This is a genomic window from Pseudomonas sp. D8002 (genome assembly GCF_013385695.1).
GTDB lineage: Bacteria > Pseudomonadota > Gammaproteobacteria > Pseudomonadales > Pseudomonadaceae > Aquipseudomonas.
This window is the reverse complement of the sequence record NZ_JACAPM010000049.1, coordinates 150,074-192,907: the sequence shown is the minus strand read 5'-3', so window position 1 is coordinate 192,907 and position 42,834 is coordinate 150,074. Positions and strand designations below refer to the sequence as shown.

Genomic DNA, 42,834 nt, shown 5'->3' with positions numbered 1-42,834 from the left:
CAAGCCCGCTCCCACATTGATAGTCGTTGTTTTCCAGACGTGTTCCCGCAGCGAGAACCCCATGTCTCAAACCCCACCCACCGGCCAACCCGCCTACGTCTTGCACAGCCGCGCCTACCGCGAGACCAGCGCCCTGGTGGACTTCCTCACGCCCCAAGGCCGCCTGCGCGCGGTCTTGCGCAGTGCACGCGGCAAGGCCGGCACCCTGGCGCGGCCCTTCGTGGCCCTGGAAGTGGAGTTTCGTGGACGCGGCGAGCTGAAGAACGTCGGCCGCATGGAAGCTGCCGGCGCCTCCAACTGGCTCAACGGTGAGGCGCTGTTCAGCGGCCTCTACCTCAACGAATTGCTGATCCGCCTGCTCCCCGCCGAAGACCCGCACCCCGGCGTCTTCGATCATTATGCCGCCACCTTGCTCGCCCTCGCCGAAGGCCGTCCCCTGGAACCGCTGCTGCGCGCATTCGAATGGCGCCTGCTGGATGACTTGGGCTACGGCTTCGAACTGAGCAACGACCTGCACGGCGAGCCCATCGCCGCCGACGGCATGTATCGCCTGCAAGTGGACGCAGGCCTGGAGCGGGTCTACCTGCTGCAACCCGGCCTGTTCCAGGGCACCGAATTGCTCGCCATGAGCGAAGCCGACTGGACCGCCCCCGGCGCCCTGTCCGCCGCCAAGCGCCTGATGCGCCAAGCCCTGGCCGTGCATCTGGGCGGTCGGCCACTGGTCAGCCGCGAGTTGTTTCGAAAGCCCTGACATCCCCGTGTATGCTGTGCAGCGATTCCTTCCCTCTTCAGGAGCGCTTTTCGTGACCACCAGCAATCGCATTCTTCTCGGCGTGAACATCGACCACGTAGCCACCCTGCGCCAGGCCCGGGGCACCCGTTACCCGGACCCGGTCAAGGCCGCGCTGGACGCCGAAGAAGCGGGCGCCGACGGCATCACCGTGCACCTGCGCGAAGACCGGCGCCACATCCAGGAGCGCGACGTGCTGCTGCTCAAGGACGTGCTGCAAACCCGCATGAACTTCGAAATGGGCGTCACCGAGGAAATGATGGCGTTCGCCGAGCGCATTCGCCCGGCGCATATCTGCCTGGTGCCGGAAACCCGCCAGGAACTGACCACCGAAGGCGGCCTCGATGTGGCTGGCCAGGAAGCGCGGATCAAGGCTGCCGTGGAGCGCCTGTCGAAGATCGGAAGTGAAGTCTCGCTGTTCATTGATGCCGACGAGCGCCAGATCGAAGCTTCGCGCCGTGTCGGTGCCCCGGCCATCGAACTGCACACGGGCCGTTATGCCGACGCGACCACGCCGACCGAAGTTGCCGACGAATTACAGCGCATCATCGACGGCGTCAACTGCGGCCTGGGCGAAGGCCTGATCGTCAACGCCGGCCACGGCCTGCACTACCATAACGTCGAAGCCGTGGCTGCGATCAAGGGCATCAACGAGCTGAACATCGGCCACGCACTGGTGGCTCATGCGCTGTTCGTCGGCTTCAAAGGCGCCGTCGCCGAGATGAAAGCCTTGATTCTGGCCGCCGCCAAACATTAAAAGAGCGCTGAAGATCCAATGTGGGAGCGGGCTTGCTCGCGAAGGCGGTGGGTCTGTTACTCATGCATCGTCTGACACGCCGCTTTCGCGAGCAAGCCCGCTCCCACACAAGCCCGCTCCCACATGTGGCAATGCGAACCCTTACTGTTTAGGTGATGCCGGTGTATGGTATCTGCCCTTTGCGGGTCTCGGACCCGCGGCAGATACGTGAGGTTGTTGTGTCCCAATCGTTTTCCCGTCGACAAATCCTGGGTGGTCTTGCCGGTCTCGCGGTGGTGGGCGTCGGTGCCGGTGGCGCCTATCGCTACTGGCTCGGGAAGGTGGCCGAGGCCGAGGCGGGGCACGATTACGAGCTGATCGCCGCGCCGCTGGACGTGGAGCTGGTGCCGGGGCACAAGACCCAGGCCTGGGCCTTCGGCCCTTCGGCGCCGGGCACCGAGTTGCGGGTGCGCCAGGGTGAATGGCTGCGTGTGCGCTTTATCAACCACCTGCCGGTCGCCACCACCATCCACTGGCATGGCATACGCCTGCCGCTGGAAATGGACGGCGTGCCGTATGTCTCGCAATTGCCGGTACTGCCGGGCGAATACTTCGACTACAAATTCCGCGTGCCCGATGCCGGCAGCTATTGGTATCACCCCCACGTGAACAGCAGCGAAGAACTGGGCCGTGGCCTGGTGGGCCCGCTGATCATCGAGGAGCGCGAACCCACCGGTTTCAAGCACGAACGCACCCTGAGCCTGAAAAGCTGGCACGTGGACGAAGAGGGCGCTTTTGTCGCCTTCAGCATTCCCCGCGAAGCGGCCCGGGGCGGCACCGCCGGACGCCTGTCGACCATCAATGGCGTGTCCCAGGCGGTGATCGATTTGCCGGCCGGGCAGATCACCCGTGTGCGCCTGCTCAACCTCGATAACACCCTGACCTATCGCATCAACATCCCCGACGTTGAAGCGCAGATCTATGCCCTGGACGGCAACCCCATCGAACCGCGCCCGCTGGGCAAGGAATACTGGCTCGGCCCTGGCATGCGCATCTGCCTGGCGATCAAGGCGCCGCCCGCTGGTGAAGAATTGTCGATCCGCAACGGCCCGGTACGCCTGGGCACCTTCCGCTCGGTGGCCAGCACCGACACGGCGACCGAATGGCCGCCTGCGTTGCCGGCGAACCCGATTGCCGAGCCGGACCTGGCCAATGCCGAGAAACTCAACTTCAATTTCGAATGGGTTGGATCGGTCTCGGTGAACGTGGACAATAAGCCACCGAGCCTGTGGCAGATCAACGGCCAGGCCTGGGACATCACCGACAAGACCTGCGCCGACCGCCCGATTGCCAAGCTTGCAAAGGGCAAGAGCTACATTTTCGAATTGAAGAACATGACCCAGTACCAACACCCGATCCACCTGCACGGCATGAGTTTCAAGGTGATCGCCTCGAACCGCCACAAGGTGATTCCGTACTTCACCGACACCTACCTGCTGGGCAAGAACGAGCGTGCCCGCGTGGCGCTGGTGGCGGATAACCCGGGTGTCTGGATGTTCCACTGCCATGTGATCGACCACATGGAAACCGGCCTGATGGCCGCCATCGAGGTGGCGTGATGCGCCAGTTTCGCCCCACGGCGATTATCGACCGCAGCCGCGACCAGGACTTCATGCGTGAAGCGCTGGCCCTGGCTGCCCAGGGTGCCGCGCTGGGCGAAGTGCCGGTGGGCGCGGTGCTGGTGCAGGATGGCGAAGTAATCGGGCGCGGCTTCAACTGCCCCATCAGCGGCAACGACCCCAGTGCGCATGCCGAGATGGTCGCGATTCGGGCCGCTGCTCAGGCTGTCAGTAATTATCGACTGCCGGGCAGTACGCTCTACGTCACGCTGGAGCCGTGCAGCATGTGCGCCGGGCTGATCGTGCATTCACGGATTGCCCGGGTGGTGTACGGCGCGCTGGAGCCGAAAGCCGGGATTGTGCAAAGCCAAGGGCAGTTTTTTACCCAGGGCTTTCTCAACCATCGGGTGCTGTATGAGGGCGGGGTGTTGGCCGAGGAGTGCGGGACGGTGTTGAGCGAGTTCTTCAAGGCGCGAAGAGCCAAAGGCTGACGCGATACCCTGTGGCGAGGGAGCTTGCTCCCGCTGGAGTGCGCAGCGCTCCCCAGATTTTGGGGCCGCTACGCAGCCCAGCGGGAGCAAGCTCCCTCGCCACAACAGCAGTCTTATTTCTTCAACACAACAGCAGTCTTATTTCTTCGCGACAATCACCGCCCGCATCGGCGCCGGCAGCCCTTCGATGGTCTTGCTGTGATCTTCAGGGTCCAGGAAGTCGCTGAGGGACTGATACTTCATCCACGCCGTGCCGCGCTGTTCCTCGACCGTGGTCACGCTCACGTCCACACAGCGTACCTCACTGAAGCCCGCACGCCGCAGCCACAGCATCAGCGCCGGCACCGACGGCAGGAACCAAACGTTGCGCATCTGCGCGTAGCGGTCTTCCGGCACCAGCACTTGCTGCTGATCGCCTTCAACCACCAGCGTCTCCAGCACCAGCTCCCCACCCTTGACCAGGCAATCCTTCAGCGCCAGCAAATGCTCGATGGGCGAGCGGCGATGGTAGAACACACCCATGGAAAATACCGTGTCGAAGCCTTCCATGTTCGACGGCAGGTCTTCAAACGGGAACGGCAGGTGCCAGGCCTTGGGCGTCGGCAGATAACGCTGCACCGCCTGGAACTGGCAGAAGAACAACCAGTTCGGGTCGACGCCAATCACACTGTCGGCGCCGGCGCCGAGCATGCGCCACATGTAATAGCCGTTGCCGCAGCCCACATCGAGGATGCGTTTGCCCTTGAGGTCCAGGTGCGGCGCGACCCGCGACCATTTCCAGTCCGAGCGCCATTCGGTGTCCACGTGCACGCCGAACAGATCGAACGGGCCCTTGCGCCACGGGCAAAGGCCCATCAGCGCAGTACGCATTTGCGCACGGGTGTCGTCGTCGCAATCGGTATCCAGCACCAGGCCGTTCAGCAGGTCGATTTCACTGGGCATGATCTTCGGCAGCGCATCCAGCGCGCTCTGCCAGCGTTCCAGGTCGCCATGGCCTTTTTCCATCTTCGCATCGAGTTGCGCTTGCAGGCCCTGGGCCCAGACGGCCAGGGGAGTGCCGACCAGGTGGCGGGCGAGGGGAGACAGATCAATCATGGCAAGGCAATCAACGAGGCAAAGTTAAGACACTGGAACCACGGCACGACTTTCGAGAACCCGGCCGCCAGCAGGCGTTCGCGGTGTTCTTCGAGGCTGTCGGGCTTCATGACGTTTTCGATGGCGCTGCGCTTCTGGGCGATTTCCAGTTCGCTGTAGCCGTTGGCACGCTTGAAGGCGATGTGCAAATCGGTGAGCAGCGCATGTTCTTCCGGGTCATTGAAGCGCAGCTTTTCCGAAAGGATCAGCGCGCCGCCCGGTAGCAGCGATTGGCGAATGCGCGAGAGCAAGGCCAGGCGTTGTTCGGGGGCGATAAATTGCAGGGTGAAGTTCAGCGCCACTACCGAAGCCGGCTGGAATTGCAGGGCGAGGATATCGCCCTCGATCACCTCCACCGGCAGCAACTCCTGGAACATCGAGTCCTGGCCGTTGAGGTATTCGCGGCAACGCTCGACCATCGCCGCCGAGTTATCCACCGCGATCACCCGGCAACCGTCGGTGCGCACGTGACGGCGCAAGGCCTGGGTCACGGCGCCGAGGGACGAACCGAGGTCGTAGAGCACGCTATTGGGCTGGGCGAACTGCGCCGCGAGTACGCCAAGGTTCTCGACGATGGTCGGGTAGCCGGGCACCGAGCGCTTGATCATGTCCGGGAAAACCCGCACCACGTCTTCGTTGAAGGCGAAGTCCGGCACCTGGGGCAGGGGCTGGGCGAATAGGCGATCGGGTTCTTTGCTCACGGCTGTTCCGGCGACGAAGGGGGAAAGCCGGGCATTTTAGCGTAGGAGCTGGCTTGCCGGCGATGTTCGTTAACGATGACGCGGACTTTCTGGATGAACGCGGCAACTGTGGGTTTTTTCGCTGGCAAGCCAGCTCCTACAGGTTGACGGTTTTTTTCTGAGGAAAGGAAGAGGCCGTAATGCCCCACTGCCCCAGCCAGTAGCTGACAATCAGCAAATACGGCGCCGCTTCAAACGCCACCACAAACCGATTGATCCCGATCAGCGTGTCGGAAAACACGAACGACGCCGCACCTGCGGCCGCCAGGTATGCCGAGCGCTTGGGCACTTCGCTGCCCAAGCGCGCCAACGCTCGCCACAGCATCGCGCTGATCACCAGCGCATACACCACCACCGGCACCAGCAATGGGCCCAGGCCATGGGAAATCAGAATGCTCAGCAAGATCGCGCCCACCACCAGCGCCAGTACCAGCGGCAAAATCGCCGGGCGGCGGCAGTCGCTCAAGTAGGCTTTCAGGTACGCCAGGTGTGCGAACAAAAACGCACCGAGGCCGAAGATGAACAGGTCGCCGGGCCAGGCCAGCAGCACGTCGCCCACCAGGGAAAAAATCAGCCCCAGGCTGATCCAGCGTCGATAGTCGGTGGGCGGCGCATCATGCAGCCAGCCCAGCAGCGCCAGTACCGGCAATGGCTTTACCAACAGGCAGAGCAGGGTGGCGTGGGTGCTCAGGCCGTAGATAAAGGTTACCGCCCCCATCAACGCAAGGATCATCCATGGCATATCAGTTCACCGTAATGGCGCAGTCGAAGGTTTCGGCCGGTTCAGCTTCCGGCTCCCAGGGTTGTTGTGAGGTGAGGCGCAAACGGCCCTGGCCGGCGTTGAAGGCCTGGAAGCGCCAGGTGGATTGGCCGCCACTGCCGACCACGCCGGTGTCGTCGGTGTTGCTGTAGACCTCGGGGCTCAGGCTGCGCAGCACGCCGCCGGCCGAGTCCTGGATGGCCCAGCGGTAACCGGTGGTGGGATTGCTGGGCAGGGTCAGGATCAGGTTTTGCCCGGTCTTGAGTTGCAGCGGGCAGGCGCTCTGTTTTTCCACGGTGACGTTTTGCTTCGGCGCACTGGCGCAGGCGGCGAGCAGGCAAAGGCTCAGGGGGAGAAGCAGGCGGGCAGCGGTCATGGGGGCTCCGTTGTTTGACGACGAAGGGCGAGCATAACCGAAGATGAGACAAGGTGTGACAGATGGCGTTGTGTTGGCTGCACCGGCCTCTTCGCGAGCAAGCCCGCTCCCACATTCGACCGCATTCCAAAGCATGGACTCGGTCAAGTGTGGGAGCGGGCTTGCTCGCGAAGAGGCCAGCTCAGGCGCTACATAACTATCAGAACAACACCTTCGCCACATCCGCAAAGCGCTTGGCAAAGTGCACCGTCATCCCTTCCTTCAGGTACTCCGGCAGCTCTTCAAAGCTCCCCCGGTTAGGCTCCGGCAAGATCAACTCGTGAATCTTCTGGCGCCGCGCCGCAATCACCTTCTCGCGCACCCCGCCAATCGGCAGCACATGCCCGGTCAGCGTCAGTTCACCGGTCATGGCCACGCCTTTTTTCGGCGGCTGGTTACGCGCCAGCGACAGCAGCGCACTGGCCATGGTCACGCCCGCGCTCGGGCCGTCTTTCGGTGTGGCGCCTTCCGGCACGTGCAGGTGCACGAAGGCTTCATCGAAGAACTTCGGGTCACCGCCAAACGACTTCAGGTTTGAGCTGATGTAGCTGTAGGCAATCTCGGCCGACTCCTTCATCACTTCACCCAGTTGCCCGGTGAGCTTGAAGCCACGGTTCAGCGTGTGGATGCGCGTCGCCTCGATCGGCAGGGTCGCGCCGCCCATGCTGGTCCAGGCCAGGCCGGTGATCACACCGGTGCCCGACAGCACTTGCTCGTTACGGAACACCGGCATGCCCAGGGAGGCTTCCAGGTCCTTGTTGCCGATCTTGATCACCGAGTCCGGCTCATCCAGCAGCTTGACCACCGCCTTGCGCACCAGTTTGCCCAGCTGTTTCTCCAGCTGGCGCACCCCGGCTTCGCGAGCGTAACCATCGATCAGGGCGCGCAGGGCGCCGTCGCTGATGGACAGGCTGTTTTTCGACACGCCGGCTTTTTCCAGCTGCTTGGGCCACAGATGACGCTTGGCAATCGCGACCTTTTCTTCGGTGATGTAGCCCGACAGGCGAATCACTTCCATCCGGTCCAGCAACGGGCTGGGGATCGAATCCAGGGTGTTGGCGGTGCACACGAACAGCACTTTGGACAGGTCCAGGCGCAGGTCCAGGTAGTGGTCGAGGAATTCGACGTTCTGTTCCGGGTCGAGGGTTTCGAGCAGGGCCGAGGCCGGGTCGCCCTGGTAGCTCTGGCCCATCTTGTCGATCTCGTCGAGCATGATCACCGGGTTCATCACTTCCACATCTTTGAGGGCTTGCACGAGCTTGCCCGGCATCGCACCGATGTAGGTGCGGCGATGGCCCTTGATCTCGGCCTCGTCGCGCATGCCGCCGACGCTGAAGCGGTAGAACGGCCGGCCGAGGGATTCGGCAATTGATTTGCCGACACTGGTCTTGCCCACGCCCGGCGGGCCCACCAGCAACACGATGGAGCCGGCGACTTCGCCCTTATAGGCGCCCACGGCGAGGAACTCGAGGATGCGACTCTTGATGTCGTCCAGGCCGGCGTGGTGTTTGTCGAGCACCTTGCGGGCGTGCTTGAGGTCAAGTTTGTCCTCGCCATACACGCCCCACGGCACCGAGGTGGCCCAGTCCAGGTAGTTGCGGGTGACCGCGTACTCCGGCGAACCGGTTTCCAGGATCGACAGCTTGTTCATTTCTTCGCTGATGCGCTTCTGCGCCTGGGTCGGCAGGACCTTGTCCACCAGGCGTTGTTCGAATTGCTCGACGTCGGCGCTGCGATCGTCCTTGGTCAGCCCCAGCTCTTGCTGGATGACCTTGAGTTGTTCCTTGAGGAAGAACTCGCGCTGGTGTTCGCCGATCTTGCGGTTCACTTCGGCGGAGATTTCTTTTTGCAGGCGCGCGACTTCGACTTCCTTGCGCAGCATCGGCAGGACTTTTTCCATGCGCTTGAGCATGGGCACGCAGTCCAGCACTTGCTGCAGTTCAGTGCCGGTGGCCGAGGTGAGGGCGGCGGCGAAGTCGGTCAGCGGCGACGGGTCGTTGGGGCTGAAGCGGTTGAGGTAGTTCTTCAGTTCTTCGCTGTACAGCGGGTTGAGCGGCAGCAGTTCCTTGATCGCATTGATCAGCGCCATGCCGTAGGCCTTGACCTCGTCGGTCGGCTGGGTCGGCTGGTGCGGGTATTCGACTTCCACCAGGTACGGTGGGCGGTGGTGCTTGAGCCAGGTCTTGATCCGCACGCGGGTCAGACCCTGGGCGACGAATTGCAGCTTGCCGTTTTCGCGGCTGGCGTGGTGCACCTTCACCAGGGTGCCGTACAGCGGCAGGCTGGAGGTGTCGAAGTGGCGCGGATCTTCGGGCGGGGTTTCCATGAAGAACAGGGCAAGGGAGTGGTGGTCGGACTTGCTCACCAGCTCCAGGGTTTCGGCCCACGGCTCTTCATTGACGATCACCGGCAACACTTGCGCCGGGAAGAAAGGCCGGTTGTGGATCGGGATGATGTAGACCTTGTCGGGCAGGTTTTGCCCTGGGAGGGCCAAGCCAGTGTTGGCGGAAGTGTGTTCAGCGTTTTCCGGGTCGGCGTAGTCGTTGAGGTCGATGTCCGGGAATTCTTGCTGGTCGCTCATGGGGCACCTGCATAAGGAAGTATGCAAGTTAGATGGGGCGGGTCGGCAGTGGTTTCAATGGGTGGGGTGAGATAGCAACATATTGCACAATATTTTCAAAAGCACCGCTGAACAAATGTGGGAGCGGGCTTGCTCGCGAAGGCGGTCTGTCAGTCGATGCATCTGTGACTGATGCGCCGCCTTCGCGAGCAAGCCCGCTCCCACATTTTCGATTGCATTTCGTCAGCTGAGTTTGTGCAAGTAGGCCGGTAAAGGTTGTTCAGGCAGCACCGACAGCACCTTCAAACGCTGCAACATCCGCTGCCGGGCCCGTTGCAGGTGCTCGCGCAGGTTCAGTGCGGCGGCGTCGAAGGCGCCATGCAGCAACAGCTCAAGGATCAGCCGGTGCTCGGCCAGCATCGCCGGATCGGCACCAATGCCCAGCAGCCGGTAGAAAATCCGGCTGATGATCATCGGGCTCTGCCCCTGGCGAATCAGCGCGGCGATCTTGCGATTTTGCAGGCCGGCGAGGCAGTGCTGGTGCAGGTCTTCCTCGATCTGCTCGATCTCTTCCAGGCTGCAATGGGCGCTGTTTTGCGCATCGAGCACGCGCTGCAACATGGCGTGCAGCAGGTCGCGGTCGAGGTTCGGCGCGCTCTGGCGCAGGGCTTCGGGCTCCAGGCAGGCGCGCAGTTCGTAGTCTTCGGTGACTTCCCGGGCGGTCAGTGGCCCGGCCAGCCATTGGGAATAGGGTTCCTTTTCCACCAGGCCACGGTCCCGCAGGCGCATCAGCGCTTCACGCACCACCGCGCGGCTGACGTTGTAGTGCTCGGCGGCGGCCTGTTCATCGAGGCGATAATGCCCGAAGGCGATACAGGTCGAGAGCGCTGCGCCGATTTCCTCGACGATGCGCTCCCCCAGTGGCCGGGTGTCCACCAATTCATCTTCACCGTTGAGGCCCAGGTGCGCATGGCTCAGGGGCAGGCGCAGCGGCTCCATGTCCAGGCCGTCGGGGTTGATCAGGTAACCCCGGCCATCAAAGCGGCAGATCAGTCCTTCGTCATGCAACAGGTTCAGCGCCTTGCGCACCGGCACCCGGCTGGTGCCGAACAATTCGGCCAGCGGCGCTTCCAGCAACACCAGGCCATGGCGGGCGGTGCCGTGGGTGATGGCGTCGCGCAGAACCTGGTGAATCATCGCGTAACGGGAAGCCGAGGCTGACACTGCTTTCATCGGGCTCTCTGGAGCAAACGGGTCGGTGGCCGGGGATTCTCTCATAGTTGCGCCTGTCACTCTGCGCCACGTCGGTGGCACTTTTTTGGGGCCTTCAGAGGGCTGATGTTACTTTTCTGCACCAAAATGTATTTATTAATAAAAGATACATTATTTCATTCCAGGCGAGCCTTAAACTCCAGCCGATATTTCTTTTAATGCCTGAAACCCATCTAGCCCGTGGATCTGCTCCAAAGTGCCAGGTGTGGCAACCGAGCTGTCCACAAGACTGGCACGAAAGCTGCCTTTGTAAAATGTACATTTTATTAATATGTACATTTTTCAAAGGTCATTCCTATGTCAGACGCCACTTCAATGGCCGAGGATTTCGCCAGCGGTCGCAGCGACCCGGTGCAGGTCCTGGAACAGGCACTTGCCCACGCGAGCATGGCCCCCGGCGTGTTCATCTCCCTGACCGCCGAGCGCGCCCGCCGTGAGGCCGAAGCGTCGGCTGCCCGTTGGCGTGCCGGCCAGCCGTTGAGCGTGTTCGACGGGGTGCCACTGGCCTGGAAAGATCTGTTCGATGTGGCCGGCAGCATTACCACGGCGGGCGCGGCCTATCGCCGCAATGCGCCGGCTGTCTTGCTGGACGCACCAAGTGTGGGCCTGTTGTGCCGCGCCGGAATGGTCAGCGTCGGCAAGACCAACCTCAGCGAGCTGGCCTATTCCGGCCTGGGCCTGAACCCGCATTTCGGCACGCCGCACAACCCGGCCAGCGTCGATCAACCGCGGATTCCCGGCGGCTCGTCGTCGGGCTCGGCGGTCGCCGTGGCAGCCGGCATCGTGCCGATCGCCATGGGTACCGACACCGCCGGCTCCATCCGTATTCCGGCTGCGCTGAATGGCGTGGTCGGTTATCGCAGCAGTTGCCGGCGCTACAGCCGCGACGGCGTTTTCCCGCTGGCTCACACCCTCGACAGCCTCGGCCCGCTGACCCGCAGCGTGCGCGATGCACTGGCCATCGACGACCTGCTCAATGGTCGCGAGCAGCGCCCGCCACGCCCGCCCCGCAGCCTCAATGGCCAGCGGTTCTGGGTCGAGCAAAGTGTGCTGGAAGACGCACGGGTTGAACCTGCGGTGCGCGACAACCTGCAACGTTGTGTGGACCGATTGAAGGCAGATGGCGCGCTGATTGACGTGCGCCCCTCGAAGACCTTCCAGGCCACCCTCGACCTGATCCTGCACCAGGGCTGGCTCGGCGCCTTCGAAGCCTTCGCCCTCCACGAAGCCCTGCTCGACAGCCCTGATGCCGAGCAACTCGACCCCCGCGTTCGCCGTCGCCTTGAAGCGGCCCGCACACTGCCGGCCAGCCAACTGCTGGCGCTGTACGACGCCCGTCGCCGCCTGCAACAGCAGCTTGTCGACGAACTCGACGGCGCGATCCTCATCACCCCCACCGTGGCCCATGTGGCCCCGGCCCTGGCGCCGTTGGAAGCCGACTTTGAGCTGTTCGTCAGCACCAATCTCGCCACCCTGCGCCTGACCATGCCCGGCAGCCTGCTGGACATGCCCGGCGTCAGCCTGCCCAGCGGCCGCGATGCCCTGGGCCTGCCCACCGGCCTGCTGCTCAGCGCCCCCAGCGGCGAAGACGCGCGCCTGCTTCGGGCCGCGCTGTCAGTAGAAACCGCACTCACTTTTTAAGGAGACACATCATGGCTAAAGACATCCTCTGTGCATTTGGCGTCGACGTCGACGCGGTCGCCGGCTGGCTCGGTTCCTATGGCGGCGAAGATTCCCCGGACGACATTTCCCGCGGCCTGTTCGCCGGTGAAATCGGTGCGCCACGCCTGCTCAAATTGTTCGAGCGCTACGGCCTGCGCACCACCTGGTTTATTCCCGGCCACTCGATGGAAACCTTCCCCGAGCAGATGAAGGCGGTGGCCGACGCCGGTCACGAAATCGGTGTGCACGGCTACAGCCACGAAAACCCGATTGCGATGACGGCCGAGCAGGAAGAAATCGTCCTCGACAAGTCCATCGAGCTGATCACCCAGGTCACCGGCAAACGCCCCACCGGCTACGTCGCGCCGTGGTGGGAATTCAGCAAGGTCACCAACGAACTGCTGCTGAAAAAAGGCATCAAGTACGACCACAGCCTGATGCACAACGACTTCCACCCGTACTACGTGCGCAAGGGCGACACCTGGACCAAGATCGACTACAGCCAGCACCCCGACACCTGGATGAAACCCCTGGTGCGCGGCGAAGAAACCGACCTGGTGGAGATCCCGGCCAACTGGTACCTAGACGACCTGCCGCCGATGATGTTCATCAAGAAAGCCCCCAACAGCCATGGCTTCGTCAACCCGCGTCACCTCGAAGAAATGTGGCGCGACCAGTTCGACTGGGTCTACCGCGAGCACGAACACGCGGTGTTCACCATGACCATCCACCCCGACGTGTCCGGCCGCCCGCAAGTTCTGCTGATGCTTGAGCGGCTGATCGAACACATCCAGAGCCATGCCGGCGTGCGCTTCGTCACTTTCGACGAAATCGCCGATGACTTTATCCGCCGCCAACCGCGTACCTGACACCCGTACCTAAACCCTGGCCAACCTCCCGAGGCGCGATTCATGTCTATCTACAACAAGCTTGATCTGACTGGCTGGAAACCCCGGCAACTGACGCCCAAGGAAGTGCGTTTCGCCACCTGGATCGCGTTTTTCGCCTGGGTGTTTGCGGTGTATGACTTCATCCTTTTCGGCACCTTGCTGCCGGAAATCGGGCGGCACTTTAACTGGGGTGAAGTGGAGCAGGCGGAGATTGCGACATGGGTGGCGGTAGGCACCGCCGTGGTCGCGCTGGCCATCGGTCCGATCGTGGACAAACTGGGTCGGCGCAAAGGGATTATTTTCACCGTGGCCGGTTCGGCGATCTGCTCGGCGCTCACCGCCATTGGTGGTGCGTGGGGCAAGTCTTCGCTGATCCTGATCCGTTCGCTGGGCGGCCTGGGGTATGCCGAGGAAACCGTCAACGCGACTTACTTGAGCGAACTGTACGCGGCTTCCGATGATCCAAAACTGGCCAAGCGTCGCGGCTTTATCTACAGCCTGGTGCAGGGCGGCTGGCCGGTGGGCGCGTTGATCGCGGCGGGTTTGACCGCGCTGTTGCTGCCGGTGATTGGCTGGCAGGGGTGCTTCGTGTTTGCGGCGATCCCGGCGATTGTCATCGCGGTCATGGCGCGCAAGCTCAAGGAAAGCCCGCAGTTCCAGATTCACCAGCGCATCAGCGAGCTGCGTAAAAGCGGCGCGGTGAAAGAAGCGCAAAACGTCGCTGTGACCTACGGCGTGGACTATGACGAACACAGCAAGGCCGGCCTCAAGGCCGCATTCCGTGGCCCGGCCCGCCGTGCAACCCTGGTGATCGGTGCGGCGCTGCTGCTCAACTGGGCGGCGATCCAGGTGTTCAGCGTGCTGGGTACGTCGGTGATCGTCAGCGTGCACCACATCTCGTTCGAGAACTCGCTGATCATCCTCGTGCTGTCGAACCTGGTGGGTTACTGCGGCTACCTCAGCCACGGCTGGATGGGCGACAAGATCGGCCGGCGCAATGTCATCGGCCTGGGCTGGATGCTCGGCGGGCTGTCGTTTGCCGGGATGCTGTTTGGCCCGAGCAACATGGCGATGGTGGTGGGGCTGTACAGCCTGGGCCTGTTCTTCCTGATCGGGCCGTACTCGGCGGCGCTGTTTTTCATCAGTGAAAGTTTCCCCACCAGCATCCGTGCCACCGGCGGCGCGATCATCCATGCCATGGGGCCGATTGGTGCGGTGGTTGCCGGGTTCGGCGCGACCCAGGTGTTGTCGGCCGGGAGTGACTGGCAGACCGCTGCGCTGTGGTTTGGCGCAGTGCCGTGCTTCCTCTCCGGTGCGTTGATGTTTGCCGCGCGCCACGTGCGTCCGGAAACCGTCCAGTAAGGAGTTGATTCGATGAGTCGTAAAGTTGCATTGATTACCGGTGCCGCCAGCGGCATCGGCCAGGCTCTCGCGGTGGCGTATGCCCGCAGCGGCGTGGCGGTGGTGGGTGGGTATTACCCGGCCGATCCCCATGACCCGCATCACACGGTTGCGCTGGTGGAAGAGGCCGGCGGTGAATGCCTGATGTTGCCGCTTGACGTGGGCGATACAACCTCGGTGGATAACCTGGCGGCGCAGGCGGTCCAGCACTTCGGTCGCCTCGATTACGCGGTGGCCAACGCAGGATTGTTGCGCCGTGCGCCACTGCTGGAGATGACAGACGCGCTGTGGAACGAGATGCTCAACGTCGACCTGACCGGGGTGATGCGCACCTTCCGGGCGGCAACCCGGCACATGCATGAAGGCGGTGCGCTGGTGGCGATTTCGTCGATTGCCGGTGGCGTGTATGGCTGGCAGGAGCACGCGCACTACGCGGCGGCCAAGGCCGGCGTGCCAGGGTTGTGTCGGTCGCTGGCGGTGGAATTGGCGCCGTTGGGGATTCGTTGCAACGCGGTGATTCCGGGGTTGATCGAGACGCCCCAGTCGCTGGACGCGAAGAACTCCCTCGGGCCGGAAGGGCTGGCGAAAGCGGCGCGGGCGATTCCGCTGGGCCGGGTCGGGCGGGCGGATGAAGTGGCGTCCCTGGTGCGGTTTTTGACCAGTGAGGAGTCGAGCTACCTGACCGGGCAGAGCATTGTGATTGATGGTGGCTTGACCGTGCGCTGGCCGGACTAACCCCCAGTTTTAAGCCGGACTCGCTCCAAATGTGGGAGCGGGCTTGCTCGCGAAAGCGGAGTGCCAGCCAATACATGCGGAACTGATCCACCGCATTCGCGAGCAAGTCGAATCGTCGCACCGCCGCTCCCACATTTTTGACCGCGTTCGCCGTTTGATTATTTCAGGAGTTCACCATGCCCCAACTCGCTAACCGCCGTGCTGTGATCACCGGCGCCGGCAGCGGCATCGGCGCCGCCATCGCCCGTGCCTACGCCGTCGAAGGCGCGCACCTGTTGCTGGCCGACCGCGATGCCGCCACCCTCGCCGAAACCGCCATCACCTGCCGCAACCTCGGCGCCGAAGTCCTCGAATGCGTGGCCGATGTCGGCACCGTCGACGGCGCCCAGGCCAGCGTCGATGCCTGCGTCACCCACTACGGCGGCATCGACATCCTGGTCAACAACGCCGGCATGCTGACCCAGGCCCGTTGCGTCGACCTGACCCTGGACATGTGGAACGACATGCTGCGCGTCGACCTCACCAGCGTGTTCGTCGCCAGCCAGCGCGCCTTGCCTCACATGATCGCCCAGCGCTGGGGCCGGATCATCAACGTCGCCTCGCAACTGGGGATCAAGGGCGGCGCCGAGTTGACGCACTATGCGGCGGCCAAGGCCGGCGTGATCGGCTTCACTAAATCCCTGGCCCTGGAAGTGGCCAAGGACAACGTACTGGTCAACGCCATCGCACCCGGGCCCATCGAAACGCCATTGGTAGGCGGCATCAGCGACACCTGGAAACGCGCCAAGGCCGCCGAGTTGCCCCTGGGTCGTTTCGGCCTGGCGGACGAAGTCGCGCCGACTGCCGTGCTGCTGGCCAGCGAGCCGGGCGGCAATCTGTTCGTCGGCCAGACCCTTGGCCCGAACTCCGGCGACGTCATGCCATGAGCGGGTACTAAGCATGTGCGGACTTTGCGGCCTGCTGGGCGAAGACCTGCACTGGAGCGACCCTTTGGGCGATGAATTGCCGCGCCGACGCGAACGTCTGCGCCGAATCGCGGCGATCAACCAGGTGCTGGCGGTGTTCCGGCTCAAGGTCGAAGACTTCCAGGGCGCGTCCTATCTGCTGCTGGGCGCCACCGGCAAACAGGAACTGGCCAGCGGCCTGGATCAACTGTGGCAGGCGGCAGAGACCATGCTCGGTCGACCGCTGGACCCGTTGGACCCGCGCCTGCTCGATCATCTGGAACTGTAGGAGCCCGGCTTGTCGGCGATGGCGTCCTTGATATCGCCATCGCCGGCAAGCCGGACTCCTGCAGGGGCATCATTGAGGTAGAACTATGAGCATCGCGCTAAACGTCATCACCGGCTTCCTCGGCAGCGGCAAGACCACCTTGCTCAAGCGCCTGCTGCAAGGTGAAAGCCTGGGCGACACGGCGTTGCTGATCAATGAGTTCGGCGACGTCGGCATCGACCACCTGCTGGTGGAGGAAGTCGCGCCGGACACGGTGCTGCTGCCCAGCGGCTGCGTGTGCTGTTCGATTCGCGGCGAGTTGAAAGACGCCTTGCTCGGCCTGTTGCAGCGTCGTGAGCGGGGTGAGATTCCGGCTTTCAAGCGGGTGATCCTGGAAACCACCGGCCTGGCCGACCCGGCGCCAATCCTCGCGACCTTGAACAACGACGTGCAACTGCGCGGGCGCTTTCATATCGGCCTGGTGGTGACGCTGGTGGACGCCAGCCACGCCGCTTTGCAAGAGCGCCTGCACCCGGAATGGCTGGCGCAAGTGGCCGCTGCCGATCGCCTGCTGTTGAGCAAGACCGACCTCGTCGAAGACTGTGGCCCGTTGCGCTTGCACTTGCAGGCACTGAACGCCGGTACGCCGATCCTCAATACCTGCGATATCGACAGCGGTGAACAACTGCTGCTTGGCGAAGGCCTGCGCAGTGCCGAGCCCGTTGCAGAAGTCCGCCGCTGGAAACTCCATCAAACCACCGCCGCCAACCACGGCGCTGCGCAAGTCTGTTGCCTGACCTTCGATCAGCCGCTGGATTGGGTCGGTTTCGGGGTCTGGTTATCGATGCTGTTAAGATGCCACGGCGAACGTATTCTTCGCGTCAAAGGACTGCTCAACGTGAACGCCAGTAACGCTCCCATCGTCATTCATGGCGTGCAGCATTGCCTGCATGCCCCGGTTCACCTGCCTGCCTGGCCGGGGACCGATCGGCAATCGCGCCTGGTGTTTATCCTGCGCGGGCTCGACCCGGCTCTGCTGCGGCGCTCCTTTGAAGTGTTCTCCAGAAGGTTCGCCGCATGATCACGCTTCGCGTCCTCGGCACCTCGGTGACCTTGCTCGAAACCTTGCGTGTGCGAGCGGAAAAAGAGCTGGGCATTCGCCTGGTGTACCAGGTGCATGATGTCGAGCAGGCCCAGCGCATTGCGGTGATGCAGCCTGACAGCTACGACCTCTACGACCAGTGGTTTCACAACGTCGACTTCGTGTGGCCGGCGCGGGCGATCCAGCCGATCGACACCCGGCGCATCGCGCTGTGGCACGAGATCAACGACCTGCCCAAGCGCGGACGCTTGTCCGCCAACGACCGTCTGGGCAGCGGCAGTGTGCCCAGCGAGCGCCTCTTCGTGCAGCACGACGGCAGCCTCGGCAGCACCGTCACCGAACGCATCAGCATGCTGCCCCTGACCCACAACGCCGACAGTTTCGCCTACCGCCCCGAGCGCTTGCCCGAAGGGTTCAACCGCGGCAACGAGAGTTGGGGCTGGTTGCTGGACCCGGCCTGGGGCGCACGCACTGCGTTGCAGAGCGACGCCGCCATCGGCGCCCTGGACGCGGCGCTGGCCGTGCAAGGCGCGGGCCTCGCGAGCTTCAAGGACATCGGCAACATGAGCATCGAAGAGATCGATGTACTGGCCGATATCCTGGTGCGTAAACAGAAGGAAGGCCACTTCGCGGCGTTCTGGTCCGATGACGAGGAAGCCGCGCAACTGATGCTCAGCCCGAGCATCGATATCCAGAGCCTGTGGTCACCGACCCTGATGCGCCTGCATCGGGCCGGGGTCAAATACCGCCTGGCGGTGCCCCGTGAAGGCTATCGCGCCTGGTTCGGCGGGTTGTCGCTGTCGCGCCATGCCAAGGGCTCGGTGCTGGATGCGGCCTATGCCTACCTCAACTGGTGGCTGTCCGGCTGGCCGGGTGCGGTGATGGCGCGCCAGGGTTATTACATCGGCAACCCGGCTCGCAGCCGAGATCACCTGAGCAGCGCCGAATGGGACTACTGGTACGCCGGGCTGCCCGCTCGGGAAGAGCTGTTGGGCAGCGATGGCTTGCCGCTGATCGATGTGGGTGACGTGCGCGACGGCGGTTCCTATGAACAGCGCATGGGGCATATCGCGGTGTGGAACTCGGTGATGGATGAGCACAACTATCTCGTGCGGCGTTGGGGGGACTTCATGCGGGCGCGAACGTCGTAACGGCACCCTGTCGCCAAATTAATGACATATAAACTCCCGTATTTATTGGGTGCACTTCTTCTCTTGCGCAGCTAATCTGGATAATTCAAATATCCCTGTAAAAAGGATATTTATTTGACGCCGGTTCAGCTATCGCGAGGGACGCGTATGACGAAGGGACGTTTCGGCTGGAGGGGGCAGGCGCTGCCAGAGGGCAACAGAATGAGGTGGCGCCATACGTTTCAAACCCGGATTGCCGGGGTGCTGGCGCTCCTGTTGCTGGTGGTCGTGGCGGCGGTGTATTTCGCGGTGAAGACCGCCACCAATCGCGCCGTGGAAAACCAGGCCCAGGTGCAGTTGGAAACCGGCAGCCAGGTGTTCGAACGCCTGCTCGACCTGCGTGGCCGGCGCCTGCAATACGGCTTGAACTGGCTGACGGCGGACCTGCCGTTTCGCCAGGCTGTCGCCGATGGCGAACCCGACGCGATTCTCGCGACCCTGCGCCGACATGGCACCGGCCTGAGTTCCAGCGAGGTATTTGTGCTGGGGCTCGACGGCCGCGTGATGGTCAGCACGTTACCGGCGCTGACGTCCGGCCAGGCCTTTCCCTATAACGATGCCTTGCGCCAGGCCCGGCGCAGCGGCCTGCAAATGTTGATCGTGGCCCTGGATGGCCGGCCTTTCCTGCTGGTGCAACAGGAAGTCGTCGACCCCGCACCGATCGCCCGTGTCGCCATGGGCTTTCCGATGGACGAAATCTTTGCCAGTGAATTGCGCTCCATGAGCAACCTGGAAGTGTCGTTCATCAGCGCGCAGCATGGTCAGCCCGGCGAATTGTTCAGTACTCAGCCCGAGGCGCTACAGGCCTCGATTGCCAGCGACCTGCAGGGCGCGTACATCACTCCGGTGGCGCAATTGAACCTGTTCCACGGCCAGCGCTATCTCAGCCAGGTGCTGCCGTTGGGCAACACGGCAGACGGTGGCGAGGTCCGGGTGCTGCTGCAAAGCCCGCTGGACCACGCCCTTGAATCCTTCGCGCCGCTGGACCGGCAATTTCTCGCGATCGCCCTGGTGGTGCTGCTGGTGTCGCTCGCGGGTGCGTTGTTTCTGGCGCGGCGGGTTTCACGCCCACTCAATGCGTTGGTGCAGGCGGCCGAACGCATCGAGGCCGGTGACTACCGCACACCGGTACAGGTGCGCAGCCACGATGAATTCGGCCTGCTGGCCCAGGCCTTCAACGCCATGCAAACGGGGATCGCGGTACGCGAGCGACAACTGGCCCACAACGCCTTGCACGACCCGCTCACCGGCCTGCCTAACCGCGCGCTGGCCATGGAACGCCTGGGCAGCGCCATCAGCGCCGGCCGGCCGGTGGTGTTGCTGTACCTGGGGATTGAAAACTACCGGGTGATCAACGAAGGCTACGGCCCGGAAGGCGTGGAAGAAATGCTCCGCGAAGCCAGCCGCTGCCTGCTGTCGAGCCTGTCGGCCAGCGACACCGCCGCGCGCATCACCGGCAGCGAGTTTTTGCTGCTGCTGGAAAACACCGCGATCGACCGCGCGGTGGCCCTGGCTGACCGCTTGTATGGGCTGCTCACCGAACCCCAGCGCATTGGTGGCGATGAATTGCGCCACGAAGTGAGCATCGGCATCGCCGCCTACCCGGCCGACGGCCAGCAGGTTGAAGAGCTGATCAGCCGCGCCGCGATTGCCCGCCACGATGCGGCAGCGTTCCCGGGTTACTTACAGATCTACCAGCAGGACCGCGACCTCGCCCATCAACGCCAAATCAGCCTGATTCGTGACCTGCGCCGGGCGCCGACGGAGGGCGAGTTGTACCTGTGTTACCAGCCCAAGCTCGACCTGCACCATGGCCATGTGCGCCAGGCCGAAGCGCTGTTGCGCTGGCAGCACCCGACCCTGGGCCTGGTGTCGCCGGCCGAGTTCATTCCCCTGGCCGAGCGCACCGGCAGCATGGGCAGCCTGACCCAGTGGGTGATCGAAGAAGCCATTCGCCAACTGGCCGAGTGGGCGGTGCGCGGGTTGGAGGTGCAGTTGTCGGTGAACATCTCGGTGGATGACCTGGCCGATGACGGCCTGGCCCCGCGGGTGACCGAGTTGCTGGCGCACTACCGGGTATCGGCCCGGCAACTGATTTTCGAAATCACCGAAAGCGCGATCATGCACAACCCGGCCCAGGCCCTCAGCGTGCTGGAGCAACTGCGCGCTTGTGGCATCAGCCTGTCGGTGGATGACTTCGGCACCGGCTATTCATCCCTGGCGCAACTGCAACGCCTGCCGGTGCAGGAATTGAAGATCGACCAGTCGTTTGTGCGCAACCTCGACAGCACTTCCGGCGACGGCGTGATCGTGCGCTCGACCATCGAAATGAGCCACAACCTGGGGCTCAAGGTGGTGGCCGAAGGGGTGGAGTTCGAGCCCAGCCTCAAGCTGCTCAAGCTCTGGAAGTGCGACACGGCCCAGGGCTATCTGATCAGCCGGCCGTTGAATGCCATGGCGTTTGAGATGTGGATGCGCCGCGAGCGCGTGCCGGTCTAGGGCGTCGGTGGCTGCACCGACGCCGGTCTTTCAGTGTTCCACCGTTGCATCGACCAGGCTTTGCAACCGTTCCCACAAGCCTTCGACGTGGTGGCGCTCCGTCCCCAGCGCGCCAATGGACACGCGTACCATCCAGCGCTCGTCGAGCACGGCGGGGGTGACGTAGGCGCTGCCTGAATGGTTGAGCTTTTCCGCCCAGGCCCGGGTGTAGTTATCCAGCGCCTCACCATCAAGGCCTGGTGGCTCGTGGCGAATGCACAAGGTTTGCAGGGTGACGGCGGCTACCAGTTTCCAGTGTTTGCTGCCTTCAATCTGTTCTGCCAGCCAGCGGGCATTCGCCAGGTCACGCCGCAGCCGTGCCTGCAGGCCGCTGACGCCTTGCTCGCGGATCAGGAACCACAGCTTCAGCGCGCGGAACCGGCTGCCCAGGGAGATCCGCCAGTCGCGGTAGTTCCTGACCTGGCCGTCAGCCTTGGACTGTAGATAGCTGGGGTTGGTGGTCATGATGCGAATCAAGTGCTCGGGGTCGCGTACAAAGTACACCGAGCAATCAAACGCCGCCCCCAGCCATTTGTGAGGGTTGAGGACCAGCGAGTCGGCGTTCTCGATGCCGTGCCACAGCGCGCGGCATTCCGGGAGGATCATCGCGGCCCCGGCCATGGCTGAGTCGACATGCAACCACAGGCCGTGGCGTTGCGTCAGGGCGCCGATGGCTTCCAGGGGGTCGATGGCCATGGCTGCCGTTGTGCCGGTGGTCGCAATCACCACACAGGGTCTGTTCCCGGCAGCCAGGTCTTGTTCGATTGCCCGCTCCAATGCGTGCGGTGACATTGCATTGTGTTCGTCGGTTGCCACGGTACGGATATTGTTCTGGCCGAACCCCGCCAGGATCGCGGCCTTGTTCACTGAACTATGGGCGTGGGCCGAGGTGTAGACGATCAAGGGGGCGCCGCTGTTTTGCAGGCCATCGTGCATCAGCGCGTAGTTGGAGCTGCGTTCGCGGGCGCTGATCAGCGCCACCAGGGTGGAGGTCGAGGCCGAGTCCTGGATCACTCCGCTCCAGTTGGCGCTCAGGCCGATCATGTCGCGCAGCCAATCGGTGGTGACTTCCTCGATTTCGGTCAGGGCCGGGCTCGATTGCCACGACAATCCCACCACGCCCAGGCCGGTACTCAAGCAATCGCCGAGGACGGAGGACAGTTCCACATTCGACGGGAAGAACCCGAAGAAACTTGGATGCTGCCAATGCAACAGACCGGGCATGATCAGTGTTTCGACGTCGCCCATGATCTGTTCGAACGGTTCGGCTGTCTCAGGCGGGCTGGCCGGCAATGCGGACCTGATTTCTCCCGGGGCCGTGGTGGGTTGCACACCGCGTTGCTCGATGTTTTGTCGATAGTCTGCAATCAGGTCGATCATGGCGTGGCCATGTCGGCGGAATTCTTCAGGTGTCATATCAGGGTGTCCGTCAGGAAGAGAAATAAAGGCGTTAGCACCAGAAGTAAAACGGCTGGCCAGTGGTATAGCCGATAAACGACTGGATGCTGATGCGCTTGCCTGAATCGAAACCGCAAATGGCATGGGGACGGCGAGTATTGATAATCACCAGTTCGTTTTTCTGCGGCTGGATGCGCAGCGGTTTTTGCAAACGATCTTCGGGCAGTTCCGCCCCTTCGAAACGGATGACCTCGTCGTAGGTAAACGCCTCGGTATCCCAAATGACCAGTTCACCTCCGGAAGGGGGTACTTCGAGGTAAATATTCGCGCTGAATTGATGTTCCAGTTCGGCAATCGACAAGGGCAGGCAATCGACATGGGGGACTGTTTCGGAGAGGTGGGCTGTCTCCGGGAACATGGCGCGGATAATGCCGCAGAACATCGGCTGGCCCTGGAACGCCGCGGTTGTCGCACCTTCTGGCCACACCTGCCGGATATGCTCCATCAGTAGATGGATGGGTGGTTTGCGCGGGGCACAGAGGTCATCGATCACGCAGCGCATGTGGGTGGCGTCTGCGTAGTATTTCTGCTGCGAATAGCTGTCTGCGGCCTTGCCGTAGGTGGAGTTGAACGGTGTTCCCCAGCGATGGACACCATAGAAATGCTGGACAACTTTTCCGTGCTCATAGGTCTCGTGGTTATATTCCTGGAGCGTCGCCGTTTCGTTGATATGTTTATTTAGTACTTCGCTGGTTTGTTCATTCGCGTAGTCAGGTACCCGGATGGCAAGTATTTCTCCGCGAATAAGTTTTTCCAGGCTGAGTGTGTCGAGTTGCTCAAGCGCCAGGATCCCGGGCGCCTGGCTATGCGGGACTGCAGGTATTGATTCAACGCTGTTGAGGTCCGTCATGATGAAAACTCCATGTTAGTTACAGCACGTCATATAGATAACGTTTGTTTGGCTGGGGATTTACTGGCGACAGTGAGCGTCGGATGGCGCAGGGCCAAAGTTGAGGGAAAGACTTTTGGGGAGGTATAGGACTTTTCCGAGTAAACTTTTAAATACATCGGCGCTATCGGATCGCTTTATTTCACGCATAAAAAAAGGCGGCTACCCACTTAGGTAGCCGCCTTTTTCTTACTGCCGGTTTTGCTTAATCCGGCAGTTTGAACGCCATCACATAGTCACCCTGCTTGGTGCCCAGGGAACCATGACCGCCGGCCATGACCAGCACGTACTGCTTGCCGTCCTTGCCGGTGTAGGTCATTGGTGTGGTTTGCGCGCCTGCTGGCAGGCGGCCTTCCCACAACTGCTTGCCGTTTTTCACGTCATAGGCACGCAGGTACTGGTCAAGGGTACCGCTGAGGAAGGACACGCCACCGGCGGTGGTGAAAGTCCCGCCCAGGCTTGGCACGCCCATGGTCAGTGGAATCGGAACCGGCGAGCTGTCACGCACGGTGCCGTTCTTGTGCATCCAGATGGTCTGGTGGTTGGTCAGGTCGACCGCGGCCACATAACCCCACGCCGGCGCCTGGCACGGCAGGCCCAGTGGCGACAGCATGGCTTCGAGGATCACACCGTATGGCGCGCCTTTGTTCGGCTGCACGCCTTCGGTTTCGCTGACACGCGGACCTTGCTTGGCAATGTCGGCGGCCGGGATCAGTTTCGATTTGAACGCCATGTAGCTTGGGTTCACGAACGCGATCTGGCGAACCGGGTCGACGGAAATGCCACCCCAGTCGAACACGCCGAAGTTACCTGGGTAAACGATCGAGCCCTTTAGCGACGGCGGGGTGAACGGACCGTCGTAGCGCATGGATTTGAAGTCAATCCGGCACAGCATTTGGTCGAACGGCGTCACGCCCCACATGTCACGCTCCTTGAGGGGCGGTGGCATGAAGTTCAGGTCGGACTTCGGTTGGGTCGGTGCGGTGTGATCGCCTGCCACTGCGCCTTGCGGTACAGGGATTTCATTGATCGGCACTACAGGCTGACCGTTCGAGCGGTCGATCACGTAGATGCTGCCTTGCTTGGTCGACGCCATCACCGCTTGCTTCACGCCGTCAGCGGTCTTGATGTCGATCAGCGAAGGCTGGCCGCCCACGTCCATGTCCCACAGGTCATGGTGAGTGAACTGGAAGGTCCACTTCACGTGGCCGCTGTCGATGTCCAGGGCAGTCAGGCCGGCGCTGTACTTCTCGGAGTCCGGAGTCCGGTCGCCGCCGTACTGGTCGGGCATCTGGTTACCCATCGGCAGGTAGAGCATGCCGAGTTTTTCGTCCACCGCGAACATCGACCACATGTTTGGCGAGTTGCGGGTGTAAGTCTTGCCCTCGGCCAACGGGGTGGTGTCGTCCGGGTTGCCGCTGTCCCAATTCCACACCAGCTTGCCGGTGTGCACGTCGAACGCACGGATCACGCCGCTAGGCTCGTCGGTGGAGACGTTGTCGGTCACGTGACCGCCGATTACCACCAGGTTCTTGGTGACGGCCGGTGGCGAGGTGGAGTAGTAACCGCCCGGGGCGAAGGTGCCGATGTTGGCACGCAAGTCGATCTGGCCTTTGTCACCGAAGTCTTCGCACATCTTGCCGGTGTCGGCGTTCAGGGCGATCAGACGGGTGTCGGCGGTAGGGACGAAGATGCGTTTCGGGCAGGCATTCGGCGCGGCGGCCGGGCTGGCGCTGCCAGTCGGGCTCTGTTCCGAGGCATACACGGCATCATCGTGATACGACACGCCACGGCAGGTCATGTGCGCCCAACCCTTGAAGTTGGCAGCGCCTTCGCTGCTAATCTTCGGGTCGAAACGCCAGATTTCCTTGCCGGTGTCCGGGTCCAGGGCAATCACCTGGCTGTGGGGCGTGCACACGTAGAGCATGCCGTTGACTTTCAGCGGGGTGTTTTCCGCGGTGGTTTCACCGGGATCGCCTGGGCCAGGGATGTCGCCAGTACGGAAGGTCCAGGCTGGAACCAGCTTGTGGGCGTTTTCCGGAGTGATCTGTGCGAGTGGCGAGTAACGATCACCGAAGGCCGAACGGCCGTAGGAGTTCCAGTCACCATCAGCCTGGGCCGGCGCAGTGCTGGCCATGCCCGGTACCGCATCGCGGTCCAGCTGGCCTTTCTTGACCATGGCGCCCGGGTCGGTGAATTGGCTGGCCAATGCAGCGGCGCCGGCCAGTACGACGGCGACGCTCAGCGCGCCAGTGCCCAGCGGCGAGGCTTGGCCACGCAGCAACGGACGGCGGAACCACGGGAGCAGCATGACGATGCCGAGGGCAAACAGCAGGGCCAGGCGCGGTACCAGTTGCCACCAGTCCAGGCCGACTTCCCACAGCGCCCATACGGTGCTGGCAAACAGCACCAGTGCGTACAAGCCCAGCGCCGCACGGCGTGTAGCCAGCAGCAACAGGCCTGTGACGGTGATGCCGAGACCGGCCAGCAGGTAATACAGCGACCCGCCGAGCATGCTCAGCTTGATCCCCCCGGCCAACAAGGCCAGGCCCATTATCAGCAGCAAGATCCCCAGCAGCCTGGGCAGCAGGCGACTTGGACTTGAAGCACCATCAGTGCTCATAGTGTGGTTCTCCGTTACGTTTTGAATTGATTGCGCACAGTTCACTGTAGATGACGTTCCGGCGCAGGCTTGGTTCAGGGCTAATTCGTTTTCTTCAGAATTTACTTACAACGTCAGAATGAGCTTTGCAGCTTGATCCCGCCGATGAGCGCGTCATCCACCTGGGCCACGGCTCCGGGGTGACGGATGTATTGCAGGTTCGGGCGCACCGTCAGCCACTGGGTGACATGGATGCCGTAATAGAGCTCAGCGCTGTATTCCGTGTGTTGAATCGGCAGGTAGGATGGGTCATCGAAGTCGTATACCGCGTGGGCCTGGTTGCTTGCCTCGGCATTCTTGCGGTAGGCCGGGTTGACGTGCACCCGGGCCACGGCGAAACCGATATCGTCCTTGGCGCGGGCGTCGAACAGGCCCTTGTAGACCACGCCGGCTTGCACGTAGTTATCCACAGCGTTGGTTTTCTTGTCGTGCATCGTGCCGTTGGCGAACACGTTCAAGCCCCGAGAATGGTCGCTGGCCAGGCTGGTGACTTGCTGCTGCACCCCCAGCCACACCCCGTGCTTGCTGGAGGCGCTGCGATAGGCCTCGCCGCTGAGGGCTGCCGGCTGGTCGTTGCGGTCTTTATACACATCGCTGGCCTTGGCGCTGCTGTAGTAGTAGCCGGCGCGGTATTCTCCGGGCAGGCCGTTCAGCGTAGGCGTCCACACCAGCTCAACCGGGAGCAGGGCGCCTTGGGTGCCGCTGCCGCTGAGCTTGAAGCCATTGCCGCGATCGAGGTTGGACGGGTTCTGTTCGTAGGCGCCGACCTGGGCGTACAACTCGGGCGTCAGGTGATATTTGACCCGCAACGCCCACTGGCTCACCGGCCAGTTGTACCAGATGCTGCCAACCCAGTTACCGACCTGCGAGCCGCAGAATGCGAGGTTCTGGAAGTCGCAGGGGAAGCTGTTGAAGTCTTCACCTTCGCCAAAGCGCCCGGCCTTAATGTCGAGCTTCTGGTCGAAGAATTTCTGCTGGTACCACATCTGCGTCAGGCGCCAGGTCTGGCCACGGCCCCAGACTTCCTGGGACGAGGTAAAACCGCCCACACGCGGATCGTTGACCCGGTCATTGGTGATGTTGTTGCCGCTGCGCTCGGTCACCGTCAACTGGAACTCGGCGTCGTGCCAGCCGAGGATCTTCTGCAGATCCAGGTGCGTGCCCAGGCCGAATTGGTCGCTGTAGCGCGCAGTGCGGTCGTGATCCGAGCCGCCGTGCAGGTTGCTGCCCATTTCGCCGGTGTAGTCGAATTTGAAGTCGTAGCCTTGTTGAGACAGCGCTGTCCGAGTGCCGCCGAAATCACCCAGCATCCACGGTGATTCAGCGTCAAAGGCAGGTGCGGCCTGGGCACAGTTGATCAGGCCGAACGGTAACAGCGCAGCGCACAGGCGCAGGTTTGGGAAAGCAGGCATAGGCAAAATGGGGTCTTAATATTTTATGGTTTTGAAACGCAAACAGCGGCCTGGCGCGTTCGCACAAGGGCGTTGAACACGGGCGGTCGATGGTTTGGTGGAATGATGAAACGTTTCAGTTTGTTGCTGACAAGGATAAAGCCCTGGCGCGGGGAGAGAAAGGGCTAAACGGAAGATGGATTCTTTCGGATTTGGTAATAGTGCGCTGGATCGTCGGATTTGGTAGCAATCTGTGCGTTGGTTTGTGTTTGAGGGCGTGGTTATCTGCGTCACCAAAACAGATGGGGGGTCGACATGGAAGGCGACGACAACGTGGGTGAGGCAAAGGCCGTAACAGCCGGGGAATTAGTCATTATTCTCGGTCAGTATCACAGTGCAATTGCTAGGCTCGGCTCCGGCATCATTAGCTTGTCCGGTGCGCTCAAACATAGTGAAGACGTGGATGTAAAACAGGCGGCAGATGAAGCATGGGTGAAGCTGAATGAGTTTATCGACTGCATGGAAGGTGTAGCTGATGGACTGAATGCTTTGACCCAAAAGAAGGAGGCCTGAAATGGCGAATGACCTCAAGGATAATGTGAGCTATCTTCGCCAGGAGTACCGTCAAGGTTCGTCATCAGGCTACGACCGCAAAGGTGGCGCAGGCGGTGGGGGCAACGGAGGAGAAAACGATTTGGAAAAGCGTATTTCACAAGTTGAGGCAAGATTGGAGCGCGTCGAGACGAAGCTGGATGGCATGCAGGAGCACATGGCCACCAAGTCCGATCTGATGCAGACCAAAATCGACCTGCTCGAAGCAACCTCCAGGTTGGATCTCTCAATCGCCAATTTCAGAACGGATATGCAATCGTTGGAAACCCGACTGCTGAAATGGTTTGTCGGAACAGCTGGCGCCTTGTCTGCCATCGCCTTTGGCGTCGCCCGACTCGTCCACTGACGTTTTCCGTTCGAAGCCCGGCTTCCCGCCGGGCTTTCTGGTTTTTAAGCCAACTTCGCCAAACACTCTTCAAGAATATCCAGCCCTTCCTCCAGCACCGCCGCTTCAATCGTCAACGGCGCCAGCAGGCGGATGATATGCCGCGATTTGCCGCTGGGCATCAGCAACAAACCCGCCTCGCGGGCCAGTGCCAGCAGCTGGGCCAGTTGTTGTGGCGCCGGGCTGCCGTCGGCGTTGGCCAGTTCGATGCCACGCATGGCGCCCACGCCGGTCAAGCGGCCGAGGTAGGGGGAGAGCCTTTTCGAACACCATGATTCATAGCGACTGACGATCGCTTCTTCCTGCTGCGTGCCCCAACCTTGCAGGTGCTCGTCCGTCATTTCATCCAGGGTGGCCAAGGCCGCCGCGCAGGCAATCGGGTTACCGGAGTAGGTGCCGCCGAGGCCGCCTTTGGGCAGGTTGTCGAGCAATGTCTTGCGACCCACCACCGCACCCAACGGCACACCGCCGGCGATGCTTTTGCCCAGCAGGATCAGGTCCGGTTCGATGCCCAGGCGTGAGAAGGCGAAGCGCTGGCCGGTGCGGCCGAAGCCGGACTGGATTTCATCGGCAATCAACAGGATGTTTTTCTCATCGCAGAAGCGTCGCAGGGCCTGGGCAAATTCCACGTCCAGCGCCAGGAAACCACCTTCGCCCTGCACGGGTTCGATGATGAAACAGGCCACGTCGTCGACGTCGATTTCCACGCTGAACAGGCGGTCCATCGCCTTGAGTGCTTCGCCGCAGGTCACGCCGTTGTCGCGGCTGGGGTAGGGCAGGTGGAACACCGGCCCCGGCAATACGCCGACTTTTTGCTTGTAGGGCGCGACCTTGCCGTTGAGATTGAGCGTCGCCAGCGTGCGCCCATGAAACGCACCGTCAAAGGCGATGACGGCGGTGCGGCCAGTGGCGCCGCGGACAATTTTCAGGGCGTTTTCCGCCGCTTCCGCACCACTGTTGGTGAGCATGCCACTGACCGGGTAATCCACCGGGATGAATGCGGTAAGACGGTCCATCAGTTCGATGTAGGGCGCGTGAGGCGCAGCATTGAAGGCGTAGTGGGTGAGCCTGGTGGCCTGGTCGCGGATCGCCTTCACCACACGCGGGTGGCAGTGGCCCAGGTTGAGCACGCCGATGCCGCCGACGAAATCGATGAAGCGCTTGCCGGTGGTGTCCCAGACTTCGGCGTTCCGGCCATGGCTGAGACTGATGGGGTGGACGATGGAAATCGACTGGCTGATGGTTTCGCGGCTCATGGATCCGGGACTCAAGAATAGGATGCGTCCTTTTATCTAAGCCGTGAGCCGCCTTGCCCCGCAAACGAAATAAAGTCGCCGGGTCATTATTAAAAGTCGGGATGTGCTATGGCGAGGGAGCAAGCTCCCTCGCCACATCCACCATCCAGTTCAGGAACGCCTTCACTTTCGGGATCTCCCCGGCATGTTCGGCATGGGCGATAAAGTGCGCGCCGGCACTCGGCATTCTGTAATCCCAGGGGATCATCAGGCTGGCGTTCGCCAATTCCTCGGCCACCAGATACTGCGGCACCAACGCCACGCCGTACCCCGATTGCGCGGCGCGGATGCACATGTAGAACGTGTCGAAACGCGGCCCGTGGTAGCTGTTTTGCGAGTGCAGGCCCTGTTCCAGAAACCACTCGTGCCAGGCTTCCGGGCGCGAGGTGCATTGCAGCAAGGTGTGGCGGGACGAGGCGTCGCTGCCAGCGGCAACAAACCCGGGGGCACAGACCGGCACCACGGCTTCGCGAAACAACTCGATGCAAGTTGCCCCCGGCCACGCTCCCTGGCCGAAGAAAAACGCGATATCCGCCTTGGCCTGCAACACGTCGAACGGCTCCAGTTCGTTGCGCACGTCCAGATGGATATTGGGATGGCGCGCGGCAAAATCCTTGAGCTTGGGCACCAGCCAGCGGTCACCGAAGGTCGGCTGGGTGGCGATGCGCAGCACTTCGGTCTCGCCACCGTAGGTGAGGATGTAGCGGCTGGAAATATCCACCTGGTTGAGGATCTTGCGTACTTCCTCCAGGTACAGCGAGCCCGCCGGCGACAGGTACAAGCGCTGGCGCACCCGCTGGAACAGCGGGTGGCAGAGCATCTCTTCGAGCTGTGCCACCTGCTTGCTCACCGCGCTCTGGGTCAGGTGCAGTTCTTCGGCCGCGCGGGTGAAACTCAGGTGGCGGGCGGCGGCTTCGAAGCACTGCAGGGCGGTCATCGAAGGGGTCAAGCGTTTCGAGATCATGAGAAGTTCATTCCAAATCGGAAGGAGCCTTTGCCTAAACGTCGTTTGTGGCCAAGGTGTAAAGCCGTTGATACTGACCGGCAACACTATAAACGGCGCGGGTTTGTGGCGCCGAATAATAAAGACCGACAGGGAGCGCCTTGCATGAAGCACATGAAATCCACGTTGGCGGCATTCACCGCCGCAGCACTATTGGGGCTGGCCGCAAGCGCACACGCGGGGGCGACCCTGGATGCGATCCAGAAGAAGGGTTTTATCCAGTGTGGGGTCAGTGATGGGTTACCGGGTTTTGGCGTGCCGGACGCCAACGGCAAGATGACCGGCATTGATGTGGACGTGTGCCACGCCGTCGCCGCAGCACTCTTTGGTGACGCGTCGAAAGTGAAGTTCAGCCAGTTGACCGCCAAGGAGCGTTTCACTGCGTTGCAATCCGGCGAGATCGACCTGATTTCCCGCAACACCACCTGGACCAGTTCCCGTGACGCGGGCATGGGCATGGTGTTCACCGGCGTGACCTACTACGACGGCATCGGGTTCCTGGTGAACACCAAGCTCGGTGTGAAGAGCGCCAAGGACCTGGACGGCGCGACCATCTGCATCCAGGCCGGCACCACCACCGAGCTGAACGTCTCGGATTACTTCCGCGCCAACGGCCTGAAGTACACGCCGATTACCTTCGACACTGCTGACGAAAGTGCCAAGGGCCTCGAAGCGGGCCGCTGCGACGTGCTCACCACCGACCAGTCGGGGCTGTACGCCCAGCGGATCAAGATGGCTCACCCGGATGAGTTCGTGGTGTTGCCGGAAGTGATTTCCAAGGAGCCATTGGGCCCGCTGGTGCGCAAGGGCGACGACGAGTGGTTCAGCATCGTCAAGTGGACGTTGTTCGCCATGCTCAATGCCGAGGAAATGGGCATCACTTCGCAGAACGTTGAAGAGCAAGCCAAGTCCAGCAAGAACCCGGACGTCGCCCGTTTGCTCGGCGCAGACGGTGACTACGGCAAGGACCTGAAACTGCGCAAGGACTGGGTCGTGCAGATCGTCAAGCAAGTGGGCAACTACAGCGAGGTGTTCGAGCGCAACATCGGCCAGGGCAGCGTGCTGAAGATCAAGCGCGGCCTTAATGCCCTATGGAGCAACGGCGGGATCCAGTACGCGCCGCCGGTTCGCTGAGGTTTCACGAAGAAACCGTGTCCTTGCCCGCCGCCTTGGAGCGATACAACGCCTGATCGGCCCTGGCCATCAGGCAGGCGGGTGACTCATCGTTGCGTCGCTCTACCACGCCGAGGCTCAACGTCACCTTGAAGCTGCCCACGGCGGGCAAGTCCTTGAGCGCACAGCGCATCCGCTCGGCCAATTCCCGCGCGGTCTCCAACGTGCTTTTGGGCACGATGACCATGAATTCATCGCCGCCCCAGCGGGCCAGCAAGTCGCCGTGGCGAATGCAGGCCTCCAGGCATTCCACCACGCGCACCAGGGTTTCATCGCCTACGGCATGGCCGTGCTGATCGTTGATGGGCTTGAAGTCGTCAATGTCCATGGCGATCAGCGACAGCGGCAGGCGAAACCGTTGGGCGCGAGCGCACTCTTCCAGCAGGACGCGTTCAAGGCGGTAACGATTGGCCACGCGAGTCAAGGCGTCGCGTTCGGCCAGGGAGCGATTCTCGTCCAGTTGCAACTGCAGTTGTTGATTGACCCGCGACAGCTCGCGGGTGCGCTCGGCCACCAGGGCTTCAAGGGATTGATTGCGGCGCTCCAGCTGTTCGATGGACTGTTTGCGCGCCTGGATACTGCGGTGGGCGCCGACCATGCGTGCCACCGAGCCGTCGTCGTTACGTGCGATCACGTAGCCGCGGTCTTCGATCCACAGGTAGGAGCCGTCTTTCTTGCGGCAGCGGTATTCGGCTTGATAGTGAGTGGTGCGGCGGTTGATGTAGTTATCAAACAGCACCATCACTTGGGGATAGTCATCGGGATGAATCACGTTTTCCCAGGTGAATACGCTGTTTTCCAGGGAGTGATGGGCATAGCCGAGCATTTCGTACCAGCCGGGGTTGCGGTAGACGAACCCGGTGTTGGCGTTCCAGTCCCAGATCCCGTCGCTGACCAGCTCCATGATGGCATGCAGCATGTCGGCGTTAAGGTCGCAAAAGTCCTTCCTTGACGGTTCGCTGCCGGATGTATCGTCCATTGCGCACTCCCTGCGTGGACTGGCTCCTGGGGCCAGCCAAAATTGATGCCGATACTCCGTGGCTGGCGGTACTGTACAACGGCGCCTTGGCGCTTAGAAGGGGGTCTTTGGTCTAGTGAGAGTGTGGCTAAAAGCCACTACTTGCTTGGGTTCAGCTTCTGATCAGGCGCCGCCATCCTGGTCCTGGGCGCCCCATTGGCATTGTGCTGATAAATCGCCTCAGGCTGCCCCTGCCGGTTAAAAAACACCTGCCCGATCCCGGCAGAATTCCAGAGCCGTTCGCCCGCTTCAGCGTGTTCCGGAATATGCGGCACTACCTGCATGAGTCGGCGACGGGTGAACCAGTTCAGCGGTGAGCGCGGTGAGTAGAGCCATCGATTGAGACGGTCGAACCATTCCAGCAAGCGCGGCGGGAATTCGTTCTTGATGCCGCTGCTGGTGATCTGCCAGATTTTTGGACCGGCATTGCGGTGGCGAATCAGCACTTCATAGACGAACGAGTAGTGCACGTCTCCCGAGAGGATCACGTAGTTGCCCGGTGTGCGGGAGTGACGAAAGATGTTGAGGATCACCTGTGCTGCGCCGCGGTGGGCCATCCAGTTTTCCGCGTCCACCAGCAGCGGGTAGCCGCACCAGCTGAAGGCCTTCTGCACGGTTTCGATCAGCTTGACGCCGAAGATCGGCGCCGGTGAAACGATTATCGCGCAAGGGTGATCCAGCAGCTCCTGTTGCAGTTCGCTCAGTGCTTCCCAGTCCAGCAGGCCGGAGGGTTGCTTGAGGTTGAACTCGCTGCGCCAGCGCCGGGTACGGGTGTCGAGCACTACCAGTGCGGGGGTGGTGGGCAGCACGTAATGCCATTGCTGGAACTTCAGCAGGTCATCCACCAGCCCATCTTGAGCGTCAGGCTGCAGGTAGTTGTCGTGGGCCTGTGTGGTGAGCGCCAGGGTTTTGCCGATCACCGTATCGAACGCATCCGGGTTATTGCCCCAGCCCTGGCACAGCATATAGGCCAGCAGTGCGTTGCCGATGATGCGCTTGGAGAACGGATGCCCGTAAGCGGTTTCTTCCCATTGGGCGCTGAGGTTCCAGTCGTCGGTGATGTCGTGATCATCGAAGATCATCAGGCAGGAGAGGTGGGCGAACACCCTGGCCACGCCACCCAGGCCGTCACGGAACGTGTCGATCTGCACTTGCTCGTGCCCATAGCGTACGTGCCCTTCGGCGCGCAGTTGCGGCGCTTGCGGTGTGATCAGCTGCCACGGTACGGGCGACCACGCCAGCAGGTACATCGCCATGACTTCGGCAAAAGTCACCAGGTGGTTGTCGGCGCTGCTGCTGGTGAAAATAGGCTTCTTCACCCCGCCAAAAAAACGCTCGCGCAGGGTCTCGTTGCTCTTCAGGGCGGGCAACAGGTCGGCTCGATGGTAGTAGCTGGCGGCATGCTCATAAAGCGCGGCGCTGTTGTCGACGACGGCACCGTCGAGGTGTTCGTCGAACAGGCCGAGGCGCGTGATCAGCGCATGAATGGCCCGCAGCATCGGCCCCGCGACATCGTCGGCGTAGACCTGGTCGCCACTCATCATCAACAAGGCCGGGCGTTCCTCCAGGGTGTTCGATGCGGCCAGCAGCCGGTCGACACACAGCAAACCGTCGGCTGCGCTGTGATGGGGCTTGCGGCAGGAACCGTGGACCAATTGGTGGATGCGGCTGTGCAGGACGAAATGCGGGCCTTGTGCGCCCGGGTAGAGCAGGTGCGGCGCCCATTCGGCGATACCGGCACGGTTTACCAGCAGGTCGTAGCCTATGCTCACGTCCTGGGGCAGGGCTTCCGCCAGCGGTACGTCGATCAGGTGGATAAAGGCCTGGCGCCCGACGGGCACCACCTTGCATTGGCTGGCGTCCAACTCGATATCGAGCGCCGCGCCTTGGGCGACTTGCAGCCTCAGGGTCAATGCCAGGGGACGACTTCCCACCAGCCACATCACCAGGCGCCGCGGTTCCAGGCGTCGCAGCAACGGGCCGGCGAGTACAGCGGGAAGTGTGTCGGGGTGAGGCATCAAGGCAACGGCTCTGGGCAAGGTTGGGCCGAAAAGGTAACGCATTGAATGTCAGCGTTTTGTTAAGGCGCGATACCCGGGCGAGCCGCAAATTACCCGGCGCCCACTGGCCCGGGCTATAAACCTTTCATCTCAAATCATGACTGCGTGGCGCAGGTCTCGCCTTCGGCAATCATCCAGCGCAGCACTTCGGCCAGGGCCACACTGTGCTGGCGCTCGACCCAGCGCACACCCTGCGGGCTGTACCGTTCGACATAGCGGCTCAGCACCAGGCGGCCCTGCTCCGACGACAGGCTCAGGCGGGTCTCCCGGCAGAGCAGGGCGCTGGTCCCGCGTTTACGAACCTGACGTTGCAGGACCAGTGAGCTTGATTCAGAAATCATCGCCGGCTCCCTGTGCACAATTATCGGCCTGAGGCGACGTCGCCCCCTGCTTGCCCTCCAGCACAAAGGCCGCGCGGTGTTCGGCCACCACGTTACGCAAGGCACTGTAGTAGTCCGGCAGCTTTTGCAGGCTGTCGGTCAGCGGCAGCAACGAGGCGCGCGTGTCCACTGTGCCACCCACCAGGCTGATGGTGCCCAGGGTTTGCACAGTATCGCTGTCGCCCAGCGGCGCCACCAGGAAGTTCAGGACCTTGCCCGCCGCATCGCGGCTGTTGCCGGTGCCCAGCAACGGCAGTTCGACAATCGGCCCGTTGCCAATCCCCCACACGCCAAAGGTCTGGCCGAAGTCGGCGGTGTGGCGAGGGATGCCCAGCGGGTCCGAGACATCAATCAAGCCGACGATCCCCACGGTGGTGTTCACCGCAAAACGTCCCAGGGTGTTGATCGAGCGCCGTGGGTTGCCTTGCAGCAGGTCGTTGATGAAGACCTTGGGCTCGCTGAAGTTGCTGGCGAAGTTATGCACACCCTGCTGGAAAAACTCCGGCATGTATCGGTAGCCTCGGGCTACAGGCGCCAGGGCGTAGTCATCCACCGCGCGGTTGAAGGCGAACACGCCCCGGTTGACTGGTTCGGCGGGGTCATACACCGGGTAGGAAACCTGTGCGCAGCGTGTGGTACTCGTTACGTTGGCCGGGCTCGCGCAGCCTGTGAGGTAAGACACAGTCAGCAACAACACCGCCTGGCGAGCCAGGTGCTGGGGGTACGTCAGTGAGCGCATGGGGTCAGTCTCCGGGAAAAGGAAGCCGATGCTGGCAGCCGCAGCTTGCGCAAAGATGTCTGCTTTATTGCGCCGTTGACGCTTTATTGCACGATTGAAATATATGACGGGCCGCGTCGAATGGTTTTAGATGGTGCATCGACAAGACCAAGTGATGCCCATCGGTGAGCCATCTTTTAATCGTGGACGATGACCTCGAGGTCCTCGCCCTGCTGAAGAAATTCTTCCTGCAACATGGCTACACGGTCGAGACCGCCGCCAATGGCGCCGAGCTGTGGGCGGCCATGGAGCGTACACCTGCCGACCTGATCATCCTCGACCTGATGCTGCCGGGGGATAACGGCCTGTTGCTGTGCCAGCGCCTGCGCCAGCAATACGCAACACCGGTGATCATGCTGACCGCCATGGGCGAACTGAGTGATCGCGTGGTGGGCCTGGAAATGGGCGCCGATGATTACCTGAGCAAACCTTTCGATGCCCGTGAATTACTTGCCCGGGTGCGCGCCGTACTGCGTCGGGCGGGTGAAAACCGGCCGACGTTGGGCGACGTGTCGCGCCCGCTGATTCGTTTCGCCGGCTGGCAACTGGACCTGACGCGCCGTGAGTTGCGCTCGCCGGACCAGGTGATGATCCCGTTGTCGTCCGGGGAGTTCGACCTGCTGCTGGTGTTCGTCGAACACCCGCAGCGCGTGCTCACCCGCGAGCAATTGCTGAACCTGGCGCGGGGCCATAGCCACGACGCGTTCGACCGCAGCATCGACGTGCAGGTCAGCCGCCTGCGACGCAAGCTGGAGTTCGACACCAAGCGCCCGGCGATGATTCGTACCGTGCGCAACGGTGGTTACCAGTTCACCGTCGCGGTGACCCGCTCATGAGCCGCTTCAAACCTCGGGACACCGTGGCCCGCTGGATTGCCCTGACCATCCTGATTGCGATGCTCACAGCGCTGGCCTTCAATGCGCTGTTTGTGCAACTGGCTGGCGTTTGGGCCAGGCCGCCGTTGGGTGAAACCGGCCTGTTGGAGAAGGTCGCGGTGATCGTGCGGATGATCGAAGCGGCGGAGCCGTCCCAGCGCGCGCAACTGACTCGGGCAGTGGCCGATGACAGCTTCAATGTGAGTTGGTCGGCCACCCGCACAGGCATTGATGTGCCGGTTCTGGAAGACCCGGGGTTTCACTCCGACCAGGTGTTCAAACAGCTGCTCAAGGGGCCGGAGCGGCGAATGGAAGCCTACGAACCGTCCGACTGGCCTGGCCCCGGCGGGCGCTATGCGCTGGTGGTGCAACTGGTGGATGAATCCTGGCTGATGTTCAGCGCGCCGTCGCGCAGCTGGGGCCTGGCGGAAGGCCCGCGAAGCCTGATCGTGCTGATGCTCGTACTGATTTCCACCGCGCTGGTCACGCTGATCGCCACCCGGCGCCTGGCCCGGCCGCTGCAGTATTTCGCCCAGGGTGTGCGACGTTTCGGCGCCGACTTTCGTGCGCCGCCTATCGAGCCGGTCGGCCCCCAGGAAATCCGCCAGGCGATTCTCGCGTTCAACGGCATGCAGGCGCAGTTGCAGCACTTCATCCAGGACCGCACCCAGATGCTCGCCGCGATTTCCCATGACCTGCGTGCGCCGCTGACCCGCCTGCGCCTGCGGGGGGAATTCATCGAAGATGCCGACCAGCAGCACCGCCTGTTCCGGGATGTCGACGAGATGCAGGCGATGATCAACACCGCGCTGGAATTCTTTCGCGACGATGCGCGTCTGGAACAGGCTACCCAACTTGACCTCGCTGAGTTGCTGCAAACGGTGATTGACGATTACCGCGACCAGTCCATCGACATCACCTTCAATGGCCCGCCACGGCTGGTGTATTTCGGTCGCCCGCTGGGGCTCAAGCGAGTGATGACCAACCTGATGGACAATGCGATCCACTACGGGCGGGCGCCGGAAATCGAACTGCAACAGAGTCCGGGCGTGGTGACGATACGGGTACTGGACCGTGGCCCGGGCATCCCGCAGGAGCAGCATGAGCAGGTGTTCCTGCCGTTCTTTCGGCTGGAAGGCTCACGCAATAAAAGTACCGGCGGGGTCGGTTTGGGCCTTTCCACGGCACGGGCGATTGTCCTGGAACACGGTGGAACGCTGACGTTGGAGAATCGCCCGTGTGGCGGGTTGGCCGCCGTGGTGGTGTTGCCGGTTTAGGAAGGCTTAACGGTCAGAGCAAATTGGGTCCCAAACCGCTCAGATTACTGCTGTTCGACTGAAAACTTTGCTGGTTGGAACTGCTACGCGAGGGCTCATCGTTTGGTTTGGGGGCCGGCTGAACAGGTTGGACGGGTTGAGTGGCTTGAGGCGAATGAGTGGGTCCATTGAAGGATTGGATATGGAAAGCGCTGCCAATGATTGGAAAGGACATAGATGTTGGCTCTCATTAGAAAGGACGTGAAGTGTGCGCATTCACCTCCCTTTGAGTGCGTCCTGATCAGTGGCCCTGGCCCGGTCCGGCGTTCCGGGCCTTTGGGTTTCCATATGCTTCGCCGTCTCGATGAGGCGCCGTTTCAAGCCGGCTTGGGCACCGTAAACCGAAACTCGCTGCCTCGCCCCAACTCACTCTCAGCCTCGATCCGCCCGCCGTGGGCCTGCACGATGCCTTGGGTGATGTACAAGCCCAGGCCGCTGCCGGTGGGATTGTTTTCGGTTTGCGTCCAGTAGCGATCAAACACGTGAGGCAACTGATCAGGGGCGATCCCTTCGCCGGAGTCACGCACCGAAAACACGATCTCTTCGCCATTGCTCAACGCACTGATGCCGATATTGCCCTGGCGCGGGGTGAACTTGATGGCGTTGCCGATCAGGTTCGACAGCACCTGGAACAACCGTTCCGGGTCGGCATGGATTTGCAGCCCGGGTTCGGCATTGAAGGACAGGTCGATGCCCTTTTCCATCGCCAGGGGCGCGAGCAGTGAATAGGCCTCCTCGAACATCTGGCTCACGTCCAGGGCCACCGGCTTGACGGTGTAGCGCCCGGCTTCGATCTTCGAGGTGTCGAGCAAATCTTCCAGCAGCACATTCATGCGCCCGGCGGCTTGTTGCATGGTATCGATGGCCGAGGAAATCCGTCGCGAGGTGTGTGGGCCATCGGAACTGAAGGCCTTTTGCATCATGCCGCAGAGCATCGAGATCACCGTCATCGGGTTGCGCAGGTCGTGGGAAACCACCGCCACCAGTTCATCCCGGGCGCGCACCGCCTGTTGTTCACGCAGCACCTGGCGGGCCAGGTCATTTTCCAGGGCCGAGCGGCGCAGGTCGTTGGCGGCGAAGCGGTCACCGTGGCTCCATTTGGTGGAAATGCCGGCCATCTCCACCTTCCAGATTTCAAACGAGGTGCGTGGGCGAAGGTGCAGGCCCGCGTCGGTGCTTTCCAGGTCCAGGGGTTTGTTCGGGTCGCCGCTCCAGTTGATGTTTTCCTTCACTTCGGGACGAAACCACAACACGCCGTTGTCCACCGGCTTGGGCAAGCTCATGGCCAGCACGCCACTGGCTACGTGCTGGTATTCAGCCGCCGGCGGGTAAACCGAGGCCAGGTTATGGCTGGCAAACACCGGCTGCCCGGTCTCTTGCAGCCACTTGTGCAGGGCGCGAATCTGCGCAGGTTCCGGGCAATTGCCGTAACGGTGCAGTTGCTTGTCTTCGATGATCGCCACACCGCCTGCGAGGGTCAGGTCCATCAGCAATTGCGGACGCTGCGCCAGGCCATCGAAGACGTTTGCGGGCGAGGCCTGCATGGCCTGGCTGAGCAAGGCCAGGGCCTCGACTTTTTCTTCGCGCTGGCGGCTTAGGTCCAGGGCCTCCATGGCGCTGATCTGCAACGACAGCACCTGGCCGATGGTCTGGCACGCGGTGCGCAAATCATTGGGCACCAGCAGCGGCTGGCGGTTGCCGCAACTGATCAGGCCCCAGAGTTTGTCGCCGGCCATCAGGGAGATGCTCATGGACGACAGCACCCCCATGTTTTTCATGTACTGGCAGTGAATCGGCGACACGCTGCGCAGGGTGGCGAAGCTCAGGTCCAGGGGCTGGCCGGTGTCCGGGCGCAACCTGGGCACCAGCGGCACTGCCTCGTAATCGGCATTGGGGATGATCCGCAGCCAATTGGTGCGGTACAGCTCCCGGGCTTGTTCGGGGATGTCAGACGCCGGGAAGAACAGGCCGTTGAACAATTCCATCGACGGGGCGGACGCTTCGGCGATCACCTGGCCGTGGCCTTCCTCTTCGAAACGATAAATCAGCACCCGGTCATAGCCGGTCATGGCCTGGATTTCGTTGACGCTGATTTCATACAAGGCTTGCAGGGTTTTCGCTGCCTGCAGGCGTTGCAGCATCTTGCCCAGGTTGCTGGTCCGACCATTGAGTGCCCGCGGCTGGAAGTCCTTGAGCCGTGGTTCGAACTCCAGCACCAGCACATCCTGATGGCGGTGCAGCAAGCCTTCGAACTCGGCGCCGTTGAGGGTCATGTGCAGCGGTGCGGCGTCGAAAAAGCTGTTTTGCGTGACCATGGCCCGGACGGCTTCGGCATGTTCAATGCCGATCAATGTGTGCAGCGGCTGGCCCAGCAGGGATTCCGGTGAGTGGTTGAACAGTTCGGCTACGTTGGCGCTCACCTGCACGATATGCAGTTCCGGCTCGGACAGGGTCAGCAGCGCACCGTGGGGCTGGATGGCCCCCGGGAAGCGGATGGGTTCGTCTGCACAGTTGGCAAGCAACTCTTCAAAATCTTCGGGTTTCATAGCAGTACCTCCTGGCTGTCGAGCCATTGCTCAAAGCAGCTGAATGTCGAGCGGGCCGCGTTCACGGCGCGCAGTTTGGCGTGCGCATCGAGGGGCACATGGCTCAGGTAGTCGAGAAAGTCTTTCCAGCGCCGACCGGTTTCGGCGCCGTACACGTTGAGAAACGCGCCGCCGTTGTCGGCATCCAGTCCCAGGCGCTGGGCCATTTCCCGGCGCAGGATCTGCCCGCCCAGGGTGGCACCTTCCAACACATACAGCGCGCCCAGGCAGGCGGCCGGCGTGTCGAGGAGCGGTAGCGACATGCAATGGGGAAGGGCGGCGATGGCTCGGGCGTCCAGGCCCAGGGCGTGAAGATCCGTCAGCAAGGTGGGAGTTTTGCGACGCAGCATCTGATCAAACCCCACGGGGATCAAGCCGCTGTCGTTCAGCGTCGTTTCCAGAGGGTTGTAGAACCCGTAATAGGCCTGGAGCAGGCGTTTATACCGAGTGTGATCGAGCTGCGGGGAGAAAAACGGCAAGCGCTTTTCCAGGGCGACGTGCAGTAAAGCGGTACCCGAGCGCAGGGCTTCAAGTACAGGGGGCGCACTAACGTCATGGGCCTGTGAATGCATTCAGTAAACTCGAACTGGGGGCCTGCTGGCCATGTAAGGTTGCTTAATAACTGACCGCAGGAGTCGCCGTGAAGTTCGCCTTGGCTGATATCGCGATGCTATCAGTGCATGGGCGAACCCTGCACCAGGGCCGACTGCACGCAGTCGATCAGGCGCTTGGTGGTCCATGGCTTGGGCAGGAACCGCACGGTGCTGCCCAACTGCGAGGCCATTGCGGTGTTGCCCGAGGTCAGCACCACCGGCAGCGTCGGCCAGCGATGGGCGACCACCTTGCTCAAGTCGTAGCCATTGAGCAGGCCGGGCATCTGGATATCGCTGACAATCAAGTCTACCGGATCACTGGCCCGTTCAAGAAAAATCATTCCTTCGTCTGCGGACGGGAACGAGGTCACCACCGCGCCGAAATCCTCCAGTACATCTACCATCAACGAGCGAATGATTTCGTCGTCTTCCAGCACCAATATCGATGGCTGAGCCATGATCCTTACTCCACCATCCGGGTTAAGTAAGGTGGAGTGGGGCGCCGTTGAATAGGTTCGATTGGATGTTTTTTTTGCGATGGGTGGTCATTTGGTTGCCTTTGAATTGCGTCAGGGCAGGGCGCTCCACTGGCGAAACCTGCTAGAAGCGTTCATCCAGCAGCGCCGGCAATGTCAGCTCCTTGACGAAACTGGCGCCGGACAGGCTCAAGACCATACGCACCACCTGCACCACGTCATGCACCGGAATCAATTGGCCCTCACCGCGCTGTTCGGCCTGGGTGCGTGAGGTGCTCAAGGAATCTTCGGTATTCAGATAGCCCAGGTTCAGGCAAGTGACACCCAGGCGTTGCTGGCGATAGCCTTCACGCAGCGCATCGGCGATGCCGCGCAAGGCGAATTTCGAGGCGCCGAACGCCACTTCGGGCCGGCCGCTCTGGGGCAGTCCCGAGGTCGAGCCGGTGAGGATGATGCGCGGCTGAGGGCTCTTCAATAACACCGGCAGCAGCCGCTTGATCAACAACAGCGGTGCGGTGATGTTGCAACTGACGATGGCTTCCAGTTGCGTGTCCTCGTCGGTGAGAAAGCTGTACGCCGGATCAAACGCCCGCGCCTCCCAGATGCCCAGGTTATAGATCAGTGTGTCCAGCCCGCCT

38 protein-coding genes (1 of these 38 running past the window's edge) are annotated in these 42,834 nt (G+C 62.1%); 18 read left to right on the top strand and 20 right to left on the bottom strand.

Going from position 1 to position 42,834, the window contains the following annotated elements:
- Window positions 1-61 precede the first annotated feature (61 nt).
- From recO to tadA, 4 genes are all read left to right on the top strand, one after another.
- Window positions 62-751, top strand: coding sequence for a DNA repair protein RecO (gene recO, locus HX807_RS26905; protein ID WP_003210428.1), 690 nt, complete (start codon window positions 62-64; stop codon window positions 749-751).
- Between the two features lie 52 nt (window positions 752-803).
- Entirely contained in the window at window positions 804-1,547 is a 744-nt protein-coding gene (gene pdxJ / locus HX807_RS26900; RefSeq protein WP_003210427.1) for a pyridoxine 5'-phosphate synthase, read from the top strand.
- A gap of 218 nt (window positions 1,548-1,765) precedes the next feature.
- Entirely contained in the window at window positions 1,766-3,145 is a 1,380-nt protein-coding gene (locus HX807_RS26895; RefSeq protein WP_087695164.1) for a multicopper oxidase family protein, read from the top strand.
- Complete coding sequence (gene tadA, locus HX807_RS26890; protein ID WP_003210422.1) at window positions 3,145-3,636, top strand: tRNA adenosine(34) deaminase TadA; 492 nt, start codon at window positions 3,145-3,147, stop codon at window positions 3,634-3,636. Before HX807_RS26895 ends, tadA begins: the two co-directional genes overlap by 1 nt.
- A 138-nt stretch (window positions 3,637-3,774) precedes the next feature.
- Here tadA and cmoB read toward each other — a convergent pair whose 3' ends face one another.
- From cmoB to HX807_RS26860, 6 genes are all read right to left on the bottom strand, one after another.
- The gene (gene cmoB, locus HX807_RS26885; protein ID WP_177008181.1) at window positions 3,775-4,731 is read right to left on the bottom strand and encodes a tRNA 5-methoxyuridine(34)/uridine 5-oxyacetic acid(34) synthase CmoB; all 957 of its coding nucleotides are present in this window, start codon (window positions 4,729-4,731) and stop codon (window positions 3,775-3,777) included.
- Window positions 4,728-5,471 carry a carboxy-S-adenosyl-L-methionine synthase CmoA gene (cmoA, locus tag HX807_RS26880; protein ID WP_093201534.1) on the bottom strand — a complete coding sequence of 248 codons (744 nt, stop codon included), beginning with the start codon at window positions 5,469-5,471 and terminating at the stop codon, window positions 4,728-4,730. Before cmoA ends, cmoB begins: the two co-directional genes overlap by 4 nt.
- Window positions 5,472-5,607: 136 nt before the next feature.
- Window positions 5,608-6,252, bottom strand: a complete 645-nt coding sequence (locus HX807_RS26875; RefSeq protein WP_102605186.1) for a lysoplasmalogenase — start codon at window positions 6,250-6,252, stop codon at window positions 5,608-5,610.
- A gap of 1 nt (window position 6,253) precedes the next feature.
- Window positions 6,254-6,646 carry a protease inhibitor I42 family protein gene (locus HX807_RS26870; RefSeq protein ID WP_003210413.1) on the bottom strand — a complete coding sequence of 131 codons (393 nt, stop codon included), beginning with the start codon at window positions 6,644-6,646 and terminating at the stop codon, window positions 6,254-6,256.
- A gap of 199 nt (window positions 6,647-6,845) precedes the next feature.
- Window positions 6,846-9,266 carry an endopeptidase La gene (lon, locus tag HX807_RS26865; RefSeq protein ID WP_177051610.1) on the bottom strand — a complete coding sequence of 807 codons (2,421 nt, stop codon included), beginning with the start codon at window positions 9,264-9,266 and terminating at the stop codon, window positions 6,846-6,848.
- Between the two features lie 222 nt (window positions 9,267-9,488).
- On the bottom strand, window positions 9,489-10,478 hold the full coding sequence (locus HX807_RS26860) for a GntR family transcriptional regulator (RefSeq protein ID WP_003210410.1): 990 nt from the start codon (window positions 10,476-10,478) through the stop codon (window positions 9,489-9,491).
- 336 nt (window positions 10,479-10,814) lie between these two features.
- Here HX807_RS26860 and HX807_RS26855 point away from each other — a divergent pair, with 336 nt between their 5' ends.
- The 9 genes from HX807_RS26855 (at window position 10,815) to HX807_RS26815 (ending at window position 21,208) form a co-directional block, all read left to right on the top strand.
- Window positions 10,815-12,158, top strand: a complete 1,344-nt coding sequence (locus tag HX807_RS26855; protein ID WP_134325781.1) for an amidase — start codon at window positions 10,815-10,817, stop codon at window positions 12,156-12,158.
- Between the two features lie 11 nt (window positions 12,159-12,169).
- Complete coding sequence (locus HX807_RS26850; RefSeq protein ID WP_003210406.1) at window positions 12,170-13,048, top strand: polysaccharide deacetylase; 879 nt, start codon at window positions 12,170-12,172, stop codon at window positions 13,046-13,048.
- Between the two features lie 42 nt (window positions 13,049-13,090).
- Window positions 13,091-14,431, top strand: a complete 1,341-nt coding sequence (locus tag HX807_RS26845) for an MFS transporter (protein WP_003210404.1) — start codon at window positions 13,091-13,093, stop codon at window positions 14,429-14,431.
- 12 nt (window positions 14,432-14,443) lie between these two features.
- Complete coding sequence (locus tag HX807_RS26840; RefSeq protein ID WP_177051608.1) at window positions 14,444-15,205, top strand: SDR family NAD(P)-dependent oxidoreductase; 762 nt, start codon at window positions 14,444-14,446, stop codon at window positions 15,203-15,205.
- Between the two features lie 176 nt (window positions 15,206-15,381).
- Window positions 15,382-16,131, top strand: a complete 750-nt coding sequence (locus HX807_RS26835; protein WP_102605933.1) for an SDR family NAD(P)-dependent oxidoreductase — start codon at window positions 15,382-15,384, stop codon at window positions 16,129-16,131.
- 13 nt (window positions 16,132-16,144) lie between these two features.
- Window positions 16,145-16,438 (top strand): hypothetical protein, encoded by a 294-nt coding sequence (locus HX807_RS26830; RefSeq protein WP_003210398.1) that lies wholly within the window; start codon window positions 16,145-16,147, stop codon window positions 16,436-16,438.
- A gap of 85 nt (window positions 16,439-16,523) precedes the next feature.
- Window positions 16,524-17,498: a GTP-binding protein gene (locus tag HX807_RS26825; RefSeq protein WP_102368163.1), complete on the top strand. Its 975-nt coding sequence runs from the start codon at window positions 16,524-16,526 to the stop codon at window positions 17,496-17,498.
- Window positions 17,495-18,670 (top strand): PotD/PotF family extracellular solute-binding protein, encoded by a 1,176-nt coding sequence (locus tag HX807_RS26820; RefSeq protein ID WP_177051606.1) that lies wholly within the window; start codon window positions 17,495-17,497, stop codon window positions 18,668-18,670. The genes HX807_RS26825 and HX807_RS26820 overlap by 4 nt, the downstream gene beginning before the upstream one ends.
- 201 nt (window positions 18,671-18,871) lie before the next feature.
- Window positions 18,872-21,208: a bifunctional diguanylate cyclase/phosphodiesterase gene (locus HX807_RS26815; RefSeq protein WP_177051604.1), complete on the top strand. Its 2,337-nt coding sequence runs from the start codon at window positions 18,872-18,874 to the stop codon at window positions 21,206-21,208.
- 30 nt (window positions 21,209-21,238) lie between these two features.
- Here HX807_RS26815 and HX807_RS26810 read toward each other — a convergent pair whose 3' ends face one another.
- The 4 genes from HX807_RS26810 to HX807_RS26795 form a co-directional block, all read right to left on the bottom strand.
- Window positions 21,239-22,663, bottom strand: coding sequence for a pyridoxal-dependent decarboxylase (locus HX807_RS26810; RefSeq protein ID WP_134325785.1), 1,425 nt, complete (start codon window positions 22,661-22,663; stop codon window positions 21,239-21,241).
- A 34-nt stretch (window positions 22,664-22,697) separates the two neighbouring features.
- A complete protein-coding gene (locus HX807_RS26805; protein ID WP_102368166.1) occupies window positions 22,698-23,555 on the bottom strand; it encodes a 2OG-Fe(II) oxygenase in 858 nt (285 codons plus the stop codon).
- A 244-nt stretch (window positions 23,556-23,799) separates the two neighbouring features.
- The gene (locus HX807_RS26800; protein ID WP_177051602.1) at window positions 23,800-26,217 is read right to left on the bottom strand and encodes a glucose/quinate/shikimate family membrane-bound PQQ-dependent dehydrogenase; all 2,418 of its coding nucleotides are present in this window, start codon (window positions 26,215-26,217) and stop codon (window positions 23,800-23,802) included.
- Window positions 26,218-26,330: 113 nt separating this feature from the next.
- Entirely contained in the window at window positions 26,331-27,668 is a 1,338-nt protein-coding gene (locus HX807_RS26795; protein ID WP_102605931.1) for a carbohydrate porin, read from the bottom strand.
- A 294-nt stretch (window positions 27,669-27,962) separates the two neighbouring features.
- On the opposite strand from HX807_RS26795, the gene HX807_RS26790 reads away from it, so the two are divergent.
- Both HX807_RS26790 and HX807_RS26785 read left to right on the top strand, forming a co-directional pair.
- Window positions 27,963-28,220, top strand: coding sequence for a hypothetical protein (locus HX807_RS26790; RefSeq protein WP_003210383.1), 258 nt, complete (start codon window positions 27,963-27,965; stop codon window positions 28,218-28,220).
- Window position 28,221: 1 nt separating this feature from the next.
- Complete coding sequence (locus HX807_RS26785; RefSeq protein WP_003210382.1) at window positions 28,222-28,605, top strand: DUF1640 domain-containing protein; 384 nt, start codon at window positions 28,222-28,224, stop codon at window positions 28,603-28,605.
- A gap of 44 nt (window positions 28,606-28,649) precedes the next feature.
- Here HX807_RS26785 and HX807_RS26780 read toward each other — a convergent pair whose 3' ends face one another.
- Window positions 28,650-29,900, bottom strand: coding sequence for an aspartate aminotransferase family protein (locus tag HX807_RS26780; protein ID WP_177051600.1), 1,251 nt, complete (start codon window positions 29,898-29,900; stop codon window positions 28,650-28,652).
- Window positions 29,901-30,006: 106 nt separating this feature from the next.
- Window positions 30,007-30,903, bottom strand: a complete 897-nt coding sequence (locus HX807_RS26775) for a LysR substrate-binding domain-containing protein (RefSeq protein WP_003210377.1) — start codon at window positions 30,901-30,903, stop codon at window positions 30,007-30,009.
- 144 nt (window positions 30,904-31,047) lie between these two features.
- Here HX807_RS26775 and HX807_RS26770 point away from each other — a divergent pair, with 144 nt between their 5' ends.
- Entirely contained in the window at window positions 31,048-32,076 is a 1,029-nt protein-coding gene (locus HX807_RS26770) for an amino acid ABC transporter substrate-binding protein (protein WP_008438485.1), read from the top strand.
- A gap of 4 nt (window positions 32,077-32,080) precedes the next feature.
- Here HX807_RS26770 and HX807_RS26765 read toward each other — a convergent pair whose 3' ends face one another.
- From HX807_RS26765 to HX807_RS26750, 4 genes are all read right to left on the bottom strand, one after another.
- Window positions 32,081-33,094: a diguanylate cyclase gene (locus tag HX807_RS26765; RefSeq protein ID WP_023659140.1), complete on the bottom strand. Its 1,014-nt coding sequence runs from the start codon at window positions 33,092-33,094 to the stop codon at window positions 32,081-32,083.
- 137 nt (window positions 33,095-33,231) lie between these two features.
- A complete protein-coding gene (locus HX807_RS26760) occupies window positions 33,232-35,151 on the bottom strand; it encodes an alkaline phosphatase D family protein (RefSeq protein WP_177051598.1) in 1,920 nt (639 codons plus the stop codon).
- Between the two features lie 137 nt (window positions 35,152-35,288).
- Complete coding sequence (locus tag HX807_RS26755; protein ID WP_003210371.1) at window positions 35,289-35,534, bottom strand: hypothetical protein; 246 nt, start codon at window positions 35,532-35,534, stop codon at window positions 35,289-35,291.
- Window positions 35,524-36,312: a VacJ family lipoprotein gene (locus tag HX807_RS26750; protein ID WP_003210369.1), complete on the bottom strand. Its 789-nt coding sequence runs from the start codon at window positions 36,310-36,312 to the stop codon at window positions 35,524-35,526. Before HX807_RS26750 ends, HX807_RS26755 begins: the two co-directional genes overlap by 11 nt.
- A gap of 164 nt (window positions 36,313-36,476) precedes the next feature.
- On the opposite strand from HX807_RS26750, the gene HX807_RS26745 reads away from it, so the two are divergent.
- The gene (locus HX807_RS26745; protein WP_023659139.1) at window positions 36,477-37,187 is read left to right on the top strand and encodes a response regulator; all 711 of its coding nucleotides are present in this window, start codon (window positions 36,477-36,479) and stop codon (window positions 37,185-37,187) included.
- Window positions 37,184-38,503 (top strand): ATP-binding protein, encoded by a 1,320-nt coding sequence (locus HX807_RS26740; RefSeq protein ID WP_134325790.1) that lies wholly within the window; start codon window positions 37,184-37,186, stop codon window positions 38,501-38,503. The genes HX807_RS26745 and HX807_RS26740 overlap by 4 nt, the downstream gene beginning before the upstream one ends.
- A 356-nt stretch (window positions 38,504-38,859) precedes the next feature.
- Here HX807_RS26740 and HX807_RS26735 read toward each other — a convergent pair whose 3' ends face one another.
- The 4 genes from HX807_RS26735 to HX807_RS26720 form a co-directional block, all read right to left on the bottom strand.
- A complete protein-coding gene (locus HX807_RS26735; protein ID WP_008438474.1) occupies window positions 38,860-41,088 on the bottom strand; it encodes an ATP-binding protein in 2,229 nt (742 codons plus the stop codon).
- A complete protein-coding gene (locus HX807_RS26730; protein ID WP_003210363.1) occupies window positions 41,085-41,699 on the bottom strand; it encodes a biliverdin-producing heme oxygenase in 615 nt (204 codons plus the stop codon). The genes HX807_RS26735 and HX807_RS26730 overlap by 4 nt, the downstream gene beginning before the upstream one ends.
- A 101-nt stretch (window positions 41,700-41,800) precedes the next feature.
- Window positions 41,801-42,178: a response regulator gene (locus HX807_RS26725; protein ID WP_003210361.1), complete on the bottom strand. Its 378-nt coding sequence runs from the start codon at window positions 42,176-42,178 to the stop codon at window positions 41,801-41,803.
- Between the two features lie 142 nt (window positions 42,179-42,320).
- A protein-coding gene (locus HX807_RS26720; protein WP_003210358.1) for an SDR family oxidoreductase crosses the window boundary here: on the bottom strand, window positions 42,321-42,834 show its 3' portion. 206 nt of this gene lie beyond the right edge of the window; the window shows 514 of its 720 coding nt (coding positions 207-720); its start codon lies off the right edge, out of view; it ends in the stop codon at window positions 42,321-42,323.

Excerpts from the sequence above, each read along its gene's own strand:
- recO (WP_003210428.1), top strand. The coding sequence starts at position 62 with ATGTCTCAAACCCCACCCACCGGCCAACCCGCCTACGTCTTGCACAGC.
- tadA (WP_003210422.1), top strand. The coding sequence starts at position 3,145 with ATGCGCCAGTTTCGCCCCACGGCGATTATCGACCGCAGCCGCGACCAG.
- cmoB (WP_177008181.1), bottom strand. The coding sequence starts at position 4,731 with ATGATTGATCTGTCTCCCCTCGCCCGCCACCTGGTCGGCACTCCCCTG.
- HX807_RS26875 (WP_102605186.1), bottom strand. The coding sequence starts at position 6,252 with ATGCCATGGATGATCCTTGCGTTGATGGGGGCGGTAACCTTTATCTAC.
- HX807_RS26870 (WP_003210413.1), bottom strand. The coding sequence starts at position 6,646 with ATGACCGCTGCCCGCCTGCTTCTCCCCCTGAGCCTTTGCCTGCTCGCC.
- lon (WP_177051610.1), bottom strand. The coding sequence starts at position 9,266 with ATGAGCGACCAGCAAGAATTCCCGGACATCGACCTCAACGACTACGCC.
- HX807_RS26860 (WP_003210410.1), bottom strand. The coding sequence starts at position 10,478 with ATGAAAGCAGTGTCAGCCTCGGCTTCCCGTTACGCGATGATTCACCAG.
- HX807_RS26855 (WP_134325781.1), top strand. The coding sequence starts at position 10,815 with ATGTCAGACGCCACTTCAATGGCCGAGGATTTCGCCAGCGGTCGCAGC.
- HX807_RS26850 (WP_003210406.1), top strand. The coding sequence starts at position 12,170 with ATGGCTAAAGACATCCTCTGTGCATTTGGCGTCGACGTCGACGCGGTC.
- HX807_RS26845 (WP_003210404.1), top strand. The coding sequence starts at position 13,091 with ATGTCTATCTACAACAAGCTTGATCTGACTGGCTGGAAACCCCGGCAA.
- HX807_RS26840 (WP_177051608.1), top strand. The coding sequence starts at position 14,444 with ATGAGTCGTAAAGTTGCATTGATTACCGGTGCCGCCAGCGGCATCGGC.
- HX807_RS26835 (WP_102605933.1), top strand. The coding sequence starts at position 15,382 with ATGCCCCAACTCGCTAACCGCCGTGCTGTGATCACCGGCGCCGGCAGC.
- HX807_RS26830 (WP_003210398.1), top strand. The coding sequence starts at position 16,145 with ATGTGCGGACTTTGCGGCCTGCTGGGCGAAGACCTGCACTGGAGCGAC.
- HX807_RS26825 (WP_102368163.1), top strand. The coding sequence starts at position 16,524 with ATGAGCATCGCGCTAAACGTCATCACCGGCTTCCTCGGCAGCGGCAAG.
- HX807_RS26820 (WP_177051606.1), top strand. The coding sequence starts at position 17,495 with ATGATCACGCTTCGCGTCCTCGGCACCTCGGTGACCTTGCTCGAAACC.
- HX807_RS26815 (WP_177051604.1), top strand. The coding sequence starts at position 18,872 with ATGAGGTGGCGCCATACGTTTCAAACCCGGATTGCCGGGGTGCTGGCG.
- HX807_RS26810 (WP_134325785.1), bottom strand. The coding sequence starts at position 22,663 with ATGACACCTGAAGAATTCCGCCGACATGGCCACGCCATGATCGACCTG.
- HX807_RS26805 (WP_102368166.1), bottom strand. The coding sequence starts at position 23,555 with ATGACGGACCTCAACAGCGTTGAATCAATACCTGCAGTCCCGCATAGC.
- HX807_RS26800 (WP_177051602.1), bottom strand. The coding sequence starts at position 26,217 with ATGAGCACTGATGGTGCTTCAAGTCCAAGTCGCCTGCTGCCCAGGCTG.
- HX807_RS26795 (WP_102605931.1), bottom strand. The coding sequence starts at position 27,668 with ATGCCTGCTTTCCCAAACCTGCGCCTGTGCGCTGCGCTGTTACCGTTC.
- HX807_RS26790 (WP_003210383.1), top strand. The coding sequence starts at position 27,963 with ATGGAAGGCGACGACAACGTGGGTGAGGCAAAGGCCGTAACAGCCGGG.
- HX807_RS26785 (WP_003210382.1), top strand. The coding sequence starts at position 28,222 with ATGGCGAATGACCTCAAGGATAATGTGAGCTATCTTCGCCAGGAGTAC.
- HX807_RS26780 (WP_177051600.1), bottom strand. The coding sequence starts at position 29,900 with ATGAGCCGCGAAACCATCAGCCAGTCGATTTCCATCGTCCACCCCATC.
- HX807_RS26775 (WP_003210377.1), bottom strand. The coding sequence starts at position 30,903 with ATGATCTCGAAACGCTTGACCCCTTCGATGACCGCCCTGCAGTGCTTC.
- HX807_RS26770 (WP_008438485.1), top strand. The coding sequence starts at position 31,048 with ATGAAGCACATGAAATCCACGTTGGCGGCATTCACCGCCGCAGCACTA.
- HX807_RS26765 (WP_023659140.1), bottom strand. The coding sequence starts at position 33,094 with ATGGACGATACATCCGGCAGCGAACCGTCAAGGAAGGACTTTTGCGAC.
- HX807_RS26760 (WP_177051598.1), bottom strand. The coding sequence starts at position 35,151 with ATGCCTCACCCCGACACACTTCCCGCTGTACTCGCCGGCCCGTTGCTG.
- HX807_RS26755 (WP_003210371.1), bottom strand. The coding sequence starts at position 35,534 with ATGATTTCTGAATCAAGCTCACTGGTCCTGCAACGTCAGGTTCGTAAA.
- HX807_RS26750 (WP_003210369.1), bottom strand. The coding sequence starts at position 36,312 with ATGCGCTCACTGACGTACCCCCAGCACCTGGCTCGCCAGGCGGTGTTG.
- HX807_RS26740 (WP_134325790.1), top strand. The coding sequence starts at position 37,184 with ATGAGCCGCTTCAAACCTCGGGACACCGTGGCCCGCTGGATTGCCCTG.
- HX807_RS26735 (WP_008438474.1), bottom strand. The coding sequence starts at position 41,088 with ATGAAACCCGAAGATTTTGAAGAGTTGCTTGCCAACTGTGCAGACGAA.
- HX807_RS26730 (WP_003210363.1), bottom strand. The coding sequence starts at position 41,699 with ATGCATTCACAGGCCCATGACGTTAGTGCGCCCCCTGTACTTGAAGCC.
- HX807_RS26725 (WP_003210361.1), bottom strand. The coding sequence starts at position 42,178 with ATGGCTCAGCCATCGATATTGGTGCTGGAAGACGACGAAATCATTCGC.